Annotated in this window: 49 protein-coding genes (1 of these 49 running past the window's edge); 34 read left to right on the top strand and 15 right to left on the bottom strand. The window is 65.2% G+C overall.

All coding sequences use genetic code 11. The annotated features are described in order from the left end of the window. The 19 genes from ftsL to ligA form a co-directional block, all read left to right on the top strand. On the top strand, positions 1–98 hold the end of the coding sequence (gene ftsL, locus AB4Z51_RS14980) for a cell division protein FtsL (RefSeq protein WP_014492951.1). 295 nt of this gene lie to the left of the window's left edge; only the last 98 of its 393 coding nucleotides appear in the window; the start codon falls outside the window, past its left edge; its stop codon occupies positions 96–98. Beyond that, complete coding sequence (locus AB4Z51_RS14975) at positions 95–1849, top strand: peptidoglycan D,D-transpeptidase FtsI family protein (protein ID WP_071910386.1); 1755 nt, start codon at positions 95–97, stop codon at positions 1847–1849. Before ftsL ends, AB4Z51_RS14975 begins: the two co-directional genes overlap by 4 nt. An 84-nt stretch (positions 1850–1933) precedes the next feature. Next, complete coding sequence (locus AB4Z51_RS14970; protein WP_085399273.1) at positions 1934–3406, top strand: UDP-N-acetylmuramoyl-L-alanyl-D-glutamate--2,6-diaminopimelate ligase; 1473 nt, start codon at positions 1934–1936, stop codon at positions 3404–3406. Then, positions 3403–4782, top strand: a complete 1380-nt coding sequence (locus AB4Z51_RS14965; RefSeq protein ID WP_085399274.1) for a UDP-N-acetylmuramoyl-tripeptide--D-alanyl-D-alanine ligase — start codon at positions 3403–3405, stop codon at positions 4780–4782. Before AB4Z51_RS14970 ends, AB4Z51_RS14965 begins: the two co-directional genes overlap by 4 nt. A 160-nt stretch (positions 4783–4942) precedes the next feature. Then, positions 4943–6046 carry a phospho-N-acetylmuramoyl-pentapeptide-transferase gene (mraY, locus tag AB4Z51_RS14960; RefSeq protein ID WP_014492955.1) on the top strand — a complete coding sequence of 368 codons (1104 nt, stop codon included), beginning with the start codon at positions 4943–4945 and terminating at the stop codon, positions 6044–6046. Positions 6047–6053: 7 nt separating this feature from the next. Then, the gene (murD, locus tag AB4Z51_RS14955; protein ID WP_085399275.1) at positions 6054–7454 is read left to right on the top strand and encodes a UDP-N-acetylmuramoyl-L-alanine--D-glutamate ligase; all 1401 of its coding nucleotides are present in this window, start codon (positions 6054–6056) and stop codon (positions 7452–7454) included. A 236-nt stretch (positions 7455–7690) separates the two neighbouring features. Then, on the top strand, positions 7691–8842 hold the full coding sequence (gene ftsW, locus AB4Z51_RS14950) for a putative lipid II flippase FtsW (protein ID WP_063981538.1): 1152 nt from the start codon (positions 7691–7693) through the stop codon (positions 8840–8842). Between the two features lie 177 nt (positions 8843–9019). Continuing rightward, positions 9020–10120 (top strand): undecaprenyldiphospho-muramoylpentapeptide beta-N-acetylglucosaminyltransferase, encoded by a 1101-nt coding sequence (gene murG, locus AB4Z51_RS14945; RefSeq protein WP_085399277.1) that lies wholly within the window; start codon positions 9020–9022, stop codon positions 10118–10120. 120 nt (positions 10121–10240) lie between these two features. Next, complete coding sequence (murC, locus tag AB4Z51_RS14940) at positions 10241–11644, top strand: UDP-N-acetylmuramate--L-alanine ligase (RefSeq protein WP_085399289.1); 1404 nt, start codon at positions 10241–10243, stop codon at positions 11642–11644. Next, entirely contained in the window at positions 11641–11895 is a 255-nt protein-coding gene (locus AB4Z51_RS14935; protein ID WP_135214113.1) for a hypothetical protein, read from the top strand. The genes murC and AB4Z51_RS14935 overlap by 4 nt, the downstream gene beginning before the upstream one ends. Then, the gene (gene murB / locus AB4Z51_RS14930; RefSeq protein WP_135214114.1) at positions 11892–12812 is read left to right on the top strand and encodes a UDP-N-acetylmuramate dehydrogenase; all 921 of its coding nucleotides are present in this window, start codon (positions 11892–11894) and stop codon (positions 12810–12812) included. The genes AB4Z51_RS14935 and murB overlap by 4 nt, the downstream gene beginning before the upstream one ends. Before the next feature lie 22 nt (positions 12813–12834). Next, positions 12835–13821: a D-alanine--D-alanine ligase family protein gene (locus tag AB4Z51_RS14925; protein WP_085399279.1), complete on the top strand. Its 987-nt coding sequence runs from the start codon at positions 12835–12837 to the stop codon at positions 13819–13821. A gap of 350 nt (positions 13822–14171) precedes the next feature. Continuing rightward, complete coding sequence (locus tag AB4Z51_RS14920) at positions 14172–15200, top strand: cell division protein FtsQ/DivIB (RefSeq protein ID WP_085399280.1); 1029 nt, start codon at positions 14172–14174, stop codon at positions 15198–15200. Further along, the gene (gene ftsA, locus AB4Z51_RS14915; protein ID WP_071910400.1) at positions 15197–16519 is read left to right on the top strand and encodes a cell division protein FtsA; all 1323 of its coding nucleotides are present in this window, start codon (positions 15197–15199) and stop codon (positions 16517–16519) included. The genes AB4Z51_RS14920 and ftsA overlap by 4 nt, the downstream gene beginning before the upstream one ends. A gap of 87 nt (positions 16520–16606) precedes the next feature. Then, positions 16607–18400 carry a cell division protein FtsZ gene (ftsZ, locus tag AB4Z51_RS14910; protein ID WP_085399281.1) on the top strand — a complete coding sequence of 598 codons (1794 nt, stop codon included), beginning with the start codon at positions 16607–16609 and terminating at the stop codon, positions 18398–18400. Positions 18401–18764: 364 nt separating this feature from the next. Beyond that, a complete protein-coding gene (gene lpxC, locus AB4Z51_RS14905) occupies positions 18765–19727 on the top strand; it encodes a UDP-3-O-acyl-N-acetylglucosamine deacetylase (RefSeq protein WP_085399282.1) in 963 nt (320 codons plus the stop codon). Between the two features lie 259 nt (positions 19728–19986). Then, positions 19987–20874 (top strand): outer membrane protein assembly factor BamD, encoded by an 888-nt coding sequence (locus tag AB4Z51_RS14900; RefSeq protein ID WP_085399283.1) that lies wholly within the window; start codon positions 19987–19989, stop codon positions 20872–20874. A 23-nt stretch (positions 20875–20897) separates the two neighbouring features. Next, the gene (gene recN / locus AB4Z51_RS14895) at positions 20898–22568 is read left to right on the top strand and encodes a DNA repair protein RecN (protein ID WP_085399284.1); all 1671 of its coding nucleotides are present in this window, start codon (positions 20898–20900) and stop codon (positions 22566–22568) included. A 154-nt stretch (positions 22569–22722) separates the two neighbouring features. Further along, the gene (ligA, locus tag AB4Z51_RS14890; protein WP_085399285.1) at positions 22723–24876 is read left to right on the top strand and encodes an NAD-dependent DNA ligase LigA; all 2154 of its coding nucleotides are present in this window, start codon (positions 22723–22725) and stop codon (positions 24874–24876) included. Between the two features lie 227 nt (positions 24877–25103). On the opposite strand, the gene AB4Z51_RS14885 is transcribed toward ligA, so the two are convergent. Then, positions 25104–26384 (bottom strand): multidrug effflux MFS transporter, encoded by a 1281-nt coding sequence (locus AB4Z51_RS14885; protein ID WP_085399521.1) that lies wholly within the window; start codon positions 26382–26384, stop codon positions 25104–25106. 321 nt (positions 26385–26705) lie between these two features. Then, the gene (locus AB4Z51_RS14880) at positions 26706–28532 is read right to left on the bottom strand and encodes an aminopeptidase P family protein (RefSeq protein WP_085399520.1); all 1827 of its coding nucleotides are present in this window, start codon (positions 28530–28532) and stop codon (positions 26706–26708) included. Positions 28533–28717: 185 nt separating this feature from the next. Here AB4Z51_RS14880 and AB4Z51_RS14875 point away from each other — a divergent pair, with 185 nt between their 5' ends. After that, the gene (locus AB4Z51_RS14875) at positions 28718–28897 is read left to right on the top strand and encodes a hypothetical protein (RefSeq protein WP_441497595.1); all 180 of its coding nucleotides are present in this window, start codon (positions 28718–28720) and stop codon (positions 28895–28897) included. A gap of 73 nt (positions 28898–28970) precedes the next feature. Here AB4Z51_RS14875 and AB4Z51_RS14870 read toward each other — a convergent pair whose 3' ends face one another. Continuing rightward, the gene (locus AB4Z51_RS14870) at positions 28971–29858 is read right to left on the bottom strand and encodes a 50S ribosomal protein L11 methyltransferase (protein WP_085399519.1); all 888 of its coding nucleotides are present in this window, start codon (positions 29856–29858) and stop codon (positions 28971–28973) included. 163 nt (positions 29859–30021) lie between these two features. Between AB4Z51_RS14870 and AB4Z51_RS14865 the strand changes: the two genes are divergently transcribed. Next, entirely contained in the window at positions 30022–30177 is a 156-nt protein-coding gene (locus AB4Z51_RS14865; protein ID WP_094183922.1) for a Flp family type IVb pilin, read from the top strand. A gap of 288 nt (positions 30178–30465) precedes the next feature. Here AB4Z51_RS14865 and AB4Z51_RS14860 read toward each other — a convergent pair whose 3' ends face one another. Beyond that, the gene (locus AB4Z51_RS14860; RefSeq protein WP_085399518.1) at positions 30466–32076 is read right to left on the bottom strand and encodes a phytoene desaturase family protein; all 1611 of its coding nucleotides are present in this window, start codon (positions 32074–32076) and stop codon (positions 30466–30468) included. A gap of 178 nt (positions 32077–32254) precedes the next feature. On the opposite strand from AB4Z51_RS14860, the gene AB4Z51_RS14855 reads away from it, so the two are divergent. Beyond that, the gene (locus AB4Z51_RS14855) at positions 32255–34534 is read left to right on the top strand and encodes a spermidine synthase (protein WP_085399517.1); all 2280 of its coding nucleotides are present in this window, start codon (positions 32255–32257) and stop codon (positions 34532–34534) included. Between the two features lie 134 nt (positions 34535–34668). Here AB4Z51_RS14855 and AB4Z51_RS14850 read toward each other — a convergent pair whose 3' ends face one another. Continuing rightward, positions 34669–35652, bottom strand: a complete 984-nt coding sequence (locus AB4Z51_RS14850) for a glycerophosphodiester phosphodiesterase (protein ID WP_085399529.1) — start codon at positions 35650–35652, stop codon at positions 34669–34671. 132 nt (positions 35653–35784) lie between these two features. Between AB4Z51_RS14850 and AB4Z51_RS14845 the strand changes: the two genes are divergently transcribed. Further along, on the top strand, positions 35785–37047 hold the full coding sequence (locus tag AB4Z51_RS14845) for a hypothetical protein (RefSeq protein WP_441497594.1): 1263 nt from the start codon (positions 35785–35787) through the stop codon (positions 37045–37047). Positions 37048–37049: 2 nt separating this feature from the next. Here the strand turns inward: AB4Z51_RS14845 and AB4Z51_RS14840 are convergent, their stop codons facing one another. Then, a complete protein-coding gene (locus AB4Z51_RS14840; RefSeq protein ID WP_085399528.1) occupies positions 37050–37829 on the bottom strand; it encodes a L,D-transpeptidase in 780 nt (259 codons plus the stop codon). Between the two features lie 327 nt (positions 37830–38156). On the opposite strand from AB4Z51_RS14840, the gene AB4Z51_RS14835 reads away from it, so the two are divergent. Next, entirely contained in the window at positions 38157–38480 is a 324-nt protein-coding gene (locus AB4Z51_RS14835) for a hypothetical protein (RefSeq protein ID WP_085399515.1), read from the top strand. Between the two features lie 108 nt (positions 38481–38588). Here the strand turns inward: AB4Z51_RS14835 and AB4Z51_RS14830 are convergent, their stop codons facing one another. Continuing rightward, positions 38589–39350 carry an ABC transporter permease gene (locus tag AB4Z51_RS14830; RefSeq protein WP_028147642.1) on the bottom strand — a complete coding sequence of 254 codons (762 nt, stop codon included), beginning with the start codon at positions 39348–39350 and terminating at the stop codon, positions 38589–38591. Further along, complete coding sequence (locus tag AB4Z51_RS14825; RefSeq protein ID WP_028147643.1) at positions 39347–40270, bottom strand: ABC transporter ATP-binding protein; 924 nt, start codon at positions 40268–40270, stop codon at positions 39347–39349. The genes AB4Z51_RS14830 and AB4Z51_RS14825 overlap by 4 nt, the downstream gene beginning before the upstream one ends. Positions 40271–40558: 288 nt before the next feature. Between AB4Z51_RS14825 and AB4Z51_RS14820 the strand changes: the two genes are divergently transcribed. Next, positions 40559–41287: a hypothetical protein gene (locus AB4Z51_RS14820; RefSeq protein ID WP_085399514.1), complete on the top strand. Its 729-nt coding sequence runs from the start codon at positions 40559–40561 to the stop codon at positions 41285–41287. Between the two features lie 35 nt (positions 41288–41322). Here AB4Z51_RS14820 and AB4Z51_RS14815 read toward each other — a convergent pair whose 3' ends face one another. Next, the gene (locus tag AB4Z51_RS14815) at positions 41323–42501 is read right to left on the bottom strand and encodes a cytochrome P450 (protein WP_085399513.1); all 1179 of its coding nucleotides are present in this window, start codon (positions 42499–42501) and stop codon (positions 41323–41325) included. Positions 42502–42517: 16 nt separating this feature from the next. Beyond that, positions 42518–43726 carry an ABC transporter substrate-binding protein gene (locus AB4Z51_RS14810; protein ID WP_085399512.1) on the bottom strand — a complete coding sequence of 403 codons (1209 nt, stop codon included), beginning with the start codon at positions 43724–43726 and terminating at the stop codon, positions 42518–42520. Positions 43727–43830: 104 nt separating this feature from the next. Here AB4Z51_RS14810 and AB4Z51_RS14805 point away from each other — a divergent pair, with 104 nt between their 5' ends. Then, complete coding sequence (locus AB4Z51_RS14805) at positions 43831–44310, top strand: MarR family winged helix-turn-helix transcriptional regulator (protein WP_085399511.1); 480 nt, start codon at positions 43831–43833, stop codon at positions 44308–44310. Between the two features lie 9 nt (positions 44311–44319). On the opposite strand, the gene AB4Z51_RS14800 is transcribed toward AB4Z51_RS14805, so the two are convergent. Further along, positions 44320–44991 carry a TetR/AcrR family transcriptional regulator gene (locus AB4Z51_RS14800; RefSeq protein ID WP_085399510.1) on the bottom strand — a complete coding sequence of 224 codons (672 nt, stop codon included), beginning with the start codon at positions 44989–44991 and terminating at the stop codon, positions 44320–44322. 178 nt (positions 44992–45169) lie between these two features. On the opposite strand from AB4Z51_RS14800, the gene AB4Z51_RS14795 reads away from it, so the two are divergent. The 3 genes from AB4Z51_RS14795 to AB4Z51_RS14785 all read left to right on the top strand — a co-directional run bounded on the left by AB4Z51_RS14795 (position 45170) and on the right by AB4Z51_RS14785 (position 47883). Further along, positions 45170–46033, top strand: a complete 864-nt coding sequence (locus AB4Z51_RS14795) for a DUF3313 domain-containing protein (RefSeq protein ID WP_085399509.1) — start codon at positions 45170–45172, stop codon at positions 46031–46033. A 62-nt stretch (positions 46034–46095) separates the two neighbouring features. Next, positions 46096–46350, top strand: a complete 255-nt coding sequence (locus tag AB4Z51_RS14790; RefSeq protein WP_085399508.1) for a hypothetical protein — start codon at positions 46096–46098, stop codon at positions 46348–46350. A gap of 585 nt (positions 46351–46935) precedes the next feature. Next, positions 46936–47883, top strand: a complete 948-nt coding sequence (locus AB4Z51_RS14785) for a LysM peptidoglycan-binding domain-containing protein (RefSeq protein ID WP_085399507.1) — start codon at positions 46936–46938, stop codon at positions 47881–47883. A 55-nt stretch (positions 47884–47938) separates the two neighbouring features. Here the strand turns inward: AB4Z51_RS14785 and AB4Z51_RS14780 are convergent, their stop codons facing one another. Then, a complete protein-coding gene (locus AB4Z51_RS14780) occupies positions 47939–49012 on the bottom strand; it encodes a tartrate dehydrogenase (protein ID WP_441497593.1) in 1074 nt (357 codons plus the stop codon). 21 nt (positions 49013–49033) lie between these two features. After that, positions 49034–50332: an MFS transporter gene (locus AB4Z51_RS14775; protein WP_085399526.1), complete on the bottom strand. Its 1299-nt coding sequence runs from the start codon at positions 50330–50332 to the stop codon at positions 49034–49036. 156 nt (positions 50333–50488) lie between these two features. Between AB4Z51_RS14775 and AB4Z51_RS14770 the strand changes: the two genes are divergently transcribed. Together AB4Z51_RS14770 and AB4Z51_RS14765 are read left to right on the top strand one after the other, a co-directional pair. Beyond that, positions 50489–51406 (top strand): LysR family transcriptional regulator, encoded by a 918-nt coding sequence (locus tag AB4Z51_RS14770; protein WP_085399505.1) that lies wholly within the window; start codon positions 50489–50491, stop codon positions 51404–51406. A gap of 38 nt (positions 51407–51444) precedes the next feature. Beyond that, positions 51445–52269: an aspartate dehydrogenase gene (locus AB4Z51_RS14765; RefSeq protein WP_085399504.1), complete on the top strand. Its 825-nt coding sequence runs from the start codon at positions 51445–51447 to the stop codon at positions 52267–52269. Positions 52270–52272: 3 nt separating this feature from the next. Here the strand turns inward: AB4Z51_RS14765 and AB4Z51_RS14760 are convergent, their stop codons facing one another. Then, the gene (locus AB4Z51_RS14760) at positions 52273–53577 is read right to left on the bottom strand and encodes a PQQ-dependent sugar dehydrogenase (RefSeq protein ID WP_085399503.1); all 1305 of its coding nucleotides are present in this window, start codon (positions 53575–53577) and stop codon (positions 52273–52275) included. A gap of 478 nt (positions 53578–54055) precedes the next feature. Here AB4Z51_RS14760 and AB4Z51_RS14755 point away from each other — a divergent pair, with 478 nt between their 5' ends. From AB4Z51_RS14755 to AB4Z51_RS14745, 3 genes are all read left to right on the top strand, one after another. Continuing rightward, on the top strand, positions 54056–54490 hold the full coding sequence (locus AB4Z51_RS14755; protein WP_244623074.1) for a hypothetical protein: 435 nt from the start codon (positions 54056–54058) through the stop codon (positions 54488–54490). A 323-nt stretch (positions 54491–54813) separates the two neighbouring features. After that, the gene (locus tag AB4Z51_RS14750) at positions 54814–55020 is read left to right on the top strand and encodes a hypothetical protein (protein ID WP_028147657.1); all 207 of its coding nucleotides are present in this window, start codon (positions 54814–54816) and stop codon (positions 55018–55020) included. 293 nt (positions 55021–55313) lie between these two features. After that, a complete protein-coding gene (locus tag AB4Z51_RS14745; protein WP_135214115.1) occupies positions 55314–55520 on the top strand; it encodes a DUF2934 domain-containing protein in 207 nt (68 codons plus the stop codon). Positions 55521–56044: 524 nt separating this feature from the next. Here the strand turns inward: AB4Z51_RS14745 and AB4Z51_RS14740 are convergent. Then, the gene (locus AB4Z51_RS14740) at positions 56045–56422 is read right to left on the bottom strand and encodes a hypothetical protein (protein ID WP_085399501.1); all 378 of its coding nucleotides are present in this window, start codon (positions 56420–56422) and stop codon (positions 56045–56047) included. Between the last annotated feature and the right edge of the window lie 325 nt (positions 56423–56747).

Genomic DNA, 56747 nt, shown 5'->3' with positions numbered 1-56747 from the left:
AGCCGGATCCGATCGGGGCCATGCTCAACACCATCGAAGCCGCGAGCGATCCGGATACGGTGACGGGCTCCGTGCCTCAACCCGAGGACAAGCAATGAGCGCTGTGACCCCGGCCAAGCCAACTCAAAAGCCGCCCGAGCCCTGGCGGCAGCGGCTGATCCGCAGCCTGCTCTACGGGCGCAACGTTGACCGCGCCGCGAAGGCGCGCGCGCGCGTTGGCCTCGCGATGATCGCCTTTACCTCGGTCTACGTCCTGATCGGCGGCCGGCTCGTGATGTTCGCGATCGGTGCCGACGCCCACAGCGCGCGCCGTGCTGCCGCGCAAGAGGTGGTCGCGACCGCGCGGCCCGACATCGTCGACCGCAACGGCGCGATCCTCGCGACCGACGTCAAGGCCGCGAGCCTGTTCGGCGAGCCGCGCCGCATCATCGACAAGGACGAGGCGATCGAGCTTCTCACCGCCACCGTGCCCGACCTCGACGAGGCCGAGGTGCGCGAGCGCTTGTCGGCGCGAAAGGGTTTTGTCTGGCTCAAGCGCGAGATCACGCCGAAGCAGCAGCAGGACATCCACAAGCTCGGCATTCCCGGCATCGGCTTCCTGCGCGAGAACAAGCGCGTCTATCCGACCGGCAACGAGGTCGCCCACCTCATCGGTCTCGTCAACATCGACAACCAGGGCATCGCCGGCATGGAGAAGTGGCTCGACAATCAAGGGCTCGCCGATCTCCACCGCGCAGGCTTTGCTACCGACCGGCTGCAAAAGCCGATCGAGCTGTCGGTCGATCTGCGCGTCGAGCACGCGCTGCGCGACGAGCTCTTGAAGGCCAAGGAGAAGTACCACACCAAGGCCGCCTCCGGCATCGTCTCGAATGTCAAGACTGGCGAGATCGTGGCGATGGTCTCGCTTCCGGATTTCGATCCCAACAATCCGAAGGAAGCGCACGACCCCGACCGCATCAACCGCCTGACCACGGGCGTCTACGAGATGGGCTCGACCTTCAAGGCGTTCACGCTGGCAATGGCGCTCGATTCCGGAAAGATCAATTTGAACTCGTCGTGGGATGCACGCGGAAACCTGCACTACGGCAAGTTCACCATCCACGACAGTCATTCGCTCGGACGTTTCATCAACACCAAAGAAGTGTTCTATTACTCCTCCAACATCGGCGCTGCGCGGATCGCGCTCGGCCAGGGCGTCGAGGCGCACAAGGCGTTCCTTGCCAAGATGGGCCAGTTGACGCGGCTGCGCACCGAGCTGCCCGAGAGCGCGGCTCCGCTGGTGCCGCGCCGCTGGAGTGAGCTGAACACGGTCACCATCGCGTTCGGCCAGGGTCTGTCGGTGGCGCCGCTCCAGGCGGTGATGGGCATCAACGCGCTGATGAACGGTGGCTATTTGATTCCGCCGACCTTCATGAAGCGAAGCGAAGCTGAAGCGGCGGCGATGGCCAAGCGCGTGATCAAGCAAGAGACCAGCGACAAGATGCGGTATCTGATGCGGCTCAATGCGGAGGTCGGGTCGGCGAGACAGGCAGACGTCAAGGGCTATTATGTCGGCGGCAAGACCGGTACGTCCGAGAAAGTCATCAATGGCCGCTACGCCAAGAAGCGGGTGCTCAACTCCTTCACGGCGATCATGCCCTCCGACAATCCAAAGTATCAGATCCTGATCATGCTGGACGAGCCGCAGGCGCTGCCCGAAACGCATGGTTTCATCACCTCGGGCTGGAACGCGGTGCCGACCGGCGGCAAGGTGATCGAGCGGATCGCGCCGCTTCTGGGCATCGAGCCACGGTTTGACCTACCGCCGTCCGACCGCCTTATTCTTGCAGCATCCAGGACAACCCAGTAATCAACGGGGGTGGGCCGTCGCCGCTGCTGAGTCGGGGCTTTTCCGAAGATCCGGCTTTCCGGACGGCATGTCGACTGGAAGACCATGAAGCTGCGCGACCTCCTAGGTCAGGACGTTCCAGGCAATGATGCCGCAATCGAGCCCGCTGTCGCGGCGCTCGATGTGACCGGCGTTGCGCTCGACAGCCGTATGGTCAAGTCAGGTGATCTCTTCTTCGCGCTCGCGGGCAGCAAGACCGACGGCGCGCGCTTCGTCGATGCCGCGATTGCAGCAGGCGCGGTGGCGATCGTCGGCGACCATGCACCTGATGGCAGCAAGGTGCCGTTCGTCACGGTGGCCAATCCGCGCCGCGCGCTGGCGCTGGCCGCGGCCAAATTCTTCCCCGCACAGCCGGCGACCATCGCGGCGGTGACCGGCACCAGCGGCAAGACCTCGGTCGCCGCGTTCACGCGCCAGATCTGGGAACGGCTGGGGCATGCCTCCGCCAGCATCGGCACCATCGGTCTCGTCTCGCCCAGGCGCACCGTCTACGGTTCGCTGACGACGCCGGATCCGATCGCGCTGCACCGGCAGCTCGATGAGATCGCGCGCGAAGGCGTGACGCATCTCGCCTTCGAGGCGTCCTCGCACGGGCTCGACCAGTACCGCCTCGACGGCGTGCGTGTCTCCGCCGGCGGCTTCACCAATCTCTCGCGCGACCACATGGATTACCATCCAACCGTCGCGCATTATCTCGCAGCAAAACTCCGCCTGTTCCGCGAACTGGTCCCGGCGGATGGCGCGGCGGTGATCTCCGCCGACCATGATTGCTCGGCGGAAGCAATCAATGCTGCCAGGTCGCACGGCCTGCGCGTGATGGCGGTCGGCCGCAACGGCGACGGGGCAGGCGCGGGCATTCGTCTCGCCGCGGCCGAGGTCGAAGGTTTTTCGCAAGTCCTTGCCGTCGAACATCGCGGCAAGCGTTATGCGGTCCGGCTGCCGCTGGCCGGCGAATTCCAGATCGAGAACGCACTGGTGTCGGCCGGTCTGGCGATCGGCACCGGCAGCGATCCGGCCAACGTGTTTGCGAGCCTCGAACATCTCGAAGGCGCCAAGGGTCGGCTCGAGCGCGTCGGCGAGCGCAACGGTGCGCCGATCTTCGTCGACTACGCCCACAAGCCCGACGCGTTGGAGAAGGCGTTGCAGGCTTTGCGGCCTTACGCAAAACGCCGGCTGGTCGTCGTGTTCGGCGCGGGCGGCGATCGCGATGCCGGCAAGCGCCCGATCATGGGCGAGATCGCGGCCGAGAACGCCGACCGCGTCATCATCACCGACGACAATCCGCGCAGCGAGAAGCCGGAAGCCATTCGCGCCGAAATCCTCGCGACTGCAAAAGGTGCCCGCGAAATCGGCGACCGTGCCGCGGCGATCCGCACCGCGATCGAGGAGTTGGAAGACGGCGATGCGCTGCTCGTCGCCGGCAAGGGCCACGAGACCGGACAGATCGTCGGCGGCGAGGTGCTGCCCTTCAGTGATCACGAGGCGGTCGCCGCCGCATTAGCGTCGAGGGATGCATGAGCGCGCCAATATGGACGGTTGCCGAAGTGGCGCGTGCGCTGGGCGCTGCGGGATCATTTCCGGACACGCCGATCGACTTCGTCACCCAGGACAGCCGCCTGGTGAAGCCGGGCTGCCTGTTCGTCGCGCTCAGCGGTACGCCGAGCGGCGGCTTTATCTCGGCCTTCGCCAGCGCGCGCGACGGCTGGGAGTTCGCCGACAAGGCGGAAGCATCGGGCGCGGTCGCGATGATCGTGCCGCATGAGATCGCCGGCATCCGCATTCCCCAGATCGTCGTCAAGGACACGCTGATCGATGGTCTCTGGGGCCTCGCACGCGCCGCACGCGCCCGTTTCAACGGACCGGTGATCGGACTCACCGGCAGCGCGGGCAAGACCAGCACCAAGGAATTCCTTGCAGCCTACCCCGGCGCCTATGCCAGCCCATCGAGCTTCAACAATTTCTGGGGCGTGCCGCTGACGCTGTGCAATGCGAGGCCTGACGCCAGCCTCTGGGTCGTCGAGATGGGCATGAACCAGACCGGCGAGATCGCGCGGCTCAGCGAGCTGACGCGGCCGACCGTCGCGCTCGTCGTCAACGTTCAGCCGGTGCATCTGGAAAAGCTCGGCTCGCTCGAAGCCATCAGGCGCGAGAAGGTGTCGATCGCGCTCGGCCTGCCCGAGGATGGCGTGCTGGTGCTGCCTGCCGGGATCAAGGCGCCGGACTGGAAGGGCAAGGTCGTACGGTTCGGCGAGAAAACCGAGGTGCACGAGGTCGCGCACGCGCCGCATGGCGAGAGCTGGCAGGTCGTGGCCGCGCTCGGCAAGAAGGAGATCGCCTTCAGCCTGACGCCGGGCGCACCGCACCGCGTGCAGAATGCGCTTGCGGCGCTCGCTTCGATCCGCGCCGCGAACCTCGATGCGGCGACGCTCGCGATCAAGCTCGACCGGGTCGGCATCATGACCGGCCGCGGCGTCGAGCAGGCGATTGGCGGCGTCACCGTGATCGACGACAGTTTCAACGGCAATCCGGCCAGCGTGGCTGCTGCACTGCAAAGCCTCCAGGCGCGCAACGTGACCGGCGGCCGTCGCATTGCGGTGCTCGGCGACATGCTGGAACTGGGCGATGACGCACCAAGCTACCATACGGCCCTCGCCAAGCATCTCGACGGCATCGACGGCGTTTACTGCGTAGGTCCCTTGATGCGCCATCTCTACGAGGTGTTGCCGGCGGGCAAGGGCCTGGGCTGGCACGACGACCCCGTCACGCTGAAGCCGGGCGAGGTCGCAAATCTGCTGAGGGCAGGCGATGTCGTGGTTGTCAAGGGCAGCAAGAAGATGTTCTGGGTCAACAAGTTTGTGCCGGGCCTAGTGGCCGCCTTGCAGGCAAAGGCGTAAACTGCTTGGAAGGCGCTGTTCCCGAATCCCACCCTTTGCGGCGCGAAGCCGTCCGTTTTCCCAGAGGTCGCCCGACCCATGAAGAAGACCCGCGAATGCGCGTGAGGCAAGTCAAGGCCAACACCAAGGCCGCGTGCAAAGGCGCCATAGGACCGTCTGAATGTTTTACTGGCTGATCGAGCTCTCCAACACATTTCCCGGCTTCGGTGCCGTTCGCACCTTCCTGAACGTCTTCCGCTACATCACCTTCCGCACCGGCGGCGCCGTCGTCACCGGCGCGCTGTTCGTGTTCCTGTTCGGGCCCTGGATCATCGACCATCTGCGCATCCGTCAGGGCAAGGGCCAGCCGATCCGGACCGACGGCCCGCAATCGCATCTCGCCAAGAAAGGCACGCCCACCATGGGCGGGCTGATGATCCTGTCCGGCCTCACGGTCGGCACCGTGCTGTGGGCCAATCCGCTCAACCCCTATGTCTGGATCGTGCTGGCGGTGACGCTCGGCTTCGGCTTCGTCGGTTTCTATGACGATTACCTCAAGGTGACCAAGCAGACCACGACGGGCTTCGGCAGCAAGCTGCGCCTGCTGATCGAGGCAGCCATCGCGCTGGTCGCCTGCTATGCGCTGGTGCGGTTGAACCGCGATCCCGCGTCGACCGCGCTGACGATTCCCTTCCTCAAGGACACCGTGCTGCATTTCGGCTGGTTCTTCGTCGTGTTCGGCGCCTTCGTCATCGTCGGCGCCGGCAACGCGGTGAACCTCACCGACGGTCTCGACGGTCTTGCCATCGTTCCCGTGATGATCGCGACCGCGAGCTTTGCGATGATCGCCTATCTCGCCGGCAACGCGGTGTTCGCCGACTATCTCCAGATCAAATATGTCGCGGGAACCGGCGAACTCGCGGTGCTCTGCGGCGCGCTGCTGGGCGCCGGTCTCGGGTTCCTCTGGTTCAACGCGCCGCCGGCCTCGATCTTCATGGGCGACACCGGCTCGCTCGCGCTCGGCGGCATGCTCGGCGCAATCGCGGTCGCGGTGAAGCACGAGATCGTGCTCGCGGTGATCGGCGGCCTGTTCGTGCTGGAAGCGGTTTCCGTCATCGTGCAGGTGGTGTCGTTCAAGCTCACCGGCAAACGCATCTTCCGGATGGCGCCGATCCATCACCATTTCGAGCAGCTCGGCTGGACCGAACCGCAGATCGTGATCCGGTTCTGGATCATCTCGGTGATGCTGGCGCTCGCCGGCTTGTCGACGCTGAAGCTGCGGTGATCGATCGATGATCCCGGTCACATCCTTCGCCGGCAAGACGGTCGCGGTGTTCGGCCTCGGCGGCTCGGGGCTTGCGTCCTGTCACGCGTTGAAAGCGGGCGGCGCTGAGGTGATTGCCGCCGACGACAGTGCCGAGAACGTCGCCAAGGCCGCGCAAGCGGGTTTCGTCACCGCCGATTTGCGCAACGTCTCCTGGGCGAATTTCGCAGCCCTCGTGCTCGCGCCCGGCGTGCCGCTGACGCATCCGGTGCCGCACTGGAGCGTGCTGAAGGCGCGCGAGGCCGGCTGCGAGGTGATCGGCGATATCGAGCTGTTCTGCCGCGAGCGGCGGCGGCACGCGCCGAACGCGCCATTCGTCGCGATCACCGGCACCAACGGCAAGTCGACCACGACGGCGCTGATTGCGCATCTCACAAAGGTCGCCGGCTACGACACCCAGATGGGCGGCAATATCGGCACCGCGATCCTGTCGCTGGAGCCGCCGCGCACGGGCCGCGTCCATGTCATCGAGATGTCGTCCTACCAGATCGACCTCACGCCCTCGCTCGATCCCTCCGTCGGCATCCTGCTCAATGTCAGCGAGGACCACATCGACCGTCACGGCACCCTCGCGCATTACGCTGCGGTGAAGGAGCGTCTCGTCGCCGGCGTGCAGGCGGGTGGCACCTCGATCGTCGGCGTCGACGATGGCTTCTGCCGCGACATCGCCGACCGGCTCGACCGTGCCGGCAAGAACGTGGTGCGGATCTCCGTCAAGAACCCGCTGGCCTCCGGCATCCATGTCGAGCACGGCACCATCGTGCGCACCGCGGGCGGCGCGCGGAGCGAGGTCGCAAAGCTCGGCGGCATCGGCTCGCTGCGCGGCCAGCACAACGCGCAGAACGCGGCCTGCGCCGCCGCCGCCGCGCTCGCGATGGGCATCAGCCTCGATGTGCTGCAGAACGGCCTGCGCAGCTTTCCCGGCCTCGCGCATCGCATGGAGCAGGTCGGCCGCCGCGGCAACGTGCTGTTCGTCAACGACTCCAAGGGCACCAATGCGGATGCCACGGCGCATGCGCTGTCGTCCTTTTCGGAAATCTTCTGGATCGCCGGCGGCAAGCCCAAGGCGGGTGGCATCACTGGCCTGACCGGCTTCTTCCCACGCATCCGCAAGGCCTATCTGATCGGCGAGGCCGCGCAGGAGTTTTCGGGAACGCTGGGCACGCAGGTGGCGCACGAGATCAGCCAGACGCTGGACATCGCCGTCGAGCACGCCGCGCGCGATGCCGAAGCCTCGGGCCTCGCGGATGCAGTGGTGCTGCTGTCACCCGCCTGCGCGTCCTTCGACCAGTACCGCAATTTCGAGATCCGCGGCACCAAGTTCCGCGAGCTGGTACAGGCGCTGCCGGGTGTGAAGCCGGTGGTGTAGGGCGCGGCTACTCCTTGCTCCGCTGTCGTCGCCCGGCTTGACCGGGCGACCCAGTATCCCAGAGGCGGTGCTTGAGCCGGGAGGCCACGGCGTACTGGATGCCCCGGTCAAGCCGGGGCATGACGAGCATGTGAGGTCGGCGCTCGCTCCTATCTCCAAACATCCGCGTTTCCTTAACCCCCCGGTAACCAACCTCGGCGACCAATGGACCGACCTCTGTCCGAAAGCGGCCGCCCATGCTCTCCCGTGAAGAACGCACCCCCTTTTCCGAGTGGTGGTGGACCGTCGACAAGCCGCTGATGGGCGCCATCCTGGCGCTGATGCTCACCGGCGTGATCCTGTCGCTGGCGGCGAGCCCGCCGGTCGCGACCCGCATCGGGCTCGATCCGTTCCACTTCTTCAGCCGGCACGTGATGTTCCTGGCGCCGTCCTGCCTGGTGCTGCTCGGGGTGTCCTTCCTGACGCCGCGCGCGATCCGCCGCTCGGCCCTGATCATCTTCGCGGCCAGCATCATCCTGATCGTGCTGACGCTCGCGATCGGCCCCGAAGTGAAGGGATCGCGGCGCTGGATCACGCTGCTCGGCGTCAACATCCAGGCCTCCGAAGTTGCAAAGCCGTCGTTCGTCGTCATCGCCGCCTGGCTGTTCGCGGAATCGACCAGGCGGCCGGAGATGCCGGCGACCTCGATGGCGCTGGTGCTGCTCTTGATGCTGGTCTCGCTGCTGGTGATGGAGCCCGATTTCGGTCAGACCATGCTGATCCTGATGGTGTGGGGCTCGCTGTTCTTCATCGCGGGCATGCGCATGATCTGGGTGTTCGGCCTGGCGGGCGCCGCCGCTGCCGGTCTGTTCAGCGCTTATCTGTTCGTCCCGCACGTCGCCGGCCGCATCAAGCGTTTCATGAATCCGGCTTCCGGCGACACCTTCCAGGTCGATACCGCCATGGAAGCTTTCTACAACGGCGGATGGTTCGGGCTCGGGCCGGGCGAGGGCATCGCCAAGCGCAGCCTGCCGGACAGTCATACCGACTTCGTGTTCGCGGTTGCCGCCGAGGAATTCGGCATCATCCTGTGCCTCGCGATGCTGGCGCTGTTCGCTTTCGTCGTGATCCGCACGCTGTCGCGCGCCTACGCCAATGAGGACATGTTCTCGCGCTTTGCGGCGTCCGGCCTTGCGATCCTGTTCGGCGTGCAGGCCGCGATCAACATGTCGGTCAACCTCCAGCTCATCCCCGCCAAGGGCATGACGCTGCCCTTCATCTCCTATGGTGGCTCCTCGATCGTGTCGCTGGCCTATGGTGTCGGCATGATGCTGGCGCTGACGCGGCTGCGCCCGCGGACTGAAGTTGAGGCGAGCGGCCACGCCGAGGCGATGCGCAGTTACGCGTGACCCTCTCGTGTCCCGGACAAGCGTAGCGAAGCGGAGCGCAGAGCCGGGACCCAGAATGCCGCACCCATGGGCCCCGGTTCAGCAGCGCACCACGCCGCGAAGTGCGGCGCGCTGCGCTGCGCCCGGGGCACGAGCACGGCTCGCAATAGGCGCTTTTACCCTGTAAATACCGCTACCATGGACACTTCCCCCCTGATTCTTCTCGCCGCGGGCGGCACTGGCGGCCATTTGTTTCCGGCCGAGGCGCTCGGTGTCGAGCTGATCCGGCGCGGCTTTCGCGTCCGCCTCGTCACAGACGAGCGGGCCCTGCGCTATAGCGGGCTGTTCAGCAAGGACATGATCGACGTCGTCTCGAGCGAGACCGCGCGTGGCCGCAATCCATTGCAGCTCGCCTATGCCGGCCTCACGCTCGCCGCAGGCACGCTGTCCGCCTACGGCCTGATCAGGCGATTGAAGCCCGTCGCCGTCGTCGGCTTCGGCGGCTATCCGACGCTGCCGCCGCTGGTCGCCGCGAAATTTGCGGGCGTGCCTAGCATCATCCACGACGCCAATGCGGTGCTCGGCCGCGCCAACCGGTTCCTGTCGAGCCGCGTCCGCGCCATCGCGACGTCCTTGCCCGGCGTGCTCGACCGCGATCCGGCGCTGGCAGGCAAGACCACAACCGTGGGCACGCCGATGCGTCCGGCGATCCTCGCCGCAGCCGCCGTGCCCTATGTCGCGCCTGAAGCGAACGGACCGCTGCGCCTGCTCGTCGTCGGCGGCAGCCAGGGCGCGCGCATCATGGCCGACATCGTCCCGGGTGCGATCGAGCGCCTTGAGCCTGCGCTGTGGAGCCGGCTCGTCCTCACCCAGCAGGTGCGCGACGAGGACATGGCGCGCGTGCGCGCGGTCTACGACAAGCTCAAGATCAATGCCGGGCTCGCGCCGTTCTTCACCGATCTGCCGGCGCGGCTCGCCTCCAACCATCTGGTGGTGTCGCGCTCCGGCGCCGGCACGGTCGCCGAACTCGCCGCGATCGGACGGCCCTCGATCCTGGTGCCGCTGCCCGGCTCGATCGACCAGGACCAGTTCGCCAATGCCGGCGTGCTGGCCAAGGTCGACGGCGCGATCCGTATCCCGCAGACCGAGTTCACCTCCGACCGGCTCGCCGCCGAGATCTCCGCCTTCGCCGCCGAGCCCGCGCGTCTTGCCTCCATGGCCGCAGCCGCGAAGGGGGCGGGGCGGCTCGATGCGGCCGAACGGTTGGCCGATCTGGTGGTCAAAGTCGCGGGAATCTGACGCGAAAAAGCCCTTGTCTTGGCCTTCCAAAGCGGGGCATCCAGTAACAACGGCGCGGCTGATTTGGCCGTGACCTTCGCCAGATGCCGCCTTTCCGGCGGCAAGGTCAGGGAACAGAGCATGAGACTGCCGCGCGAGATCGGACCCATCCACTTCGTCGGGATCGGCGGGATCGGCATGAGCGGCATCGCCGAGGTGCTGGTCAATCTCGGCTATGTCGTGCAGGGCTCGGACGCCTCCGACAATTACAATCTCGACCGTCTGCGCAAGGCAGGTGCAAAGGTCTCGGTCGGCCACAAGGCCGAGAATGTCGACGGCGCTGCGGTCGTCGTCGTCTCCACCGCGATCAAGCGCGACAATCCGGAACTGATGGCGGCGCGCGAACGCCGCATTCCCGTGGTGCGCCGCGCCGAGATGCTGGCCGAGCTGATGCGGCTGAAGAGCTGCGTCGCCATCGCCGGCACCCATGGCAAGACCACCACGACCACGATGGTCGCAACGCTGCTCGATGCCGGCGGCCTCGATCCCACCGTGATCAATGGCGGCATCATCAATGCCTATGGCTCGAATGCGCGCCTCGGTGCCGGCGACTGGATGGTGGTCGAAGCGGACGAGAGCGATGGCACGTTCCTGAAGCTGCCGACCGATGTCGCGATCGTCACCAATGTCGACCCTGAGCATCTCGATCACTTCAAGACCTTCGAGGCGGTGCAGGACGCGTTCCGGCATTTCGTCGAGAACCTGCCGTTCTACGGCTTCGCGGTGATGTGCATCGACCATCCCGTCGTGCAGAGCCTCGTCGGCAAGATCGAGGATCGCCGCATCATCACCTATGGCGAGAATCCGCAGGCCGATGTGCGGCTCGTCGATCTCACCCCGATGGGCGGTGGCTCCAAGTTCAAGGTCGCGTTTCGTGATCGCAAGACCGGCGCCGTGCACGAGATCGCCGATCTCATGTTGCCGATGCCGGGACGCCACAACGCCTCGAACGCGACGGCCGCGATTGCGGTCGCGCGCGAACTCGGCGTGTCGGACGAGGCGATTCGCAAGGCGATCGCAGGCTTCGGCGGCGTCAAGCGCCGCTTCACCAAGACCGGCGAGTGGAACGGCGTCACGGTGATCGACGATTACGGTCATCACCCCGTCGAGATCGCGGCAGTGCTGAAGGCGGCGCGGGAATCCACCAACGGCAAGATCGTCGCCGTGGTGCAGCCGCATCGCTACACCCGCCTGCAATCGCTTTTCGAGGAATTCTGCACCTGCTTCAACGATGCGGATGCGGTTGTTGTCGCCGATGTCTATGCCGCCGGCGAGGCGCCGATCGACGGCATCGACCGCGATCATTTCGTAGCCGGCCTGCGCGCCCATGGCCACCGCGAGGTGATCCCGCTGCCGGCAGCGCCGGAGCTTGCAGGTATCGTCAAGGGCCTGGCGAAGTCGGGCGATCTCGTCGTGTGTCTTGGTGCCGGCAACATCACGCAATGGGCGTATGCGCTGCCGGACCAGTTGAAGGCGCTCGGATGAGAGTACTCTGGCTGCAGCTAAGAGATGTTCCCGGTGGCTTCGGTATCACCGCTCGGGATTGGCAAGATGCGATGTATCTTCTAGCCGAAGCAAGGCAGGTTCTGAAGGGACGACCGATAGAAGAGCCGATGATCGAGAGCTGGACGGACGTGCGAAGCATTGATGAACTTGATCAAGACCATGTTGTTCCAAACATGGGCACGATGCTTCATCGTGGTGTCTGGTTTCCAAACCTTCCGTACGTCCAATGAGCTTTCCCGACATCACACACGAGCTCAAAGCCGCAATGCCGCAACTTCGCGGACGACTGCTCGCCAACCAGTCGCTCGCCGAGCTCACCTGGTTTCGCGTCGGTGGTCCCGCGCAGGTGCTGTTCACGCCGGCGGATGAGGACGATCTCGCTTACTTCCTCGCGCATCTTGCGTCCGACATTCCCGTCTATGTCGTCGGCGTCGGCTCCAACCTGATCGTGCGCGACGGTGGCATTGCGGGCGTGGTGATTCGGCTGGCGCCGCGCGCCTTTGGCGAGGCGAGCGCGAGCGGCGATGTCGTCACCGCTGGAACTGCCGCGCTCGACAAGCGCGTGGCGGAAGTGGCGGCCTCCGCCAATATCGGCGGGCTCGAATTCTATTTCGGTATTCCCGGCACCATCGGCGGTGCGTTGCGCATGAATGCGGGCGCCAATGGCGGCGAGACCAAGGACGTGTTGATCGAGGCGACCGGCGTTGCAAGGGACGGCAGCAAGCACGTGTTCTCGAACGCCGACATGAAGTTCGTCTACCGCAACAGCGGCGTCGACCCCTCCATCATCTTCACCTCCGCGCGCTTTCGCGGCGAGATCAGGGATACTGATGCGATCCGCGCGCGCATGGCGGAGGTGCAGAACCACCGCGAGACCGCGCAGCCGATCCGCGAAAAGACCGGCGGCTCGACCTTCAAGAACCCGCCCGGCCATTCCGCCTGGGAGCTGGTCGACGCCGCCGGCTGCCGCGGCCTGCGCGTCGGCGGCGCGCAGGTCTCGGAGATGCACTGCAATTTCCTGATCAACACGGGCGATGCCACCGCGCACGACATCGAGACGCTGGGCGAGACCGTGCGCGAACGGGTGAAGGCAAACTCCGGAATTGGGCTACATTGGGAAATCAAGCGGATTGGAATTCCCGGCTAACCTGGACAGGCGACGAGAGAACATGCGCATCACCATCCTCTTCGGCGGCTCCAACCGGGAGCGTCTGGTTTCGGTCGCCTCAGCCCAGGCGTTACATCAGGCGCTGCCCGAGGCCGATCTCTGGTGGTGGGACGTCGAGGACAAGGTGCATGTCGTGCAGTCGAAGCAACTGCTCGAACACGCCCGTCCATTCGAGGACGAGTTCAAGCCCGGCACATCGGGCATTCCGCTGGGGCAGGCGCTCGACCAGGCCAAGACGGAAGGCCGCGTGCTGGTGCTCGGCCTGCATGGCGGGCGCGCGGAGAACGGCGAATTGCAGGTGATGTGCGAGGCGCGCGGCGTGCCCTTCACCGGCTCGGGCTCGGCCTCCTCGCATCTCGCCTTCGACAAGATCGCGGCCAAGCATTTTGCCGCGCTCGGCGGCGTGACGCCGCCGGAAAACGTTGCGCTTGAGAACATCGACGAGGCCTTCGCCGAATACGGCCGGCTGATCGCCAAGCCCGCGCGCGACGGCTCGAGCTACGGCCTGATCTTCGTCAATGCGAAGCAGGATCTCGTCGCGGTCCGCAATGCCGCGAAGCACGAAGACTATGTGATCGAGCCCTACATCGCAGGCGTCGAGGCGACCTGCGGCGTGCTGGAGCGCCCCGACGGCTCGATCATCTCGCTGCCGCCGATCGAAATCATTCCGGGCGAGGGCAATTTCGACTACGCCGCAAAATATCTCCTGAAGTCGACCCAGGAGATCTGCCCCGGGCGTTTTTCGCCCGAGATCACCGCTGCGCTGAAGGAGCAGGCGATGCTGGCGCATCGCGCGATGTCCTGCACCGGCTATTCCCGCTCGGACTTCATCGTCTCCGACAGGGGCCTGATCTATCTCGAGACCAACACGCTGCCCGGGTTGACCAAGTCCTCGCTCTACCCAAAGGCGCTGAAAGCCGAAGGCATCGCGTTCGTCGACTTCCTGCGCGGCCTGGTCGAGCTCGCCGGGCGGGGCGTAAGAAAATAATTAGGACTGGTTAACGGCCGAACCGGCGAAATGGCCGATTTTGGAAGCCAAAACCGGTAAAATGCCGGACATCGCGGCATAAATGCCTCACACGCCTGGGCAAAACGCATCCCGCGTTAACGAAGTTTACCTTTTGTTTACCAGGACGTCCGAAGGTTAACGCTGGCGGCGCATATGACGCTTTGGCTGCCGGCACGTGGGCTGTTGCGGGTGATGTCACCTCCAGCGAACGCTTTGAAGGGGAGAGGTTTTCTTCTTCTGAAGACCAGCACCCGGCCCGGCAAGTCCGAGACGTCATGTTCGCCAGGACCCGCGCGATGTCGCGGGCTAACTGTTGACGAGCTCGTGCAATGGATGGTGCAGGAAGCCTCACTCGGTCGTTTCTGAGATCGCTGAGGCCCCAAGCTGACCTGAAGGCGGCCGCTATCGGAGCGGTCATGCTTCTGCGCGAGTGGGTGCAGGACAAGCGCGACGAGAAGCGCGCTGCCGCCCAGAACAAGATCAGGTCCAAGACCAAAGCCAAGCCCGTCGTCGAGCGCGAGCCGCCGCCGCGCGTGGTCGCGCTGGTCGAGCGCTATGCGCCGCGCCGGATCGGGATCACCATGACCGTTCTGCTGCTGGTCGGAAGCTGCGGCTTCGGCATCGTCAGGGGCGGCCACCTCCAGGATTTCATCGCGGCAGTCAGCGACACCCGCAACGCGCTGGCCAATTCCGCGGGCTTCCGCATTACCTCTGTCGTGATCAACGGCCGCAAGCAGCTCAGCCAGGACGAGATCCTCGCGGTCGGCGGGGTCAGCGGCCGCTCCTCGCTGCTGTTCCTCGACGCCGACGTCGTGCGCGACAAGCTCAAGGCCAATCCCTGGATCGCGGATGCGACCGTGCTGAAGCTCTATCCGGGCCGGCTCATGATCGACATCACCGAGCGCCAGGCGTTCGCGCTGTGGCAAGAGGCCGGCCGGCTCTCCGTCATCGCCGATGACGGCGCGGTGCTCGAGCCTTACGTCTCGCGCCGGTTCCTGTCGCTGCCGCTCGTGGTCGGCAAGGGCGCCGACACCCAGGCGCGCGATTTCCTGGCGCTGCTGGCGCGCTATCCGCAGATCAATTCGGTGACCAAGGCCGCGATCTATGTCGGCGAGCGGCGCTGGAACCTGAGGCTCAAGGATGGCCTCGACATCCGTCTGCCCGAGCAGGACGTCGGCAACGCCCTCGCGACGCTGTCCAGGCTCGACAAGGAGGACAAGCTGTTCTCCCGAGACATCGTCGCCGTCGACATGCGCCTGCCCGATCGCCTGGTGGTGCAGCTGTCCGACGACGCCGCCAAGGCGCGCGAGGACCTGTTCAAGGACAAGAAGAAAAAGAAGGCCGGGGACGCCGCATGACCGGTCTTGATCGCACCCAGACCCCGAAGACGCGCCCGATGCCGCACAAGCGCGGCGGCATCGTCGCCTGCCTCGATATCGGCACCAGCAAGATCGCCTGCATGATTGCGCGGCTGAGGCCGTCGGCGCCGAGCGAAGCCCTGCGCGACCGTACCCACGCGGTGGAGCTGATCGGTTACAGCCAGATCCAGTCGCGCGGCATGAAGGCCGGCGCGGTGATCGATCTTGCCGAATGCGAGCAGGCGGTACGCCAGGCCGTCGGGCTGGCGGAGAAGATGGCCAAGGTGCGGGTCGAGTCCGTGCTGCTGTCGGTCTCCGGCGGCCGGCTCTCCGGCCAGCTGGTCGAAGCTGCGGCCGACATCCGCGGCGGCGCGGTGACGCCCGCCGATGTCAGCCGCGTCACCTCGACCGGCATGCGCCACGCCACCGGCGAGGGCCGCACCGTGCTGCACGCGCTGCCGGTCGGCTATACGCTCGACGGCGTCAAGGGCATCCGCGATCCGCGTGGCATGGTCGCGCATCAGTTCGGCGTCGACATGAACGTCGTCACCTGCGAGGCCACCGTTGCCCGTAACCTGATGCTGGCGGTGGAGCGTTGCCACATCAATGTCGAAGCCATGGCGGCGAGCCCCTATGTGGCCGGCCTGTCGGTGCTGACCGACGACGAAGCCGACCTCGGCGCCGCCGTCGTCGAGATGGGCGCGGGCACCACCACCATCGCGGTCTATTCCGGCGGCCGCTTCGTGCATGCGGCGGGCTTTGCGGTCGGCGGGCAACACATCACGATGGATCTCGCGCGCGGACTCTCCGCGACCATTGCCGATGCCGAGCGAATCAAGACGTTATATGGGACCGTCATCACCGGCGGATCGGACTCGCGTGAGCTGATGTCTGTACCGACAGCCGGTGACGAGCAGGATCTGCCGCAGATCGTCTCCCGCGCCACCATCGCCAACATCGTCAAGCACCGTGCCGAGGAAGTCTTCGAAATGGTTCGGGACAAGCTGAAGGATTCGCCCTTCGCCTCAGAGCCCAACGGCCGCGTCGTGCTCTCCGGCGGCGCCTCGCAGCTGACCGGCCTCGTCGAACTCGGCACACAGATTCTCGGCCGGCCCGTGCGGGTCGGACGTCCGCTCGGTTTCGGCCGGCTGCCCAACGAGGCGAAGAACGCCGCGTTCGCGGTGCCGGCCGGGCTCCTCGTCTACCCGCAATATGTTCATCACGAGCATGTCGAACCGCGGCATACGCGGCAGCAGGTCAAGACAGGGACGGGCGGTTATTTTGGAAAGGTCGGACGATGGCTACGCGAGGGCTTCTGATGAACCGGTTCCGCAACCTTCGCATTTCACCAACTCCCGCGGCCGCCGGCCGGGGCGAACCCACGCGCGCGTGATCGAGAGGCAAACATGACCATCAGCATCAATGTTCCTGATATTCACGAATTGAAGCCCCGGATCACCGTGTTCGGCGTCGGTGGCGCCGGTGGCAACGCCGTCAACAACATGATCACGGCGGGCCTCCAGGGCGTCGACTTCGTGGTCGCCAACACCGACGCGCAGGCGCTGACGATGTCGAAGGCGCAGCGCATCGTGCAGATGGGCACGGCGGTCACGCAAGGCCTCGGCGCGGGTTCGCAGCCGAACGTCGGCGCGGCGGCGGCGGAAGAGGTGATCGATGAACTGCGCGACCATCTCTCGGGCGCCAACATGGTGTTCGTCACCGCCGGCATGGGCGGCGGCACCGGCACCGGTGCTGCTCCCGTCATCGCCAAGACCGCGCGCGACATGGGCATCCTCACCGTCGGCGTCGTGACCAAGCCGTTCCACTTCGAGGGCGGCCGCCGCATGCGCACCGCCGAGGCCGGCATCAACGAGCTGCACAAGGTCGTCGACACGCTCCTGATCATCCCGAACCAGAACCTGTTCCGGGTCGCCAACGAGAAGACCACTTTCGCCGACGCCTTCGCGATGGCCGACCAGGTGCTTTACTCCGGCGTTGCCTGCATCACCGACCTGATGGTCAAGGAAGGTCTGATCAACCTCGACTTCGCCGACGTTCGCGCCGTCATGCGCGAGATGGGCAAGGCGATGATGGGTACCGGCGAAGCTTCGGGTGACAAGCGCGCGCTGACCGCCGCTGAAGCCGCGATCGCCAACCCGCTGATCGACGATAGCTCGATGAAGGGTGCCAAGGGCCTCCTCATCTCGATCACCGGCGGCAAGGACCTCACCTTGTTCGAGGTTGACGAAGCCGCGACCCGCATCCGCGAGGAAGTCGATCAGGACGCCAACATCATCGTCGGCGCGACCTTCGACGAAGCGCTCGACGGCCTGATCCGCGTCTCGGTCGTCGCCACCGGCATCGAGCAGGCAACGATCGCCCGCAACACCCAGGCCACCAGCGCCCCGGTCGCGAACGCGGCGCCGCAGCAGATCCAGCAGGTGCAGCAGGCTCCCGCTGCTCCGGCCGCTGCCGAGAGCCGTCTCGCCGACCTGACCGCGCGTCTGCGCGCCGACAATCAGCGCATGGCCGAGCGCGCCCAGAAGCTGGAAGCCCAGATCCCGGCCGCCGCCCCGACCGCGCCGCGTCCGAATGTCGAGCGCGCCGCGCTGGCCGCCATCGCGGCTGCCGTTGCCGAGGTCCCGCAGGCGCCCGCGCCGATGCAGACCTATGGCGACGTCACGGTACGCCCGATCGCGCAGAAGCCGACGCTGTTTCCGGAGCCTGACATGGCCCCGGTCGCGATGCAGGAGCCGATGACGCCGGAAACCTTCATCCCGCCGCAGGCCGAGCGTGGGCCGGTCCGTGCACCGCGGATGCCGCGTATCGACGAACTGCCGATGCCGGCCCAGGCCGAGCTTCGCCAGGCCCGCGGCGAGGTTGAAGAAGAGACCCCGCAGAAGACCCGCCTGTCGTTGCTCCAGCGCCTCGCCAATGTCGGCCTCGGCCGCCGCGACGAGGAGAGTGAGGCGCCGGTCGCAGCCCGCACCGCCGGTCCCGCGATGCCGCCGCTGCCCGATCGCCGGCCCCAGAAGAGCGTGGCGCAGCAGATCGCGGCGAGCGAGCCGGTATCGGAGTATGCCCGCCGTCCTGCGCCTCAGGGCCTGGACATGCATGGCCGCCCGGCGCCTGTTGCGCCGGCGCCACAGGGTGACGACCATCTTGATATCCCGGCCTTCCTGAGGCGTCAGGCGACCTGAGGATTGTTACAATAGGGCTGACGAAAAAAGGTCCCGGCGGGAAGCTTGCCGGGACCTTTCCTTTGGTCCCGTGCATGCCCGGATTGCGGCATCAAACAACTGATTTTAAATCATTAATTACGCATTTGGTGGTTCAGTAAAACTGCCGATAACGGTCCCAAACTCCGGCGCAATTTGGTTAAGCCTTGGCGCGAATACGGCAGGTTTGGGGTAACAATCGGTAAAAAAGCGTGAGTTGGCGCTGTTTGAGGCTGTGACTATGGTTTGCCGTGACTTGGGGATACGGAGATTCGCAACCGTCGGCACTGGCCGGCCAAGCGGGCCTAGTATAAGTCGCAGTGGGTCGTAGTGGGGCGGATTCCTGATGAAATTTAGCCGGCAAACAACGCTTCGTGCGCAAGCCACAGTGGCCGGCGTTGGCGTTCATTCCGGGCTTCCCGTCACTCTCACGCTTGGGCCTGCGCCCGTCGATGCGGGGTTTGTTTTTGTCCGCACCGGCCTCGAGGGAAGTGACCGTGAGATTCAGGCGACCGCCGACCAGGTGATCGCGACCGACTTCGCCACCGTCCTCGGCGATCGTGACGGCCCGTTGGTTTCGACCGCCGAGCACGTGCTTGCGGCGCTGCGGGGCATGGGCGTCGACAACGCCACCATCGAGATCGACGGACCGGAAGTGCCGATCATGGACGGCAGCGCCGCGGCCTTCATTGCCGCGATCGACCAGGCCGGCATCGTCAGCCAGCCGGCACAGCGCCGCTTCATTCAGGTTTTGAAGCCGATCTCGGCCAAGGTCGGTGACTCCTTCGGCGAGATCCGGCCCTACGCCAACGGGTTCCGCGTTGATATCGAGATCGACTTCACCAATCCCGTCATCGGCCAGCAGAGCTACGGCTTCGACCTGAGCCCGGAGCGCTTCCGCCGCGAAGTCGGTCGCGCCCGGACTTTCGGCCTGATGTGCGACGTTGCCCGGCTCTGGAGCGCGGGTTACGCACTCGGCGCCTCCTTCGACAATACCGTCGTGTTCGACGACGAGCGGCTGCTCAACACCGAGGGCCTGCGCTACGCCGATGAATGCGCCCGCCACAAGGTGCTGGACGTGATCGGTGATCTCGCGCTGGCCGGCCTGCCGCTGCTTGGCGCCTACCGCTCGGTGCGTGGCGGTCACAAGCTCAACCACGCTGTCCTGACCGCGCTGCTCGCCGACCGTACCGCCTGGCGGGTGGTCGAGGGCGAGGCGGTCCGCCGCGCCACGCGTCCCGTGGGCGAAGTCGGTCGCGGCATCGTCGGCGGGCGGATCGCCGCAGCCTACGGGCCGGACGTGTCCTGAAGAGACCTGTCGCCACTGGCGTTCTGTTGCCGCCGGCGTTTGGCGGCGGCTCCCGGGAAACTCCTGGTAACGATGATCGGCTAGGATTGCGGCGCGTTCGCCTTAATCCGGGCGAAATGCCTGCCTATCCGGTTGGTTCGAGATCGTTTTTCGGTTACACGGCGTGGTCGCATGGCAGGCGCCACGGCTACATTTCGCGCCCATGACGGGGTTCATGGGCTGGCGGACACCGCATCACAGGGCGTCAGGGCTTAAATTCATGTCGGCACAGCGTATGACGCGCGGATATCTCTCGGTCTCGCCTGGAGTCCGCGGGCTGCTTCAAGCCGCCACCTTCTTGGTGCTCGCGCTGCCGCTGGCCGGCTGCGGCACCGGCGCGCTCTGGGACAAGTTCACCGCCAAGGACGACACCTTCACCGAGGAGCCCGCCGACAAGATCTATAATGAGGGCCTGTACCTCATGAACGAGAAGAAGGACATGAAGGGGGCGAACAAGAAGTTCGAAGAGGTCGACCGCCAGCATCCTTATTCCGACTGGGCCCGCAAATCGCTGTTGATGTCGGCCTATGCCTCCTACCAGGGCGGCGACTATGACGGCTGCATCGGCGCCGCGACCCGCTACGTCACGCTGCATCCCGGCAGCCCGGACGCGGCCTATGCGCAATACCTGATCGCCGCCTCCCATTACGATCAGATCCCGGACATCAGCCGCGACCAGGCCCGCACCGAGAAGGCGATCGCCGCGCTGGAAGAGGTGAACCGCAAATATCCGAACTCGGAATATGCGACCTCGGCCAAGGCCAAGATCGAGGGTGCGCGCGACCAGCTCGCCGGCAAGGAGATGAATGTCGGCCGCTATTACATGCAGAAGCGCGACTACACGGCCGCGATCAACCGCTACAAGGCCGTCGTCACGCAGTACCAGACCACCCGCCATGTCGAGGAGGCTCTGTTCCGGCTCACCGAGGCCTATATGACGATCGGCATCGTCGCCGAGGCGCAGACCGCAGCCGCGGTGCTTGGCCACAATTTTCCTGACAGCCGCTGGTACAAGGACGCCTATAATCTTGTAAAATCCGGGGGTCTCGAGCCGAGCGAGAATCAGGGTTCCTGGATGAGCAGGGCCTTCAAGAAGATAGGCCTATAGTCTCGGCTAGGAAATTTGATTCCATGCTGGCGCGTCTGTCGATCCGTGACATCGTCCTGATCGAGCGGCTCGATATCGAATTCGCCACCGGACTTGCGGTTTTGACCGGTGAGACCGGTGCGGGCAAATCCATCCTGCTCGATGCCTTTGCACTGGCGCTTGGCGGCCGCGGCGACGCCGGGCTCGTGCGCCATGGCGCGGAGCAGGGGCAAGTCACCGCCGTCTTCGATATCCCCAAAAATCACCCCGCGACGAGGATTCTGGCCGAGAACGGCCTGGATGATACCGGCGAGATGATTCTCCGCCGGGTGCAACTCGCCGACGGCCGCACCCGTGCCTTCATCAACGACCAGTCGATCAGCGTGCAGACGCTGAAGGCGGTCGGTGGTGCCCTGGTCGAGATCCATGGCCAGCATGACGAGCGCGCGCTGGTCGATGCCGCCACCCACCGCCGCCTGCTCGACGCCTTTGCCGGGCTCGAAAAGGACGTCACCGCGGTCGAAGCGCTCTGGGACGCGCGCCGCACGGCCAGCGCCGCGCTGGAAGAGCACCGCGCCGCCATGGAGCGCGCCGCGCGCGAGGCCGACTATCTGCGCCACGCCTCCGACGAGCTGAAGCAGCTCGCGCCCAAGGAAGGCGAGGAGACCTCGCTCGCCGGTCGCCGCACAACCATGATGCAGGGCGAGAAGATCGCCTCCGATTTGCGGGAGGCGCAGGAAGCCGTCGGCGGCAATCATTCGCCGGTCGCCTCCCTGTCGGCCGCGGTGCGCCGGCTGGAGCGGCGCGGTGTCAACTCGCCGGCGCTGGTCGAGCCCGCCGTGAAGGCGATCGACACCGCGATCAACGCGCTGGAGGAAGCCGACCAGCATCTCCTGGCCGCGCTCGCCGCGACCGACTTCGATCCGGGTGAGCTCGAGCGCATCGAGGAGCGGCTGTTCGCGCTACGCGCCGCCTCGCGCAAATATTCGACGCCGGTCGATGGCCTCGCCGCGCTTGCCGCCAAATACGCCGCCGATGTCGTCCTGATCGATGCCGGTGCTTCGCGGTTGAAGAAGCTGGAGCAGGCGGCAATCGAGGCCGACGCGCGCTATGCCGCTGCCGCCAAGAAACTGTCGATGGCGCGGCAGAAGTCGGCGGACAAGCTCAACAAGGCGGTCAACGCCGAGCTCGCGCCGCTCAAGCTCGAACGCGCCAAGTTCATGACGCAGGTCGAGACCGATGAGGCCGCGCCGGGCCCGCAAGGTTTCGACCGCGTCGAGTTCTGGGTGCAGACCAATCCCGGCACCAAGCCGGGTCCGATGATGAAGGTCGCTTCCGGCGGCGAGCTCTCGCGCTTCCTGCTGGCGCTCAAGGTCGTGCTGTCCGACCGCGGCTCGGCGCCGACGCTGGTGTTCGACGAAATCGACACCGGGGTCGGCGGTGCGGTCGCAGACGCCATCGGTGGACGGCTGGCGCGGCTTGCCGGCAAGGTGCAGGTGATGGCCGTGACCCACGCCCCGCAGGTCGCCGCCCGTGCCGGCCAGCATCTGCTGATCTCCAAGGACGCCCTCGACAAGGGCAAGCGCGTCGCCACCCGCGTCAATGCGCTGGCCGCCGACCACCGCCGCGAGGAGATCGCCCGCATGCTCGCCGGCGCCGAGATCACGGCCGAGGCGAGGGCGGCCGCCGATCGGCTGCTCAAGGCGGCGAGTTAGACTTTGTGTCCCGGATGCGCGTAGCGCGAGCCGGGACACGGAATGCCGCCACACAGGCCCCGGCTCTGCAGCGCACGGCTCCGCGCTGCGCAGCGTCCGGGGCACGAGACCAACCGCCTTTACCCTCCCGCCCGCTCCGTCGTATCCAAGCACCATGGCAAGAGCAGCAAAATCCAAAGCAAGGCCGCTTCGCGACGTCGCCGACCTCACCAAGGCGCAGGCCAAGGTCGAGCACATGCGGCTCGCACTCGAACTCGAAGAGCACGACAGGCGCTATTATCAAGACGACGCGCCCACCGTGACCGACGCCGAGTACGACGCGTTGCGCCAGCGCTTCAACGCGATCGAAAAGCGCTTTCCGGATTTCGTCAGCGCGGAGTCGCCGTCCCAGAAAGTCGGCGCGGCACCGTCGGGTCGCTTCAGGAAAGTCCGGCATTCCGTTCCGATGCTGTCGCTCGACAACGCGTTTGCCGAAGAGGACGTCCGCGACTTCGTCGGCCGCATCGTGCGCTTCCTGAAGCTCGACGACGACAAGGTCGATTTCTCGGCCGAGCCGAAGATCGACGGCCTCTCGATGTCGCTGCGCTACGAGGGCGGCGAGCTCGTCACCGCGGCGACCCGCGGTGATGGCGCCGAAGGCGAGGACGTCACCGCCAACATCCGCACCCTCGAAGACGTGCCGCAGAAGCTGAAAGGCCGCAACGTCCCTGACATCTGCGAGGTGCGCGGCGAGGTCTACATGACCAAGAGGGCCTTCCTGACACTCAACAAGAAGCAGGTCGAGGCCGGCGAGGCGCCGTTCGCCAATCCGCGCAATTCGGCCGCAGGCTCGCTCCGGCAGAAGGACCCGACCATCACCGCCTCGCGCCCCCTGGGCTTCTTCGCCTATGCCTGGGGCGAGATGAGCGCGATGCCGGAGGGTACGCAGAGCGGCATGATCGGCTGGTTCGAGCGCTGCGGCTTCAAGACCAATCCGTTGACCAGGCTCTGTCATTCCGTCGAGGAGTTGCTCGCGTTCCATCAGTCGATCGAGGAGCAGCGCGCAAAGCTCGATTACGACATCGACGGCGTCGTCTACAAGGTCGACCGCATCGACTGGCAGGAACGGCTCGGCTTCGTCTCACGCACGCCGCGCTGGGGCATCGCGCACAAATTCCCGGCCGAGCGCGCCGTGACGGTGCTGCGCGACATCGAGATCCAGGTCGGCCGCACCGGCTCGTTCACGCCGGTCGGCAAGCTCGAACCGGTCGGCGTCGGCGGCGTGATCGTGCAGAACGTCACCCTGCACAACGAGGACTACATCAAGGGCATCGGCAACAAGGGCGAGGTGCTGCGCGAGGGGCGCGATATCAGGATCGGCGACACCGTCGTGATCCAGCGTGCCGGCGACGTCATCCCGCAGGTGGTCGACGTCGTCCTCGACAAGCGGCCGAAGAGCGCAAAGGAATTCCACTTCCCGACGAAGTGCCCGTGCCCGCTGCACACCGACGTCACGCGCGAGGAGACGGCGGCCGGCGAAGAGGGCTCGCGCGCCCGCTGCACGGGCGAATTCGCCTGTCCCTATCAGAAGATCGAGCACCTCAAGCTGTTCGTGTCGCGGCGCGCCTTCGACATCGACGGTCTTGGCGAGAAGCAGCTCCAGTATTTCTTCGACGAGGGATGGGTGAAGGAGCCCGCCGACATCTTCACGCTGGAGAAGCGCAATGCGAAGCTGAAGCTCGAGGAGATCGAGGGCTACGGCGCAACGTCGGTGCGCAACCTGTTCGGCGCCATCGAAAGCCGGCGCAGAATCGCGCTGGAGCGCTTCGTCTATGCGCTCGGGATGCGTCATGTCGGCGAGACCACGGCGCTGGCGCTCGCACGCGGCTATGGCTCGTGGGACGCCTTCCACGACGCCTGTCTCAAGGTCGCCAAGGGCGACGAGGAGGCGATGGCCGAGATGGACGCGCTGGATCAGATTGGCGACACCGTGATCAAGAGCATCGCCGACTATTTCGGCGAGAGCCACAATCGCGGCATCGTCGAGCGGCTGACCAAGGAAGTCGAGATCATCGACGCCGAGAAGCCGAAGAGCAACTCCGCCGTCGCCGGCAAGACGGTGGTGTTCACGGGATCGCTGGAGAAGATGACGCGCGACGAGGCCAAGGCGACCGCGGAGCGTCTCGGGGCGAAGGTGTCGGGCTCGGTGTCGAAGAAGACCGACCTCGTCGTCGCCGGCCCGGGCGCGGGCTCCAAGCTCGCGGAAGCCAACAAGCACGGCGTCAAGGTGTTGACTGAGGACGAGTGGCTGACGCTGATCGGGGAGTGAGAGGGGCGCGCTCGCGCCACTCACTCCGCTGTCGTCGCCCGGCTTGACCGGGCGATCCAGTACTCCGAGACGGCTGTGATAGAACCGATGGGCCGCGGCGTACTGGATTCCCCGCTTGCCGCCTACGCTAAAGCTTCGGCGGCCCTGGACCTCAGCCCCGGCGAAGCCTTGGCGTAGCCGGGTCGCGGGGAATGACACCGAGATTGGCGCGAGGCCAATCGCTCCCCTCACATCATCCCCGTCTCTTCCTCCTCCGCCTGCTCGATCAACTCCTCGCTCACCACTACCTCGCGGCGAGGAACGACGAAGATCATCATGCAGGCGCAGAGCAGCGAGATCGCCAGCACCGCCGAGGTCAGCGGCCGCGTCGTTGCGGAATGGCCACCGAGATAGGCGCCGAATTGCGACATCAGCGCGCCGATGCCCTGCTGGAGGAAGCCCATCGCGCCTGATGCGGTGCCGGCGGCTTCAGGGCGGATGCTGATGGCGCCGGCGGCGGAGTTCGCCATCACGAAGGCATTGCCGACCATCACGATCATCTGCGTGCCGAATAGCCAGCTCGGAGCCTCGTTCCAGCCGGTGAAGCTCCAGAGCAGGTTCAACAGGCTGCCGCAGAGTTGCAGGCCGAGCCCGAACCAGATCAGTCTTTCCAGCGAGTGTCGCGGCGCGAAGCGCACGCAGAGCAGATTGCCGACGAGATATGCAAAGCCTGTTGTCGCGAACCAGGCGCCATATTCGGCGCTGGTCCGGCCCATCTGCGTCACCACGATGTAGGGGCCGCCGCCGGCGAAGGTGAAGATAATCTGGGACGCCAGCACCTGGCACATCACATAGCCGATGAAGGCGCGGCTCTTGATCAGGGTGCCGACGTCGCTGCGAAACCCGCCGCTGCCGACCGCGCGATCGCGGCGGGTTTCGGGCAGCGCGATCGCGATGCCGATTGCGACCGCGATCGCACCGATCGTGACGGCGTAGAAGATTGCCCGCCAGCCGAATGCGGTCTCGATCAGGCCGCCGGTGAGCGGTGAGACCATCTGGCCGATCATGAGCGCTGCGACCACGAGGCTGATCATGGAGGCGACGCGGTCGCGCTCGTAGATATCGCGGATGATGGCGCGGCTCACCACCATGCCGGAGGCGCCGCCGAGCGCCTGGAAGAAGCGCGCTGCGATCAGTTGCGGCAGGGTTTCGGCGAAGATGCAGGCGACGCTCGCCGCGACCATCAGCGCGAGGCCGCCAAGCAGCACCGGACGCCGGCCGAACCTGTCCGACAGCGGTCCCATGATGAGCTGCGACAGCGCGATGCCGACCATGTACAGCGACACCGTCATCTGCGCGATCGAGATGTCGCGGCCGAACGTCGTCGCCAGCACTGGCAGCGCCGGAACCAGGATGTAGAGCGAGATCGGCGCGATCCCGGTCATGACGACCAGCAGCAGCAACACCACGCGCGAGGTCGCGATGTTTTTCGTCGCCGCGTCCGGCGGCCTGCTGATCATGCCGTGCATAGTCGTCCGTCTTTCGAAGTCGAATCGACTGTAGCGTGCTCGCGCAAGACGGATATCGGCGTTTCGGAATGCGGCTATTCGGATTTCGGGACGGTTACGATGAGGGCACGATGGCGACCGATTGGGCGCGTTGCTCGTGCCTTAAGGGCGGTGTCATCGCCCGCGAAGGCGGGTGATCCAGTACGCCGCGGCCTTTCCGCATGCGTTTGCTGTCTCTGGAATACTGGATTCCCCGCTTTCGCGGGGAATGACAGCGATGGGTGGGGAAACAGCGTTGCGCAAATCGCGTAGAGCTATGCATCGTGCCCCGCAGGCCGAGCTCTACGTCAGTTCCGCCGTGGCCTGATCGAGCCAGGCCTTCGTCGCCTCGTCCAGTGCCGGCCGCACCTCGGCGCGGACGCGCGCGTGGTAGGCATTGAGCCAGTCGAGCTCGTCCTTGCCCAGCATCGCGACATCGACCAGGCGCCGGTCGATCGGCGCCAGGGTCAGCGTCTCGAACGCGTTCATCGGCTTCTCGGCACCCTCGATGTCGGCGGCGACCACCAGCTCGAGGTTCTCGATGCGGATGCCGAAGCCGTCGGTCTTGTAATAACCGGGCTCGTTGGAGAGGATCATGCCGCGTTTCAGCGGCGTCGTGCCGAGCTTCGAGATCCGCGCCGGTCCTTCGTGCACACTGAGATAGCTGCCGACGCCGTGGCCGGTGCCGTGCTCGAAATCGACGCCGGCGGCCCAGAGATATTGCCGCGCCAGCGTGTCGAGCTGCGCGCCGGTCGTGCCGTCGGGAAACACCGCGCGCGCGATCGCGATGTGGCCGCGCAGTACCCGGGTGAAGCGGTCGCGCATCTCCTCCGTCGGCTCGCCCACGGCCATGGTACGGGTGACGTCGGTGGTGCCGTCTTCATATTGCGCACCGGAATCGATCAGCAGCAGGTCGCCCGGCGCGATGCGCCGGTTGCTCTTGCGGGTGACGCGGTAGTGCACGATGGCGCCGTTCGGGCCGGTGCCTGATATGGTCGGGAACGAGACGTCCTTCAGCGCGCCGGTGTCGCGGCGGAACGTCTCAAGCGCTTCGACCGCGTCGATCTCGGTCAGCTTGCCGCTTGATGCCTCGCGGTCGACGAAGGCGAGGAAGCGCGCCAGCGCCACGGCGTCGCGGCGATGCGCCGTCCGTGTGCCCTTGATCTCGGTCGCGTTCTTGACGGCCTTGAGCAGCGCAATCGGATCGCTGCCGCGCACCGGCTTGCCGCCGGCGCTTGCGATCAGCCGGCTGAGCGCGTCGGCCGCGGTGGCATTGTCGAGTGCGATCGCGGCGCCGCTCTTGGCGAGCGCCATCAGCGTCGGTGCCATCGCATCGGGCTCGCGCACGTCGGCGGACTGTTCCAGATGGTCGCGGGTCAAATTGGAGAGTTTTCGGTGGTCGATGAACACGGTCGGCCGGCCGTCCTTCGGCACCAGCGCGTAGGACAGCGGCAGTGGCGTATGGGCGACGTCGGCGCCGCGGATGTTGAAGGTCCAGGCCACGGCGTGGCTGTCGGAGAGCACCAGCGCGTCGACGCCGAGCTTGGCGATCTCGCTTTTGATTTGCGTGATCTTCTCGGCCTCGGCGACCCCGGCATTTTGCAGGCTGTGCACGGCGACAGGGGCCAGCGGCGGCTGCGGCCGGTCCTGCCAGATCGCGTCGACCGGGTTGCTGTCGACGGCGATCAGCTCGGCGCCGGCCTTGGCGCAGGCGGCGGCGAGGCGCTCGGCTGCCGAAGAAGTGTGCAGCCACGGATCAAATCCGAGGCGGTCGCCGGCCTTCAGGTGCGTCGATACCCAGCTCTCCGGCGGCGGATCGATCAGCGATTCCACCGCCCAGGCCTTTGCGTCGACCTGCTTGGCCGCCTGGATCGTGTAGCGGCCGTCGACGAAGACCGCGGCCTCATGCGTCAGCACCACCGCCAATCCTGCGGAACCGGTAAAGCCGGTCAGCCAGGCCAGCCGCTCTTCCGAGGGGGGCACATACTCGTTCTGCTGCTGATCGGCGCGCGGAACGACGAAGCCGGTCAGCTTGCGGCGGGCGAGTTCTTCACGGAGCGCGGCCAGGCGCGCCGTCAATGCGACGCCGGCCTCGGGCTCCTCGAATGTCTGGAAGTGTGCTTCGAACATGGCTCAGTTTAGGATCATGAGGATCAGTCCGCAATGTAGACGCATTTGGGGTCGCATCTGGCACGGACCGTGCTTGAAAATGGTCCATTCGAATTGAGTGGAGTACAGGATGCAGCAGTTGCGCTTCGTCCGGATAACAGGGAAATTCGAGCGGGTGGTTCATCTCAACGGCGAGGGGACACACGATGCCAGCGTTCATGTTTGAGAAGATTTCGCCGCCGGCCCACCGCGCCCCGGCCGCAACGACACCGAAGAAGCCGCGCGGCCTCATCAGCCGGATGATCGACCGTTTCGCCGAGCGCCGCGCCAGGCGCGCCTTGCAGGGCAAGCGCGCGACGCGCCGGGACGAGAAGCCGGCGGAGTAGTGGTGTTCCGCCGTCGCTCTTCGAGCTATGGCGGACAAGTCGCTTTGCCCACCCGACGGCACCTACGCTGGCCTTACCCCATCTTCCTCAGCAACAAGCTGCTCCACCCCTCGATCCGCAGGTGCCGCAGCGGCACGAGGCCGCGTGCGCGGTAGGCGGCGATCACGGCGGGGGCCTGGTGGGTCAAGAGGCCCGAAAGGATGACGCGCGCGCCGGGCGCGAGGTGCCGCGCCATCGGGCCGGCCAATTGCCTTAACGGATTGGCAAGGATGTTGGCCAGGACCAGGTCGAACGGGCCGCATCTGGCAAAGTCCGGTGCGGCAAATCCGGTTGCGCGGATCACCCGCACCTGGTTGCCGACGTGGTTCAGTGTCGCGTTCTCTGCCGCCACCCGCACCGACGGCGGGTCGATGTCGGAGGCGAGCACCGCGCGATGCAGCGCCTTCGCTGCGGCGATGCCCAGCACGCCGGTGCCGGTGCCGAGGTCGAGCAGGCTCCTCGGCCGGGAACTCTTCAGGACGTGGTCAAGCAACAGTAAACAGCCGCGTGTGGTGCCGTGGTGGCCGGTGCCGAAGGCGAGCGCTGCCTCGATCTCGATGGCAAGCTTGTTCGGCGCGACGCGGTCGCGGTCGTGGCTGCCGTGCACGACGAAGCGCCCGGCCGGCACCGGGACGAGATCTTCGAGGCTCGCCTTGACCCAGTCCTTGGCCTCGACAATGTCGAAGATGAGCGTGTCCGCGATCTCGTTTCCTGCCGAAGTTACAATGAGTTCCCGCAGCCATGCCTGATCGGGCGCCTCGGCGAAATGGAGCGTGACGTCCCACTGTCCGTCCGGCCGTTCGAAGGCGGCGACCGCCGCATCGCCGTCGAAAAAGACCTCCGTGAGCACGTCGACGACGCGCTTGGCCGCGGCCTCGGTGCCGATCGAAAAGCAGGCGCGATGAGTGGGAGAAAGCTGCATTCTAGGGTTCCGTCAGTTCAATTTTTGGAACTTTTGTTCCCAATTTTCCGCATAACTTGCAGGTTCCGATTTAACCTGACTGCAGGTTGTATCCCGTAGATTTCCGGGTGTTGGATCCAGCCAACGCACCTTGGAATTGAAACGGAGGCGAGTCTTGAAGAGCATGGTTTTGAAGTTCTGGTCGGACGAATCCGGTGCAACCGCGATCGAATACGGCCTGATCGCAGCGGGCATCGCGCTGGCGATCATCACCGTGGTGAACAGCCTGGGCACCAGCTTGAACGACAAGTTCGGTTCGATTAGCAGTTCCTTGAAGTAATTTCCGCCTCCCATTTCCTGGCGGGGGCTGTTTTTCTTTAGAGGCTGTTACCTGACGATCGCCCGCACGGGGAGTTGCCCCCGGCGGGCGAGGTCGTTTTGGGGGGCGGCCCGGAAATGCCCACAGGCCTTCCACTCGTTTCCCCCAAGTTGTCCACGGCTTTATCCCGCCACTCGTCCCCAGCTTTTCCACCGCCTTGTACGGGGCGCGCCGGGCCTGCCGCGCGCAGGCGACCCACTGCTTTCTCACAGCCCTGCCAACAGCCTGTCCACAGCCCTTTCCACAGACCTATCCACGGCTTCCGAACAGCGAGCGGTGATCCCTCAAAATCGCCTGTGCGGCGTTGTGGCCGGGCGCGCCGGTGACGCCGCCGCCGGGGTGGGCGCCGGAGCCGCAATGATAGAGGCCCTTCAGGGGCCCGCGATAGTCGGCATGGCCCAGCATCGGCCGCGCCGAGAACAGCTGGTTCAGCGTCAGCGCGCCGTGGAAGATGTCGCCTCCCAGCAGGCCGAATTGCCGTTCGAGGTCGAGCGGGGAGAGGATCTGGCGGCCAAGCACGCTTGCCGCAAAGCCAGGTGCGTATTTGTCCACCGTCGCGATCATGAGATCGGCGACCTCCTCGCGATGGTCGTCCCAGGACTTTCCGTCGGGCAGTTCGGGCGCGACGTGTTGGCAGAACAGGCTCGCGACGTGTTTGTCCGCCGGTGCGAGCGTGTCGTCGAGCGTGGAGGGGATCAGCATTTCGACGACAGGCTCCCGGCTCCAGCCCAGCGCGCGCGCGTCGAGATAGGCGCGGTCCAGGTAGCCGAGGCTTGGCGCGAGGATGATGCCGGAGGTGAGGTGATCGCCGTCGCCCGGGAGCGCGGTGAAGGAGGGCAGGCGGTCCAGCGCCACATTCATGCGGAAGGTGCCGGAGCCGTTCTTCCAGTGCCGGATGCGCGCGAGGAAGTCCGGGGGCAGCGCGTCGGCCGCGATCAGCCGCGTGTAGAGCAGCTTTGGATTGACGTTGGCCGCGACATATTTCGCGCGGATGGAGGTGCCGTTGTCCAGCACTACGCCCACCGCGCGGTCGCGCTCGACGATGATCTCGCGCACACCCGCATCCGTGTCGATCGTGACGCCGCGGCCCTGCGCGACGCGCGCCATCGCCTGCGTGATCGCCCCCATGCCGCCGATGGCGTGGCCCCAGACGCCCTTCTTGCCATTCACCTCGCCGAAGGCGTGGTGCAGCATCACATAGGCCGAGCCCGCCGCGTACGGACTGGCATAATTGCCGACGATGGCATCGAAGCCGAACAGCGCCTTGACCAGATCGTGCTCGAAGCGCTCGTCCAGTATCTCGCCGGCCGAGCGGGTGAAGAGATCGAGCAGGCTGCGGCTTTGCTCCAGCGTCAACCCACGCAGGATGTTGGCGCTCTGCAACGCGTTCACCGCTTCGCGGATCGCGTTCGTGCCAAAACCGTCAAGCAGGTTCGGCGGCGCACGCAGCACGAATTGCCGCAGCACGTCGGCGATGTCTTCCAGCTCGCGCGAGAACCCGTCCAGCGCGCTTGCGTCGTGCGTGCTCAGCCGCGCGACGGATTCCTTCGTCCGCCCCTCGCCGGTGAGCAGATAGCTGCCGTCGGGCGCGGGCAGGAAATTCTGGGCGCGCCGCTCGACGATCCGCAGGCCCTGTTCAGTGAGCCCCAAGTCGCGGATCACCTGCGGATTGAGCAGGCTCACCGTGTAGGCCGCGACCGAGTTGCGGAATCCGGGGTGAAACTCCTCCGTGACCGCGGCCCCGCCGACCACCTTGCGGCGCTCGACGACGCGCACGCGCAGGCCCGCCATCGCGAGATAGGCCGCGCAGGTGAGGCCGTTATGGCCAGCGCCGATGATGATGACGTCGGTTTCGCTCATGAAGGATTCAAAATGTTCCGCGGTCTTTCCGGGATGGTCCGAAAGACCAGACCCGGAATGACATCTGTATATCAAGCAATCGTCGCTGCAACATCACGAGACCCTTTATTGCCCGTTCATGCGCCTTGTGCTCCATTGCGCGCGTCCGGCGCCCGCCGGGGTTTAAGCCGGAGCTTCCATGGATTCGATCGTGCAACCCGCCGCCACGGAGCAGCCCTCCTCGTCGCGCAACCGGCTGCTGCTGACGGTCTATACTGCCGCGATCTTCGTCAGTGCGCTCTTGCTGTTCTCGGTGCAGCCGCTGTTCGCCAAGATGGTGCTGCCGCGGCTCGGCGGCTCGCCGGCAGTGTGGTCGGTGGCGATGGTGTTCTTCCAGTCGCTGCTGCTGGCGGGCTATGCCTATGCGCATCTCTTGATGCAGATCAGGAGCCGGATCGTTCCCGTGGTGGTGCATCTCGTGTTGCTGGCGCTGGCCTTCGCCACGCTGCCGCTCGGCATCGCCACCGCCTATGGCGAGCCACCGGCGTCGGGCTATGCGTTCTGGCTGCTCGGCCTGTTCGTGGTCTCGATCGGCCTGCCGTTCTTCGCGCTCGCCGCCAACAATCCGCTGCTGCAGGCCTGGTTCGTCCGCACCGGCCATCCTGCCGGACACGATCCCTATTTCCTCTATGCATCCTCCAACATCGGCAGCTTCCTCGCGCTGTTGTCCTATCCGTTCCTGCTGGAGCCGATTTTCACGCTGCACACGCAGAACCGGTTCTGGACCCTTGGCTATGGCCTCCTGATCCTCCTGATCGCCGCCTGCGGCGTGCTGCTGCTGCGTTCGCCGAAGCTGGCCGTGGTCGACGCAAAAACCGAGGACATCAATGCGCCGGCGCCAGGCTTCGTGACGCGGCTGCGCTGGATCTTCCTCGCCGCGGTGCCGTCCGGGCTGCTGATCGCCGTCACGGCGCACATCTCGACCGACGTCGCGGCGGCGCCGTTGCTCTGGGTGCTGCCGCTGTCGCTGTATCTACTCACTTGGGTGGTGGTGTTCCAGTCGCGGCCGCTGCTGCCGCACAAATGGATGCTGATGCTCCAGCCGGTCGCGATCGCGGGCGTCATCGTCCTGCTGGCGTTCGGCGGCGAACAGAATCTGCTGCTGACCCTCGGCGGCCACCAATTGTGCTTCTTCGTCATCGCCATGGCCTGCCATGGCGAGCTGGCGCGGACACGCCCGGCCGCCAAATATCTCACGGGCTTCTATGTCGCGCTGTCGTTCGGCGGCATGGTCGGTGGACTCTTTGCCGGCCTCGTTGCTCCATTCACCTTCTCCTGGATCGCCGAATACCCGATCCTGGTCGCGCTCGCCGCGCTGTGCCGGCCGCCGGCGAACGAGCGGCTGGCGGGTATCGTCAGATGGTACTGGCTGGCACTCGCCGTGCTTGCGGTGGCGCTGGTCGCGCCGTCTTACATGACCGGCGATCTCTCGACCTGGTTCGAGGATCATCGCGTCTGGGTCGCGGGGGCCGTCGGCGTGCTCGCAGCACTTCTGGCGCTCGCGCTCAACGCCAGCCGCTGGAAGATCTTCGCCACCGCCGCGCTCGCGCTGGCGTTGATCCGCGTCTATCCGGCGGACGAAGGCCGCGTCACGACGGTGCGCAGCTTCTTCGGCGTGCACAAGATCGTGGTGACGCCCGGCGGCTATTTCCATGTGCTGATGCACGGCACCACGATCCACGGCGCCGAGCGCTTCCGCAACAATGACGGCACGCCGGTCGTCGGCCGGCCCGAGCCGATCACCTACTATCACAAGGACGGCGGGATCGGTCAGGCCATCACCGCGCTCCGCGAGCGCAAGGGCGCGCCGCTGAAGGTCGCTGCAATCGGCGTCGGATCGGGCACGCTCGCCTGTGCCGCCGAGCCCGGCGAAAGCTGGACCTTCTTCGAGATCGACCAGTCCATGGTCGACGCGGCGAGCGACCCGAAGAACTTTCGCTACATATCGAGCTGCATGCCGGGCCTGAAGCCGGTGATCGGCGATGCTCGCCTCACCTTCGCGAAAGAGCCCGACGGCGCTTATGACCTGATCATCGTCGACGCCTATTCGTCGGATGCGATCCCGATTCATCTCGCCACCGAAGAGGCGATGAATATCTACAAGGACAAGCTGGCGCCGCACGGTGCCGTGGTGATGCACGTCTCCAACCGGCACCTCGATCTCGAGACCGTCGTGGTCGGCATCGCCGATGCCAACGATCTGAAGAGCTGGGTCTTCAACGAGGATTCCGGACGCGACGGGGACTACATCTTCTCGACCGACGTCGTCATCTCCGCGCGCGAGGAGGCCGACGTCGGCCGGCTCGCCTCCTCCAAGTCATGGGAGCAGACCGAAGCCGACGACCGGGTGCGGGTCTGGACGGATGATTATTCCAATATTTTGGGCGCGCTGTACCGGCGTCTGCGGGATGGGGAGTAGGGACGCCAAAGGTACGGCGCGCAGATTTACGAGAGGTCGTCATGCCCGGGCTTGTCCCGGGCATCCACGTTCTTCCGACGATGCCGCAACACGTGGATGGCCGGGACAAGCCCGGCCATGACGGCGGATAGACTTCACGGCACGACCGGCGTTCCCGCCGGCAATGCAATTCCCTTCTCGCCCGCGACTTGCCGCAGCAGGTCCGGCCTGTCCGAGATGATGCCGTCGACGCCGAGCTCGATCATGCGCGCCATGTCCTCGCGCTTGTTGACGGTCCAGACCACGATGCGCAGTCCGAGCGTGTGTGCCTCCGAGACGACCGCCTCGGTTACATCGCCGAAATAGGGCGACCAGACCGCGCCGCCCGCAGCCTTGATCGTCCGCGGCAGCGAGCCGCCGTGATCGGCCGGGCTGAAACCCGCCGTCCAGTTCGTCGCCTTGTCCAACGCCACCGTCTGGCCCGAGCCGCGCTGGAGCGTCAGGTAGACCGTCGGAATGTTGGGCGCCTGTTGCTGGACGAGCAGCAGGGTCCGCCAGTCGAACGACTGGATCATGACGCGATCGGACAATCTCTCGGCCTCGATCAGCCCGAGCAGCTTTGCGACAAAGCCTTGCGGATCGAGCGACTCGTCCGGATGGTTTGGATCGATCTTGGTCTCGATATTGAAACGCACGCGCGTGTTGCCGGCCTTGCGTACCAGCGCGAACAGCTCGCCCAGGGTGGGAACGCGTGTCCCCGGCACGGCCCGCTGGTCGGGGAATTGCTTCGCGTAGGAACTGTCGGGGCGGATCTGGCCGACGTCATAGGCCCTGACCTCTTCGAGCCGCAGCTTCACGAACGGTGTGCCGGGCGCGGCGACATAGGCGCCGCCTGCATCGCGCGCGAGGTCGGGATTGAGCCCGCGTTCATGCGAGATGATGACCTCGCCATCCGCGGTCACGCCGACGTCGAGCTCCAGCGTGTCCACGCCCATCGACAGCGCGTTGGCGAAGGCCGGCAGGGTGTTTTCCGGCAACAGCGCGCGCCCGCCGCGATGCGCTTCGAGATCAAAGGCCATGGCTCGTCCCGCAATGAGAACCGAGAGCACGATCAGGATTGTCGCGGCACGTGACGGCATCAAGGTTCGCAGCCCAAGTGAAAAGAGGAGCTTATGAAATCTTCGCCCGGTTCGTCCAGCTTCGTGGTCGACAGGTGCTTGACGGCGGCCGGGGAAGGCGGAAACTGGCTCTCAAAAAAGGGAGCCATTCATATGCGGCTTATCTTCATCGCAACGATGACGATTCTCATGGTCGGACAGGCGCTAGCCAAGGATGTGCTCTCGGGTGCGAGCCTCTACGAAGATGTGGCGCGCTATGCGTCCTTCGGTCTGCACCGCTTCAGCTCGGCGGGCGATCGCGCGACGGCCGACTGGATCGCCGGCGAGATGAAGCAGGCGGGTTTCGAAATCAGCTTCCAGCCCGTCGTGCTCGGGCGGCAATATGTCGTCGAGCGGGCCAGCGCCGAAGCCGCCGGCATCTCTGTCGAGGCGACGCCATTCTGGTGGCCGCCGGAGGACAAGGCCAGCTTCCATCTCGCCGCGCCGCTCGCGCGCGACGGCGATGTTACCGGCAGGATCCTTCTGCTCGATCTGCCGTTCGATCGGGGCGCCTATCTGGGGCCGACCCATCGTGCGGCGATCGAGGAAGCCGCGGCAAGGAAGCCGGCGGCCATCCTGCTGATGATCGGCAATCCCGCCGACGACCGCTTCGCCTATAACGTCACGCAGGAGGATGCACCCTGGCCCGTGCCGGTGATCGTGGTCGGCGCGGCGTCGCGAGCGGTGTTCGAGCGCGCGCTCGCCTCAGGTGCGCCTGTGACCTTTGACGTCAAGGGCCATTACGAGCGCGATGTTGTTGGCCGCAACGTCATCGCCGAGATCGGGGCCGGCCGTGGGCCGGTCATCGTCGTCTCCACGCCGATGACCGGCTGGTACTCGTGCGTCTGCGAGCGCGGCCCCGGCATCGCCAATTTTCTCGCGCTGGCGCGCACCGTCGCCGCCGAGAAATGGCCGGCGCATCTTGTGTTCATCGCCACCGCCGGCCACGAGATCGGCCATGGCGGCATGGAGCTGTTTTTGAAGCACGGAGCGCCGGCACCGAAGGACACGCTGGCGTGGATTCATTTCGGTTCGTCGAACGCCTGCTATGCCTTCGCGGAAGGCGCGCGCACCGATCGGCCCGAGCAAGAGCGTTATCTCGTGCTGAGCAAATCCGCCGTCGCGCTGACCGACGAGGCTTTTGCAAAAGTCGAGGCCAAGCGTCTGGTGACGGAGAAGCAGGCGGTCGGTGAGCTGCGCGACGTGCATGCGGCGGGCTACGCCAATTTCCTCGGCATGGCCGGGCGCCATCGGACGTTTCATACGCCGTCGGATGATCTCGCCGCGACCGGGCCCGAGATCCTCGAGCCGGTCGCGCGCGCCTTCGTCGATGCTGCGCGAAAGATCGTCGAACGCGGCAACGCCGCGTTCCGGTAGCGTCAGTTCTGATAGTAACCGCGCGGCTGATAGTATTGCCGGGGCTGTGGCTGATAGTAGCCCTGCTGGCCGTAGCCTTGATTGTAGTACTGCTGCGGCTGCTGCTGTTGGTAGACCTGTGCGTCATAGAGCGGACGGCTGGCCGAGCGCGGCGCGGGATAGCGCGTGCCGGTGTCGCTGCCGTCGGCCGGGTAGATGTAATTGTCGTCCTGCGGCATGTAGCGGCGGGCGGGCTGCGCCGGCGGTGCGAGATTCACGGGATCGCCTGAAGTGGCGTACTGCTCTTCGGCCGGCTGCGGCGCGCGGGCCACTGCTGTGGGGTTGCGGCCGCGCGGGTTGCGGGCCAGAGCCACCTGGGCCGAGCCGGTCAGCGTCACCGTGGTGTTGAGCACGCCCTGCTGCTGCACCAGCGCATAGAGCGTCGAGGCATTCTGGCGCGACAGTCGCACGCAGCCGTGCGACGCCGGCGAGCCGAGGCGGCCGACCGAGTCGGTGCCGTGGATGGCGTGCCCGACCTTGGTGAAGAAGATCGCGTGCGGCATCGGCGCGTCGTCGAATTCCTTGGAGTAGTGATCCTCTTCCATGCGGAAGGCGCGGAAGGCGCCGCCCGGCGTTTCGCGCGAGGGGATGCCGGTCGACACCGGCCAGTGATAGCGCGCGACGCCGTCGACGGCGACGGTCATCTGCTGATTGTCCTTGTCGACGGTGATCTCGACCTTGGCCTGCGCGGTGCCCGCGCTCAAAAACATCAATGAGGAAAAAGCGATGAAAAAAGAACGCATCTGGAAACGCATTTGAGTTCTGGCCTCCGGCCTGTTCACGCTAGGCGCCGCGGCTCTCCGTCCCCCGGCGTGCAATATGCCTGCAATCCGGCTTTCGTTCCAGCGGGCTGCCCCTCCATCGTTAACGCGATGCCGGGCGTAAGCAAGGCCGCTTTGTGCCGCGTGGCTGGCGGTGGCGCTGACATTTTCGCGAGCGTGCCAAGCAGTCACAACGCCGACAATTCGTCACAAAGGCGCAACCATTCGGCCGCTTCAGGCGTTGATTGTGGCTGCCCTCGACGGGCGGCTTCCGCTGCCCTCTCCCCTTTAATTCCCTTGGGACCGAAGATGAACAAAGCCCGTATCGCCGCCGCGCAATTGCCGGCCGGTTTGCCCGTCCGCCTGCTGTTCGCAGCCACCGCCATCCTGCTCGCGCTGTTGTCGCTGCCGCAAGCCGGCCACGCCCAGGGCATCGTGCGCGGCGCCCAGGAGGGCTCCTATGAAGGCAACCGGATTGCCGGGCCTGTCGGTGGCGTCGTTGGCGGCGCGGTCGGCGCCGGTGTTGGAGGGGCCGTGGGTGCGGTGGAGGGCGTGTTCGGCATTCCGCATCACCGCCATTACCGCTGCCGCGGCTACTATGACGGCTACCATCGCTTCCACTGCTACAGGTGAGGTAGCGCCGTAGCCCGGACGGAGCGAAGCGCAATCCGGGGCCGCTGGTGCGTGAGGTGACGCTCGTCCCGGATTTCGCTGCGCTCCATCCGGGCTACGGATCTGCGGTCAGTTCTTCAGCCGGTAGCCCGTGCGGAAAATCCACCAGATCACGGCGAGGCAGATCACCAGGAACGCCGTCGTCATGCAGATGCTGACGGACACGCTGACATCCGCAATCTCGTAGAAGCTCCAGCGGAAGCCCGAGATCAGATAGACGACCGGGTTCAGCAGCGCCACGGTGCGCCAGCCTGCCGGCAGCATGTCGATGGAATAGAAGCTGCCGCCGAGGAAGGTCAGCGGCGTCACCACCAGCATCGGGATCATCTGGAGCTTTTCGAAGCCGTCGGCCCAGATGCCGATGATGAAGCCGAACAGGCTGAACGTCACTGCCGTCAGCACCAGGAAGGTCAGCATCCAGACCGGATGATGGATGTGCAGCGGCACGAACAGGCCGGCAGTGGCGAGAATGATCAGGCCGAGAATGATCGACTTCGTCGCGGCGGCGCCGACATAGCCGAGCACGATCTCGCCATAGGAAATTGGCGCTGACAGGATTTCGTAGATCGTGCCGGTGAATTTCGGAAAGTAGATGCCGAAGGAAGCGTTGGCGATGCTCTGTGTCAGCACCGAGAGCATGATCAGGCCCGGCACGATGAAGGTGCCGTAGCTGACGCCCTCGACCTGGCTGATGCGCGAGCCGATCGCGGCACCGAACACCACGAAATAGAGCGAGGTCGAGACGACAGGCGAGACGATGCTTTGCAGCAGCGTACGCCAGGTGCGCGCCATTTCGAACAGATAGATGGCGCGGATGGCGCGATGATTCATGACGTCCTCACGAGGTCGACGAAGATGTCCTCGAGCGACGATTGCGTCGTGTCGAGATCGTTGAAGCGGATGCCGGCGTTGCGGAGGTCGCTGAGCAGGCTGGTGATGCCGGTGCGCTCGCCCTTGGTGTCGTAGTCGTAGACGAGCGTCGCGCCGCCGTCGCAGACGTCGAGTTCGTAATGGCTGAGGCTGTCCGGCAGCGTCGTGACCTTGCCCTGCAGATGCAGCGTCAACCGCTTCTTGCCGAGCTTCTCCATCAACGTCGCCTTGTCCTCGACCAGCACGATCTCGCCCTTGTTGATGACGCCGATGCGGTCGGCCATCTCCTCGGCTTCCTCGATGTAATGCGTGGTCAGGATGATGGTGACGCCGGATTGCTGCAGGGTGCGCACCACCTCCCACATGCCCTTGCGCAGCTCGACGTCGACGCCGGCGGTCGGCTCGTCCAGGAACAGGATCTGCGGCTCGTGCGACAGCGCCTTCGCGATCATCACGCGGCGCTTCATGCCGCCGGAGAGCGTGATGATCTTGTTGTCCTTCTTGTCCCAGAGCGAGAGGTCCTTCAGCACCTTCTCGATATGGGCGGGGTTCTTCGGCTTGCCGAACAGGCCGCGGGAGAAGCTCACCGTCGCCCACACGCTCTCGAAGGCGTCGGTGTGCAATTCCTGGGGCACGAGGCCGATCAGCGAGCGGGCCTTGCGGTACGAGGTCTGGATGTTCTCGCCGCCGACGAGGACCGTGCCTTCGCTTGGGTTGGCGATGCCGCAGATGATCGAGATCAGCGTGGTCTTGCCGGCGCCGTTGGGGCCGAGCAGCGCGAAAATCTCGCCGCGCTTGATGTCGAGATTGACGTTCTTGAGCGCCTTGAAGCCGGACCCATAGGTCTTCGACAAATTGGCGACGGAAATGATGGAGGACATGATGGCCGCAGGGCTGAAAGGTAAAGACTGGGGAGGGGAGGCTGGAACCGTCCGGGAGGAGGTCAGCGGAGCCCTGAAATAGGAATGCACTTGCCCGGCCGCAATTGGCCGGAGAAAAATGGTCTCAAAACAGTCCCTTCGGTGGCAGGTTCCGGGCAAGTGTTGCGCGAGGGTCACGGCTTGTGGCTAAGATTGCCGCTCACGCGCCTCTTTGTTGCGTCTGCGAGCAGGCCGTGGCTACGATTCCGGCCAATCGCAAAGCGTATCGTCCCCAGGGAAAACATCGAGATGAGACCGAACGGCCGTCACACCGCCGGCGCCAGCCAGTTGCCCGCCCTCCGTGTGTGGGCGATCTGCCTGCTCCTGCTGTCAGCTGTTGCCATTAGCCCGTCCACCGCCAGGGCGGCGCCGAGCCAGTCCGCGGCCGCGACCACCCATGTCTACCTGCTCCGCGGCGTGCTCAACATCTTCTCGCTCGGGCTCGATACGATCGGCTCCCGCCTCCAGGCGCAGGGCGTCCAGGTGACCGTCGCGAACTTCGTGTCCTGGTCCTCGCTCGCTGATGAGGCCGCGGCCAACTACAGGGCCGGTCGGGTCAAGACCATTGTCCTGGTCGGCCATTCCTCCGGCGCGACCGCGCTGCCCGACATGATCGCCAAGCTCAACCAGCTCGGCGTGCCCGTGAAGCTAGCGATCGGCCTCGATTCCGTATTCAAGACCAGGCTGTCGACCGGCGCCGAACGCTACATCAACATCTATATCGGCGACGGTCCCGGCGAGCCTGTGCGCGCTGCGGCTGGTCTCCGCGGCAAGCTCGACAATGTCGACGTCCGCGGCACCGGCGTCGGCCACATCTCGATCGACAAGAACGAGGCGATCCAGCGCCGCGTCATCGGCGAGATCGACGCCGCCATCTTGCGCTCGCGCGCCCCGGCAGGTCCGGTCGCCGAACCCGGCGCACCCAGGGCCCCGCGGCAGGCACGCTCCGCGGCGGCAACGGCGCCGGCCAGGAACTGAGGGCGCGTCGCGCCCGCAGCACCGCGTGATGCCGCCTAAGCGGCGGTCACGCGGACCGGGATGCTCTCCAGTCCGCGCAGGGAATTGTTGAGCCTGCGTTTCGGCTCTGCCGTGAGCTCGATGGTCTTCACGCGCCTTGCAAGCTCGCCGAAGATCAATTCGCCTTCCAGACGTGCAATCATCTGGCCGACACAGGCGTGAATGCCGGCGCCGAAGCCGACATGTCCGGTCGCACTCCGTTCGACATCGAAGCGGTCGGGTTTGTCCCAGCGCGCCGGATCGCGGTTGGCGGAGGCCATGAACAGCAGCACCTTGCGGTGCGCGGGGATCACGCCGTCGCCGATCTCGACGTCGCGCGAGGTGGTGCGAAAGAACGTCTGCACCGGTGAGTCGTAGCGTAACCCCTCCTCGAAGGCGTTGCGCGCCAGTTCCGGCTTGTGGTGCAGCTTGCGATATTCATCCGGATGCGTGGCGAGTGCCAGCAGGGTATTCCCGATGCCATTGACGGTGGTGTCGATCCCGGCGGTGAGGAACGGCCGCACCAGGTGCGTTGCTTCGTGCTCGGTGATCTCGCCGTCGTCGGCCGCCTGGTAGATCATCATGCCCAGCCCGTCGGGCTGCAACGCGTCCCGGGCGCAGCATTCCATGATCCAGCTCTGAGCGGCGAGGCCCGCCTTGCGCGATGCGGCCAGCATTACGTTCTCCGGGCCAAAGCTGTCGAACACGAACGTGCTCCAGGCCAGCAGCTTCTCGCGGCCGTCAGGCCGGATGCCGATCGCATCCGGAAACACTTTCATGGGATAGGCCTCCGCAAGATCGGCCACGGCATCGAAGGTGCCCTTGTCGATCAGCTCCGAGACCTTCTTCTCCGCTTCTAGCTGAAACGTCTCGCGCAGCTTCCTTGCGACGCCCGGTGACAGGGTGCGGCCGAGGACGCGGCGGCCCTTGTCATGATCGGGAGGATCGATCTGGAGTGTCAGCGGTTTCGGCAGGGCAGGATTCATCCCGTGAAGCCCGACACCCTCGCCGCTGATGAACGTCTTCCAGTCCTTCAGGGCCGGCTCGACTTCGGCATAGCCTGCCATGGCCCACACGCCATACCGCTCCAGCGCGAACGCAGGCCCGAGCGCGCGCAGCGCTTCATAGGCGGGATAGGGGTCCATCAGGAAGTCAGGCGCGAACGGGTCGATCGGACTGGATGCAATGCCGCTCATGGTCAGCTCCCGGCCGTTATTGCGTGGTCAGCGGACACTTGCCTTCGCTCTCCGCGCGGAATGCGTCCTCGCCCTTGATCGTGGCGACGACCTTCAGCAGGTCCCAGGCCGAATTCGACTCCTCGGGCGCCTTGACCTGGAGCAAATAGAGCGGGTGGATCTTGCGTCCGTCCTTGCGGATGTAGCCCTTGCCGAACAGCGGATCGTCCGTCGGCATCTCCTTCATCGCGGTGACGACGGCCTTGCCGTCCTTGGCGCCGCCGACCTTGTCGACCGCCTTGAGGTAGTGAATGACCGAGGCATAGACGCCGGCCTGCATGTCGTTGGGATAAGCCTTCGAGGGAATGCGCTCGGCGAAGCGTTTGGCGAAAGCCCGCGTGCCGTCGTTCAGATCCCAGTAGAACGGGTTCATGATCTGCGCGCTCTGCGCAAACTTCAGTCCGAGTGAGGGAAGGCCGTTCATCCCCAGGATCAATCCGACCAGCTTGTGGTCCTTGGTCAGCCCGAACTCGGCGGCCTGCTTCATCGAGGTGATGGTATCGTCGCCGGCATTGGCGAAGCCGACGACGTTCGCGCCCGAAGCCTGGGCCTGGAGCAGGAAGGAGGCGTAGTCAGCCGTTCCCAGCGGATGCCGCACGCTGCCGAGCACCTCGCCGCCGGACGCTTTCACGGCCTCCGCGGCCTGCTTCTCCAGATCGTGACCGAACGCGTAGTCGGCGGTGATGAAGAACCACTTCTTGCCGCCCTGCTGCACGATCGCCTTGCCGAGGCCGCGCCCGTAGGCATAGGTGTCGTAGGTCCAGTGCACGGTGTTGGGCGTGCATTTTTCGCCGGTCAACAGAACCGTGCCAGCGCCCGATCCGACGAAGACCTTGTTCTTCTCGGCGCTCATGCCGGCGACAGCGAGCGCGATCGACGAGTTGGGGATGTCGAAGATCGCGTCGACGCCGTCATTCTCGTACCAGCGTCTGGCGATGCCGATCCCGATGTCGGTCTTGTTCTGATGGTCGGCCGCGACGACCTCGACAGGCTTGCCGGCGGCCTTGCCGCCATAATCCTCGACCGCCATTTTTGCGGCGACGACCGAGCCGATCCCCTGATAGCTCGCGAACGGACCGGATTGGTCGTTCAGGATGCCGATCTTCACGGCATCCTGGGCAAAGCCCGGCGCGGCAACCAGCATCGAGGCCAAAATGCACAATTTGTGCAGGAATTTGCTGTTCATTGTGTCCCTCCCATGCGCGGTCTTGGTGCCGCTAAATAATAGTTATATTTTATAGCTATTTTTGAGAGTGTCAATTCGGCTTTGGCCGCCGCGGATTGAGGATCATGAGTTCGAAAACCGTAAGACCCGGGTTGAAGTCCGATCAGCAGCCGGAGAAATCGCTGGACCTGCGCGCGCTCCGGCGGACGCCCGGCTTCATGCTGCGCCTCGCGCAGTTGAAGTTTTTCGAAGGCTTTTACGAGGAGTTCGCCGCGTTGGGCCTGACGCCGGCGACCTATGCGATCTTCGCCGTCATTCGTGACAATCCCGGCGTGCCGCCGAGCAGCCTCGCCAGCCTGCTTCGGCTGCGCCTGCCGAACCTGATCAAGATCCTGAACGAGCTCGAATCGTCCGGCTTCATCAAGCGCAACCGCTCGAAGGCGGATCGTCGCGCCGTCGAGCTGATGCTGACGCCGAAGGGCGCAAAGCTCATTGCCGAGGGGGCAAGGCTGACAGAGCCCTATAACGAAAAGATGCTGGTCCCGCTCAGCGCGGCCGAGCAGCGCACGCTGCTGGAATTGCTGAACCGGCTCCTGCCGCTCTAGGGTCGGGCTCTATCGCTTCCTGACCAGCTTCAGGGGACGACCGGTCTTCTGAATGCGGGGCTTGATCGCAGCGCTCTGTGCGTCGGGCGGGTTCAGGAAGCGCGCGAGCATCGTTCTCAGATGCTCTACGCTCTGCTTGATATCCAGCTTCGGATTGCGGATCGGCATGGCGCGGGATCCGTCGACGAGGGCGATCAGGATGTTTGCCGTCGCGTCCGGATCTAACCCAGGATCCACCCGTCCCTGCTGCTGCGCGCGGCGCAGGAAGTCGCTCCACATGCGGCGGACCGCCGCGGTGTGGCGTTCGATGATCGCAGCGAATTCAGGATTGCGGGCGGCCTCCGCGAGACCATCCAGATTGAGGATCTGGGCGGGACGAAACCGCAGGCTGGTTTCCTCGATATCGACGAGCAGTGCCTCGATCACGTCGGTGGCCGCGAGAATCTTTTCAAACCGCTCGGCCGACCGCGCGAGACCGAGGTCGATCATCGCCTCGATGATCGCCTCCTTGCTCGCGAAGTAGTGATAGAGGTGGCCCGGACTGATGCCGGCTTCGGTACAGATATCTGTCGTGCTGGCGCCGCGGAAGCCGTCCCGGATGAAGCAGCGGATCGCCGCGCCGAGGATTTCCCCGCGCTTCTGCTCATGCTTAACGGGGTCGACTTTCCTCAAACCGGACATCTCCACTCACACTCGCCCCGTTTAGCACGACGGTTCGCCACGAGAAAATCAAAATTAGAGAGTTCCATCTATTTATGTTGACGGATGTTGCGAGGCGTGAGAAGTGATTATTAGAGCGATCTCTCTAATAAACTGCCGATGCGGGAATGGGACCATGCGCTTTCCACGGACGGCCCTGATGGGTGCCGCGCTTGCGCTCGGAGGGTGTGCGACCGCGCCGCTCGAACAGGCCGGCTCGCTCAGGAGCTACGACCGGATGTCGGAAGCGAACGGGCTGGTGACGCGATCGAAAATCCGCGTGAACAAGCAGGATGTCCTGGCGGCGAAGACGATCCGGATCGCATCGACCGTCTTTCCCGCGCGCACGGATGTCGTCTTGAACGAAAAGGAACGTCGCCTGGTTGCGAACGCCATCAGCCGCGAGCTGTGTCTCCGCTTGAGCGAGCGCTTCCGTATCGTCTCATCCGATGACGATGCCGATCTCACGGTGCAGGCGACCGTGACACATGCCGCGCCGACCAGCCCGACCGCCTCCGGCGCATCGAAGGCCCTGTCGATTGCCAAGACCGTTGCGCTGCCCGGCGTGCCTGTACCGGTGCCGAGGCTTCCGGTCGGGCTCGGCAGCCTGTCGGTCGAGGCGGAGGCGCGCGATTTTGCAGGATTTCAGAAGGCGGCCATGGTCTGGGCGCGCGGCGCCAACTCGATTACCAACTCTCCGCGGGTCGCCAATGAGGGCGATGCCTACGATCTCGCCGCCGATTTCGGCACGGACTTCGCAAAACTGGTTACGACCGGAGAATCGCCGTTCGGCGGCATCCCTGCGCTGCCGCCGATGGACAGCATTCCCGTGCGCCTCGGCGGTGCACCCAAATACGTCGCCTGCGAAGCGTTCGGACGGTTTCCCGGCATCACCGGCATCGCGGGGCAGGGGCTCGGCCTGCCGCCGGCCTGGACCGATTCCGGCGCCAAGGAGAGCCCGGCCAACAATCCGGCCCCGCCGCCTGTGCCCGGAGCGAATTCAGATCAGGCGCTGACACAGTGATGCGGCCGCGCGCCCCGCAACATCCGAGCCCGACATATTGGTAGCCGATCAGAGTCAATGACATGCTGACATCCGGAATAACTCGCCTTTCCCAACGCGCTTTGCGCCAAAGCGCAGCACGCGACGATGCGCGCGCGAGCAGCGTTCCCCTGTTCACGGCCGATGAGGCGTGGAGCCGGACGAATGCAGATCGGCGTGCAGTCGACGAGAGGGATGACCAGGACTCGATGCTCGAGCCCGGCTTCTGGATGACGGCCCTGGTCGCGTTCCTGCCCACGGTCGCCGGCTGCCTCTATCTCGTCCTGACCCAGGGATGAGGCGCGCAGCGAGCGCGGCACTGGGGACAAGCGATGCATTCACGATATGAGTTGGCGTGCGGCCAGCGAAGGTCCGTCTTCGGCCGCCGCAGTTCTCTGGCGGCCTTGTCCGCCATCTTGACGCTGCTGCTGGCGGGATGCGCGTCGAGCGGGAATTTGCCTCCTGTCTATCATCCTCCGCGTCCGCCTGGTGCCAAGGCGGTGCAGGAGGGCGTCAGGAAGGCAGCCGCCGAAGTCAAGCTGACCGGGGGACTCGAGACATCCGCCGTCCGCCCTACTGACCACGGGCCGGGGGCGTATTTCGTCTGCCTGAGGCAGGGCGCTGGTCCGTCTGACAGACACCCCGCCTATTCGGTCTTTTTCGACGATGACGCCTACAAGGGAGTCCAGAGCTCGGTGATCCTTGATACCTGCGAAGCCCAGCCATGGATTCCCTTCAATTGATGCCGGGGATGTAAGGGGCAGGATGAGAACCTCGACCGACGGGCGTCACGGGCCCGGTTCCGTGCCCCAAAATCCACCCAATCGGTGGTCACTAAGCCCGCGGAGGAGGCCTTTGCCTCCCATGGTGGGACTGCTGGACGGATGATCGATTTGAGGCGGCTAGTCGTGCTGGCAGCGGTTGCGCTGCTCGCCCTAGGCACCGGCATGGCCGCTGCCTCACCTGCGAAGCCGAAGCGCCCCGCGGTCACGACCGCTGCGCCGCCGCCTCCCGCTCCGCCGGTCGAGCCGCTGCCGCCGCCAAAGATCTACCTGTTCCGCGGCGCCATGGGGCCGATCTTCTCGACCGGCATGGACCGGCTCAGCGAAAAGCTGACGAAGGCCGGCTTCTCGGCCGACGTCTATGAATTCACCATCTGCCGATGGATCGGCGATCGTGTCATCTCCAGCTACAAGGAGAGCCCGGCGCCGATCGTGCTGATCGGCCACTCCATGGGCGGGCTGTGCTCGGTCGTGATCTCCGAGATGGCGGCCAAGGAGAACATCCGGATCAGCCTCGTCATCGCCATCGATTCCGCGCATGCGACCGGCGACGTGCCGCTCAATGTCGAGCGCTTCATCAACATCTTCCTCTCCGACAGCGTGCTCGGCGGCGGCGACGTCGTGGCCGTGCCCGGCTATCGGGGCCATTACGCGAGCTACGACCTCAAGGAGAACAGCCGCGTCTCGCACATCAACATCGAGAAGTCGGACGACATCCATCGCCAGATCATCGAGATGGTGACGCAGCTGCCACGCATCCCCGCGCAGAGCCAGGCCGATGCGGTACCGTTGCGCTATCTCGTGCCGCCGAACACGCCGGTGGAATTGTGGGACAGCGGCGTGCGGGTGCCGGTGCGCGCGGGCGACACCATGGAGAGCATCGCCGCCGCCCGCCGCGTGCCGCTGTGGACGCTGGCGCAGAGCAATTCGCTGGCGGAGAACGCGACCCTCACCCCCGGCCAGTCCATCATCGTCCCGCGCCATCTGACGCCGCCCGAGCCTGTGGCCGCGATGGCGGCGCCGGCGCCTCCGCCGCAAGGGCGGAAGTAGTTGATCCACAACTCGTCATGGCCGGGACAAGCCCGGCCATGACGTCGGGTAGCGATTACACGTTCGTCCCGTGGATCGCGTCGATAACGGCGTCCGTGACTTCCTTCGTCGTCGCCTTGCCGCCGACATCGGGCGTCAGCACGCCGGCCGCGCAGACGCGCTCGACCACCGACATCAGCCGTATTGCCGCGTCCTTCTCGCCGAGATGCTCCAGCATCTGGGCACCGGTCCAGAAGGTCGCGACCGGGTTGGCGATGCCCTTGCCGGTGATGTCGAACGCAGAGCCGTGGATCGGCTCGAACATCGAGGGGAAGCGGCGCTGCGGGTCGATGTTGCCGGTCGGCGCGACGCCGAGGCTGCCGGCGAGTGCGCCGGCAAGATCGGAGAGGATGTCGGCGTGGAGGTTGGTCGCAACGATCGTGTCGAGGCTCTTCGGATGCAGCGTCATGCGCACCGTCATGGCGTCGACCAGCATCTTGTCCCAGGTCACATCGGGGAATTCGGTCGCGACTTCGGCTGCGATCTCGTCCCACATCACCATGCCATGGCGCTGCGCGTTCGACTTGGTCACCACGGTCAGGAATTTGCGCGGCCGCGACTGCGCGAGCTGGAAGGCGTAGCGCATGATGCGGGTGACGCCGACGCGGGTGAACACCGCGACCTCGGTGCCGACCTCTTCCGGCAGGCCCTTGTGGGCACGGCCGCCCATGCCGGCATATTCGCCTTCCGAGTTCTCGCGCACGATCACCCAGTCGAGATCGCCAATGCCGACATTGCGCAACGGCGAGGCGACGCCGGGCAGGATCTTGGTCGGCCGCACATTGGCGTATTGATCAAAGCCCTGGCAGATCGGCAGGCGCAGGCCCCACAGCGTGATGTGATCGGGCACGTCGGGCGCACCGACTGCGCCGAAATAGATCGCGTCGAACTTCTTCAATTCGGTGAGCCCGTCGGCCGGCATCATCACGCCGTGCTTCTTGTAATAGTCCGAGCCCCAGTCGAACGTCTTGACGTTGAAGGCGAGGTCGCCGCTGCGTTTTGCCAGAGCCTCCAGCACGCGGACGCCGGCCGAGATGACCTCGGGGCCGATGCCGTCGGCCGGAATTGCTGCGATCGAATGAGTGCGCATGAAGATGCTCCGTTTGAGATGTCAGTGGGATTGCGGGACGGGTTCGACGGGCGCGGTCTGCGCGCGCGACAATAGCAGGGTCAGGACCGCCGAGAGAACGAGCAGGCCGCTGACGAAATAGAGTCCGCCGACAAAACTGCCGGTCTGGTCCTTGATCCAGCCGATCATGGCCGGACCAACGAAGCCGCCGAGATTGCCGATCGAGTTGATGGTGGCGATCCCGGCCGCGGCCGCGGGGCCGGACAGGAACAGCGTCGGCATGCTCCACAGTGGCGGCTTGGCCGAAGAGATGCCGATGTTCACCAGCGTCAGCGCGACCAGCACAGCGACGACGCCGGTCGCAAGGCCGGCATAGGCGAGCCCCACGGCCGCGAGCAGGCAGGCGAGCACGACGTGCCAGGTGCGCTCGCCGGTGCGGTCCGAATGCCGCGCCCACAGCACCATGGCGACGACGGCGGCGGTTGCCGGCAGTGCATTGAGGAAGCCGACCTGGAGCGTGGACAGGCCGAACTGCTTGATGATCTGCGGCGCCCAGACGCCGAGCGTGTAGAGGCCTGCCGAGGTGCCGAAATAGATGAGCGCGAGCGCCAGCACGCGCGGATCGGCGAGCCCGCGCCAGATGCTGTGGCTCGCGGTCGCGGCCTTGCTCGTGGTTTCCGCATTCATGACGTCGACCAGCCATCGCCGCTCGTCGTCCGCGAGCCATTTTGCCTTTTCCGGGCGGTCGGTGAGGAATGCCAGCACAACGAAGCCAAGCAGCACGGCCGGCAGTGCCTCCAGCACGAACAGCCATTGCCAGCCCTTGAAGCCGAACAGGCCATCCATTTCCAGCAGCGCGCCGGAGACGGGCGATCCGAGTACGGTCGACAGCGGCGCCGCCGCCATGAACAGCGCGGTCACCGCGGCGCGCTGGCGCGCCGGGAACCAGTAGGAGAGATAGAGGATGATGCCGGGGAAGAAGCCGGCTTCGGCGACGCCGAGCAGGAAGCGCAGCACATAGAAGCTGGTCGGGCCCTGCACGAACGCCATCGCGGCCGACACGAGGCCCCAGGTGATCATCACCCGCGCGATCCAGATCCGCGCGCCGACCTTGTGCAGGATGATGTTGGAGGGCACCTCGAACAGGAAATAGCCCCAGAAGAAGATGCCGGCGCCGAAACCGTAGACGGTGGGCGACAGGCCGATGTCCTTGTTCATCGTCAGCGAGGCAAAGCCGATATTGACGCGGTCGATGAAGGCCACGAAGTACAGCAGCATGATGAAGGGAACGATGCGCCAAGTGATCTTGCGCAGCACGCGCGTCTGAATCTCGCTCGCCACCCTGGCCTCCTCGAGTTCCGGCTTGTTGTTGTATCGGCGGACCCTGAGGTCCACGCCGGCAACGAGCCTAGGCGGGGGAAGGAAGCATACTCAATTGGCGCTGGTTTATACAAAAAAATGATATAATCCTCGCCTGGCGAGACGAGAGGACCTTGGATGGAATTGCATCAGTTGCGATGCTTCGTGGCGGCGGCCGAGCAGCTGCATTTCGGCCATGCGGCGCAGCAGCTCCAGATGCTGCCCTCCGCGCTCGGCCGGCAGATCAGGCTGCTGGAAGAAGATCTGGGAACGCGGCTGTTCGCACGGACCACGCGCGCGGTGTCGCTGACGGAAGACGGTTCGACGCTGCTGCGCGATGCCCGCGCCATCCTCGCCAAGGTCGAGGCGGTCGAGAATAATCTGCGCAACCGCTCGCGCGCGGGCGCCGCGCGGCGGCTGCGGGTCGGCGCCATCGACAGCGCGGCGGCGGGATTGCTGCCGCCGCTCTTGCGCGATTTCCGCGACAAGCATCCCGAGATCGCGGTGCAGCTGCTCGAAGACAAGACCGTCCGGCTGCTGCCGAAGATTTTGACCGGTGCGCTCGATCTCGCCTTCGTCCGCCCGCCCGACAGTGCGGACAAGCGGCTCGAATTCCGCGATCTGCTCCAGGAGACCGCGATCGTCGCGTTTCCGCAGCGCCACCCGCTCGCCGAGCGCAAGTCGATCACGCTGGCGCAGATCGCCGACGAGGCGATGCTGGTGCCGGACCGCCGCTCGCGGCCGCACAGCCATGACCTCACCATCAAGCTGTTCGAGCAGGCCGGGCTGACGCCGCGCATCGTGCAGGTCGCCGACGAGAAGCAGACCATCATCCATCTGGTGGCAACGAAGCTCGGTGTTGCGATCGTGCCGCGCTGGACCACGCGGATGGCGGTGACGGGCGTGCGCTTCGTGCCGCTGCGGCCGAAGCAGAGCGGCCCCATCGGCCGGCTGCCGCTTGCCGCCGCATGGCTGCGCGGTTCGCGCGACCCGGCCCGCGATGCCATGCTGGCGGTGCTGGAGGCGCGCCTGCGCAGCTATGCGCGGGAGGCGTGAGCGGCTATGACATGGGCCTGGCGAGAAGGCGGGATGCGATGACTGGACAGAAAGCTTCGAACGAATTGCGGGTTGCCATCGCAGGCCTGGGCTCGATCGGCACCAAGATCGCGTCGGCGCTCGATCAGGGTATCGAGGGGCTGACGCTGTCCGCTGTCGCCGTGCGTGATCCCGCCAAGCATCAGGCGTTTCTGGGCGGCCTGCGTCGTGCGCCATCCGTGCTGCCGATCGATCAGCTCGGTGACGCCGCGGATATCGTGGTCGAATGCGCGCCGAGCAGCCAGTTGCGCGCGATCGTCGAGCCCGCGGTGAAGCGCGGCAGGGCCGCGGTCGTCGTCAGCGTCGGCGGGCTGCTCGACAATTTCGATCTCGTCGATCTTGCCCGCGCCAATGGCGGCCGCATCATCGTGCCGACCGGCGCGCTGATCGGGCTGGACGCCGTCAACGCCGCCGCAATCGGCACCATTCATTCGGTGAAGATGGTGACGCGCAAGCCGATCGACGGTCTGAAGGGCGCGCCCTTCATCGTCGACAACAACATCGATATCGACAATCTGCGCGAGCCGCTCAAACTGTTCGAGGGCACCGCGCGCGAGGCCGCAAAGGGCTTTCCGGCCAATCTCAATGTCGCGGTCGCGCTGTCGCTCGCGGGCGTCGGACCCGACCGCACCTCCGTGCAGATCTGGGCCGATCCGACCGTGACGCGCAACGTTCACCGCATCGAGGTCGAGGCGGATTCGGCGCGCTTCTCGATGTCGATCGAGAACATCCCGTCGGAGAATCCCAAGACGGGCCTGATCACGGCGCTCTCCGTGATCGCGCTGCTACGCAAGCAGCGCGCCACGCTCTGTGTCGGGACGTAACCTCTACGCGCCCGTGACGCGCCAGATCACGTTGCCGACGTCGTCGGCCATCAGCAGCGACTTCTTGTCGGGTCCGATCACGACGCCAACCGGACGGCCGTAGGATTCCTTCTCGTCCGGGGACAGGAAGCCCGACAGGATGTCGCGACCGGGGCCGGAGGGCTTGCCGTTCTCGAACGGGATGAACACCAGTTTGTAGCCCGAGAGAGTGCTGCGATTCCACGAGCCGTGCTGGCCGATCACCATGCCGTCGGGGAAGCCGGGCAGGGTCCCTGCGGGCATCCAGCACAGGCCGAGCGAAGCGGTGTGGCCGCCGAGTGCGTAGTCCGGTTGAAGCGCCTTGGCGACCATCGCGGGATCCTGCGGCACGCGATCGTCGACCGTCTTGCCCCAGTAGCAATAGGGCCAGCCGTAGAAGCCGCCGTCGCGCACCGAGGTGAGATAATCCGGCGGCGTCTCGTCGCCGAGCCCGTCGCGCTCGTTGACGACGGTCCAGAGCACGTTCGTATTGGGCTCCCAGGCAAGACCAACAGGATTGCGCAGGCCCGCACCAAAAATGCGATGCGTGCCGGCGGCGAGATCGAGCTCATAGACCGCGGCGCGGCCTTCCTCGACCTCCATGCCCATCTCGGCGATGTTACTGAGCGAGCCGACACCGGCATAGAGCTTCTTGCCGTCGGGACTTGCAAGCAGGCTGCGCGTCCAGTGGCCGCTCGGCTTGAACGTCGTGAGCCGCTTGCCCGGTGCGGTGATGCGGTCGGCATTGGCGACATAGGGGAAGGCCATCACGCCGTCGGTGTTGCCGACATAGAATGTGTTGCCGACCAGCGCCATGCCGAAGGGCTGGCTGAGGTTCTCCATGAAGGCGCCGCGCACTTCGGCGACGCCGTCGCCGTCCTTGTCGCGCAGCAGCGTGATGCGGTTGGCGCTGACGCCGAGCGCTGCGGCGCGCCGCATCGTCGCCTGCATCGCATAGTGAAACACCGACCTCGGCGCGCCCGCGATCTGCGTCGCCTCCGCGATCAGCACGTCACCATTCGGCAGCACCTCGATCCAGCGCGGATGGTCGAGCCCGGCCGCGAACGCATTGACCTTGAGCCCGGGGGCGACCGTCGGCTTGTGGCCCTCGCTCCAGCCCCTGGCCGTCGGCATCTTCAAGGTCGGCAGCGCCCCCTGCGGCTTCGCTTCGGGGATCGCCGGCGCCTGGCCCCAGGCCGGCGCGGGCGCGGTCCCCGACAGCCGCCGCCATTGCAGCGCGGCACCGCCGATCAGCGCGACGAACTGCGCGAAGATGCTGGAAAAGGTCATGGAAATCCCCTGTTGAACGTACGGCACAGTCCAACGACGGATCGCCCAAAGCCCCGCGCGGGCTCAGACCTTATCGTCGACCTCTCCAGATCCACGATGGGATGTCGTCGTGCCTTTTTGCGCGCGCATCCAACTGGGTAGCGGCAAAAAGGTCAACCGTTACGGAACTCGATCAGCGCCTATTCCCGAGGAATGGCAGCCGACCAAATTTGCATGGAGAGGAAAGTCAGCGGCCGATGTGCCGGTCCAGCCGCCGGCGCGAGCCTCTGCTGCTACGCTAGGCACGCCCAAAGAACTGACTGATTTTCGGTGCCATTGCCCGCCGCGCGCCGTTACGACATCTCCAGGCATGCAACTGTTTAACCATCCGTTAACCATAGCTATTCATGATACTGCCCGTGTATGTGTGTTCGCGACGAGCTTGAACTGCATGGCGCAGCGTAGTTCCAGAGCGCCAGTTGGAGGGGATGAGGGCATCTTGAGCTTTCCCTCACCGCTGGCACCAGACAAGGGAGCAACAGCTCTCGATCTGGTATATCAAGCGGCCGATGTCTTCCGCGATATGGAGAAGCACGCCCGCGAGACCGAAGCCCGTGCCCAATCACTTTGCACGAGCGCCATAGAAAGATTGCGGCTGGCCGAAGGGCGAGCGGAGGCCGCCGAGCGGGCACAGCGTGAACTCACCGTAACCACCGAACGTAAGCTGCAAGATGCTTGCCGAGCGCTGGAGCTGGCCCAGTGCTGCATTGAAGCTCAGAAGGATAAGTTGACGGCCGTAGAGCTTCGCGCCGAAGTTGCGGAAGCCGAAGCGCGACAAGCCAAGGAAGCGCTCGCGCTCGTTGAAGAGGCCATTCGCAAGCGTCTGCTTTGCGCAAATCCGCATGCCGATGGCAGGTTGGCAGCGGTAGCCTGATCAATTGCGACTGCAATGGCTCACTGGGGGCTACCGCGCGGACCGGCGCGGCACGGGCGAACTACCCCTGCTGCGAGCCTGGCGGTAGCCACCTCCTTTAGCATTTGAAATCGGGTGGGATTGGGTTCGACCCAAACAGGGGCTGGTGCAGCCTGAGAGGCTCATTTGACTTGCGGGACAAGACGCCGCGTGACCCGCGCGCCAATCCAAATGACAGAGCCAAACGATAACGAACTATTAACCATGTTGAGCTATCTGGAGAATTGGGCATTCGGGGCGCGTGTGCTGGCTTGCGGGCCAGCCGGTAGCGTAGGCGTGGACCCATGGCCCTTGACCCGGAAGAACTCGTCACCCTGACAGATCACGGCTCGATGAAACTGCGCGCGGCAGTATCGCGCGCGATGACGTTGCCACCCAAGGAACGCAAGCGGACGACAATCGTCCGCGAGGGTGAGCCGGCGATCCTGCATTTCGAGCAGATCAAAAACCTTGCGGCGCGGTGGAACGAACGGCTCGCGCCAATCGACTGACTAGTTTCGCTGCGCTGGTGTCAATCGGGCCACGAGCCCCCAAAGAGGCGGCCCGTGCACGGCCTCGTCGACCCTCGGTAAGCATGAGTTTGATGCCGGTCGCCGCATGCGGATTACCGTTCGTTGCGACCTGCGTCCGCGAGCGCTGCCGAGATCTCTCGCAATGAGCGCCGACCGCCCTTTAGCGGCACCCGCGCGACGCTTGGCTTCCGCTGCCCCGTTAAGATTTCATTAACCCTACGAGAGCAAGTCTTTTGGCTGGGGCCGGGCGGATCATTCGCAAGGAAAATCCCATGCCAAATCTGGAAGAGGCAATTCGCGAGCGCGCCTACCACCTCTGGGTCGCCGATGGGCAACCCGACGGAAAGGCGGAAGTCCATTGGAAGCATGCTCAATACGAAATTCTCGAAGCGTCAGTCGCAAACCCTGCTGTGGCTGACATCGCATTGACAAAACCCGCCAGAAGGGTGCGATCCCCGAAAAAGCAAAACTCGCGCTGACGGGTCCAGCGCGAGGACGTGCGCCATTCGCAATTCGGTCGGCGGGCTGCCGGTCGTCGTTAGAAATGACATCCAACGATGCGGGAATTGGCAGCCTCGCTAACCCAAATTTCTTCGAGAGGAACAGACAACAACACCTAGACTATTCGTCGGGTCGGCAGTTCAATTGGCATTGGTTGATCGAGTCGGTTTCTCGCACCATCCAGCGCCGAGAGCGACGAGCGCCGACGTGACCAGAGCCGATGGCAACCAGTGTCCGACGGGACCAGCGTCCATAAGGCCAGCGTCAAGGAGGCCAGGGTCCAGAAGGCCAGCGTAGAGCGAGCATCAACCCTGCAAGCAGCCCGCCAAGTCTGCTCGCAGCCCAACTTGGCAAGACACGGCAAGGCCTTTGCCAGCGAAGAGCCTTTGAGGCTTTTGGGACCATCGGTTACTCCGATGGTCCCTTTTCATTGTGGTGCCATTGGCGCGAGACATCGGGCGGCTGTTGCTTCCGCGTTCACCATGCAATCGAGCGAGGAACGCTATTTGATCGTCGCGTGCACAGTGATTACCGACGTGCCAGAAGCTGTCGGTCCCTGACCCGTCGCTTTGATGGCAAAGGTATCGCTACCCTTATATTTGGCCTTCGCCTTGTATTCGAACGTAGACAGGTTGAGCCTTTTCAGCTTGCCGTGTGACGGCTTTTGAGAGATGTCCGAGCCACTCACCGTGCCGCGTATCTTGATTGGAAATTGGCAACTTCCTCCGGACGTGAGGTCAATGTCGGCCGTCGAGTTCTCGCCCCAATCCGCTAGTGTGCCTGAGATTGAGCATTCAGAAACGGCCGCCGCCCGAGATACAGACAGTAGGCTTGGACAGCTAGCGATGAGCGCCAACGCGGCGACCTTTGACAACTGCATAATCGGCTTCTCCGTAGCGTTGTCAGTTTACGGACATCACTCCTCTGGCACCCCGGCTAGGGCTAGGCGCATGCCCTCGCAGACCCGCTCTCGTCCTGCGAGATATTTCGTATCGTCGCTTGCTTGGCTGACAAGCAAGCGACTGATGGTAAAGCTTGGATCGAGCGCAAGTCCGACACTAAAGCGGGATGGGGTTAGGTTGAATCGATTTGGGATTCCCAAATCGGTGTGTTTCTGATTCACCATTCTGGCTGGGTTGGAGGCCAGCATGGATGGGCAAGCCTTATTCTCTGGATCTTCGCAAGCGTGTCGTGTCCGCGATCGA

The sequence above is a fragment of the Bradyrhizobium sp. 2TAF36 genome (genome assembly GCF_052114925.1).
Classification (GTDB): Bacteria; Pseudomonadota; Alphaproteobacteria; order Rhizobiales; family Xanthobacteraceae; genus Bradyrhizobium; species Bradyrhizobium barranii.
The sequence above is the reverse complement of the archived record's forward strand: the minus strand, read 5'-3'. Positions and strand labels throughout refer to the sequence as shown.

Bases quoted from the DNA above. Each gene is read 5' to 3' on its own strand.
- AB4Z51_RS14975 (WP_071910386.1), top strand. From the start codon at position 95: ATGAGCGCTGTGACCCCGGCCAAGCCAACTCAAAAGCCGCCCGAGCCC.
- AB4Z51_RS14970 (WP_085399273.1), top strand. From the start codon at position 1,934: ATGAAGCTGCGCGACCTCCTAGGTCAGGACGTTCCAGGCAATGATGCC.
- AB4Z51_RS14965 (WP_085399274.1), top strand. From the start codon at position 3,403: ATGAGCGCGCCAATATGGACGGTTGCCGAAGTGGCGCGTGCGCTGGGC.
- mraY (WP_014492955.1), top strand. From the start codon at position 4,943: ATGTTTTACTGGCTGATCGAGCTCTCCAACACATTTCCCGGCTTCGGT.
- murD (WP_085399275.1), top strand. From the start codon at position 6,054: ATGATCCCGGTCACATCCTTCGCCGGCAAGACGGTCGCGGTGTTCGGC.
- ftsW (WP_063981538.1), top strand. From the start codon at position 7,691: ATGCTCTCCCGTGAAGAACGCACCCCCTTTTCCGAGTGGTGGTGGACC.
- murG (WP_085399277.1), top strand. From the start codon at position 9,020: ATGGACACTTCCCCCCTGATTCTTCTCGCCGCGGGCGGCACTGGCGGC.
- murC (WP_085399289.1), top strand. From the start codon at position 10,241: ATGAGACTGCCGCGCGAGATCGGACCCATCCACTTCGTCGGGATCGGC.
- AB4Z51_RS14935 (WP_135214113.1), top strand. From the start codon at position 11,641: ATGAGAGTACTCTGGCTGCAGCTAAGAGATGTTCCCGGTGGCTTCGGT.
- murB (WP_135214114.1), top strand. From the start codon at position 11,892: ATGAGCTTTCCCGACATCACACACGAGCTCAAAGCCGCAATGCCGCAA.
- AB4Z51_RS14925 (WP_085399279.1), top strand. From the start codon at position 12,835: ATGCGCATCACCATCCTCTTCGGCGGCTCCAACCGGGAGCGTCTGGTT.
- AB4Z51_RS14920 (WP_085399280.1), top strand. From the start codon at position 14,172: ATGGATGGTGCAGGAAGCCTCACTCGGTCGTTTCTGAGATCGCTGAGG.
- ftsA (WP_071910400.1), top strand. From the start codon at position 15,197: ATGACCGGTCTTGATCGCACCCAGACCCCGAAGACGCGCCCGATGCCG.
- ftsZ (WP_085399281.1), top strand. From the start codon at position 16,607: ATGACCATCAGCATCAATGTTCCTGATATTCACGAATTGAAGCCCCGG.
- lpxC (WP_085399282.1), top strand. From the start codon at position 18,765: ATGAAATTTAGCCGGCAAACAACGCTTCGTGCGCAAGCCACAGTGGCC.
- AB4Z51_RS14900 (WP_085399283.1), top strand. From the start codon at position 19,987: ATGTCGGCACAGCGTATGACGCGCGGATATCTCTCGGTCTCGCCTGGA.
- recN (WP_085399284.1), top strand. From the start codon at position 20,898: ATGCTGGCGCGTCTGTCGATCCGTGACATCGTCCTGATCGAGCGGCTC.
- ligA (WP_085399285.1), top strand. From the start codon at position 22,723: ATGGCAAGAGCAGCAAAATCCAAAGCAAGGCCGCTTCGCGACGTCGCC.
- AB4Z51_RS14885 (WP_085399521.1), bottom strand. From the start codon at position 26,384: ATGCACGGCATGATCAGCAGGCCGCCGGACGCGGCGACGAAAAACATC.
- AB4Z51_RS14880 (WP_085399520.1), bottom strand. From the start codon at position 28,532: ATGTTCGAAGCACACTTCCAGACATTCGAGGAGCCCGAGGCCGGCGTC.
- AB4Z51_RS14875 (WP_441497595.1), top strand. From the start codon at position 28,718: ATGCCAGCGTTCATGTTTGAGAAGATTTCGCCGCCGGCCCACCGCGCC.
- AB4Z51_RS14870 (WP_085399519.1), bottom strand. From the start codon at position 29,858: ATGCAGCTTTCTCCCACTCATCGCGCCTGCTTTTCGATCGGCACCGAG.
- AB4Z51_RS14865 (WP_094183922.1), top strand. From the start codon at position 30,022: ATGGTTTTGAAGTTCTGGTCGGACGAATCCGGTGCAACCGCGATCGAA.
- AB4Z51_RS14860 (WP_085399518.1), bottom strand. From the start codon at position 32,076: ATGAGCGAAACCGACGTCATCATCATCGGCGCTGGCCATAACGGCCTC.
- AB4Z51_RS14855 (WP_085399517.1), top strand. From the start codon at position 32,255: ATGGATTCGATCGTGCAACCCGCCGCCACGGAGCAGCCCTCCTCGTCG.
- AB4Z51_RS14850 (WP_085399529.1), bottom strand. From the start codon at position 35,652: ATGCCGTCACGTGCCGCGACAATCCTGATCGTGCTCTCGGTTCTCATT.
- AB4Z51_RS14845 (WP_441497594.1), top strand. From the start codon at position 35,785: ATGCGGCTTATCTTCATCGCAACGATGACGATTCTCATGGTCGGACAG.
- AB4Z51_RS14840 (WP_085399528.1), bottom strand. From the start codon at position 37,829: ATGCGTTCTTTTTTCATCGCTTTTTCCTCATTGATGTTTTTGAGCGCG.
- AB4Z51_RS14835 (WP_085399515.1), top strand. From the start codon at position 38,157: ATGAACAAAGCCCGTATCGCCGCCGCGCAATTGCCGGCCGGTTTGCCC.
- AB4Z51_RS14830 (WP_028147642.1), bottom strand. From the start codon at position 39,350: ATGAATCATCGCGCCATCCGCGCCATCTATCTGTTCGAAATGGCGCGC.
- AB4Z51_RS14825 (WP_028147643.1), bottom strand. From the start codon at position 40,270: ATGTCCTCCATCATTTCCGTCGCCAATTTGTCGAAGACCTATGGGTCC.
- AB4Z51_RS14820 (WP_085399514.1), top strand. From the start codon at position 40,559: ATGAGACCGAACGGCCGTCACACCGCCGGCGCCAGCCAGTTGCCCGCC.
- AB4Z51_RS14815 (WP_085399513.1), bottom strand. From the start codon at position 42,501: ATGAGCGGCATTGCATCCAGTCCGATCGACCCGTTCGCGCCTGACTTC.
- AB4Z51_RS14810 (WP_085399512.1), bottom strand. From the start codon at position 43,726: ATGAACAGCAAATTCCTGCACAAATTGTGCATTTTGGCCTCGATGCTG.
- AB4Z51_RS14805 (WP_085399511.1), top strand. From the start codon at position 43,831: ATGAGTTCGAAAACCGTAAGACCCGGGTTGAAGTCCGATCAGCAGCCG.
- AB4Z51_RS14800 (WP_085399510.1), bottom strand. From the start codon at position 44,991: ATGTCCGGTTTGAGGAAAGTCGACCCCGTTAAGCATGAGCAGAAGCGC.
- AB4Z51_RS14795 (WP_085399509.1), top strand. From the start codon at position 45,170: ATGGGTGCCGCGCTTGCGCTCGGAGGGTGTGCGACCGCGCCGCTCGAA.
- AB4Z51_RS14790 (WP_085399508.1), top strand. From the start codon at position 46,096: ATGCTGACATCCGGAATAACTCGCCTTTCCCAACGCGCTTTGCGCCAA.
- AB4Z51_RS14785 (WP_085399507.1), top strand. From the start codon at position 46,936: ATGATCGATTTGAGGCGGCTAGTCGTGCTGGCAGCGGTTGCGCTGCTC.
- AB4Z51_RS14780 (WP_441497593.1), bottom strand. From the start codon at position 49,012: ATGCGCACTCATTCGATCGCAGCAATTCCGGCCGACGGCATCGGCCCC.
- AB4Z51_RS14770 (WP_085399505.1), top strand. From the start codon at position 50,489: ATGGAATTGCATCAGTTGCGATGCTTCGTGGCGGCGGCCGAGCAGCTG.
- AB4Z51_RS14765 (WP_085399504.1), top strand. From the start codon at position 51,445: ATGACTGGACAGAAAGCTTCGAACGAATTGCGGGTTGCCATCGCAGGC.
- AB4Z51_RS14760 (WP_085399503.1), bottom strand. From the start codon at position 53,577: ATGACCTTTTCCAGCATCTTCGCGCAGTTCGTCGCGCTGATCGGCGGT.
- AB4Z51_RS14750 (WP_028147657.1), top strand. From the start codon at position 54,814: ATGGCCCTTGACCCGGAAGAACTCGTCACCCTGACAGATCACGGCTCG.
- AB4Z51_RS14745 (WP_135214115.1), top strand. From the start codon at position 55,314: ATGCCAAATCTGGAAGAGGCAATTCGCGAGCGCGCCTACCACCTCTGG.
- AB4Z51_RS14740 (WP_085399501.1), bottom strand. From the start codon at position 56,422: ATGCAGTTGTCAAAGGTCGCCGCGTTGGCGCTCATCGCTAGCTGTCCA.